47 protein-coding genes and 3 pseudogenes are annotated in these 57,003 nt (G+C 73.3%); 18 read left to right on the forward strand and 32 right to left on the reverse strand.

The window, feature by feature from the left end:
- Positions 1-159 precede the first annotated feature (159 nt).
- From ACFVVA_RS34875 to ACFVVA_RS34885, 3 genes are all read right to left on the reverse strand, one after another.
- On the reverse strand, positions 160-792 hold the full coding sequence (locus ACFVVA_RS34875) for a DUF305 domain-containing protein (RefSeq protein WP_387694796.1): 633 nt from the start codon (positions 790-792) through the stop codon (positions 160-162).
- 125 nt (positions 793-917) lie between these two features.
- Positions 918-1,583 (reverse strand): DUF3105 domain-containing protein, encoded by a 666-nt coding sequence (locus tag ACFVVA_RS34880; RefSeq protein ID WP_359908032.1) that lies wholly within the window; start codon positions 1,581-1,583, stop codon positions 918-920.
- Between the two features lie 101 nt (positions 1,584-1,684).
- Entirely contained in the window at positions 1,685-2,152 is a 468-nt protein-coding gene (locus ACFVVA_RS34885) for a hypothetical protein (RefSeq protein ID WP_387694749.1), read from the reverse strand.
- A gap of 388 nt (positions 2,153-2,540) precedes the next feature.
- On the opposite strand from ACFVVA_RS34885, the gene ACFVVA_RS34890 reads away from it, so the two are divergent.
- The gene (locus ACFVVA_RS34890; RefSeq protein ID WP_387694750.1) at positions 2,541-4,352 is read left to right on the forward strand and encodes a hypothetical protein; all 1,812 of its coding nucleotides are present in this window, start codon (positions 2,541-2,543) and stop codon (positions 4,350-4,352) included.
- Positions 4,353-4,889: 537 nt separating this feature from the next.
- On the opposite strand, the gene ACFVVA_RS34895 is transcribed toward ACFVVA_RS34890, so the two are convergent.
- From ACFVVA_RS34895 to ACFVVA_RS34910, 4 genes are all read right to left on the reverse strand, one after another.
- Positions 4,890-5,489: a TetR/AcrR family transcriptional regulator gene (locus ACFVVA_RS34895; RefSeq protein ID WP_387694751.1), complete on the reverse strand. Its 600-nt coding sequence runs from the start codon at positions 5,487-5,489 to the stop codon at positions 4,890-4,892.
- A gap of 76 nt (positions 5,490-5,565) precedes the next feature.
- Entirely contained in the window at positions 5,566-6,615 is a 1,050-nt protein-coding gene (locus tag ACFVVA_RS34900; RefSeq protein ID WP_387694752.1) for an agmatine/peptidylarginine deiminase, read from the reverse strand.
- Between the two features lie 34 nt (positions 6,616-6,649).
- A complete protein-coding gene (locus tag ACFVVA_RS34905; protein ID WP_387694753.1) occupies positions 6,650-8,371 on the reverse strand; it encodes an urease subunit alpha in 1,722 nt (573 codons plus the stop codon).
- Positions 8,368-9,078 carry an urease subunit gamma gene (locus ACFVVA_RS34910; protein WP_387694754.1) on the reverse strand — a complete coding sequence of 237 codons (711 nt, stop codon included), beginning with the start codon at positions 9,076-9,078 and terminating at the stop codon, positions 8,368-8,370. Before ACFVVA_RS34910 ends, ACFVVA_RS34905 begins: the two co-directional genes overlap by 4 nt.
- Before the next feature lie 721 nt (positions 9,079-9,799).
- On the opposite strand from ACFVVA_RS34910, the gene ACFVVA_RS34915 reads away from it, so the two are divergent.
- On the forward strand, positions 9,800-10,174 hold the full coding sequence (locus tag ACFVVA_RS34915) for an ATP-binding protein (protein ID WP_380547894.1): 375 nt from the start codon (positions 9,800-9,802) through the stop codon (positions 10,172-10,174).
- A 443-nt stretch (positions 10,175-10,617) separates the two neighbouring features.
- Entirely contained in the window at positions 10,618-13,047 is a 2,430-nt protein-coding gene (locus tag ACFVVA_RS34920; RefSeq protein ID WP_387694755.1) for a SpoIIE family protein phosphatase, read from the forward strand.
- A 64-nt stretch (positions 13,048-13,111) separates the two neighbouring features.
- Here the strand turns inward: ACFVVA_RS34920 and ACFVVA_RS34925 are convergent, their stop codons facing one another.
- The 5 genes from ACFVVA_RS34925 to ACFVVA_RS34945 all read right to left on the reverse strand — a co-directional run bounded on the left by ACFVVA_RS34925 (position 13,112) and on the right by ACFVVA_RS34945 (position 18,275).
- Complete coding sequence (locus ACFVVA_RS34925) at positions 13,112-14,218, reverse strand: DUF2637 domain-containing protein (RefSeq protein ID WP_387694756.1); 1,107 nt, start codon at positions 14,216-14,218, stop codon at positions 13,112-13,114.
- A 214-nt stretch (positions 14,219-14,432) separates the two neighbouring features.
- Complete coding sequence (locus ACFVVA_RS34930) at positions 14,433-15,356, reverse strand: (2Fe-2S)-binding protein (RefSeq protein WP_387694757.1); 924 nt, start codon at positions 15,354-15,356, stop codon at positions 14,433-14,435.
- A gap of 160 nt (positions 15,357-15,516) precedes the next feature.
- Positions 15,517-16,359, reverse strand: coding sequence for a hypothetical protein (locus ACFVVA_RS34935; RefSeq protein ID WP_387694758.1), 843 nt, complete (start codon positions 16,357-16,359; stop codon positions 15,517-15,519).
- Between the two features lie 275 nt (positions 16,360-16,634).
- Entirely contained in the window at positions 16,635-17,483 is an 849-nt protein-coding gene (locus ACFVVA_RS34940) for a hypothetical protein (protein ID WP_387694759.1), read from the reverse strand.
- Between the two features lie 174 nt (positions 17,484-17,657).
- Positions 17,658-18,275 carry a nucleotidyltransferase family protein gene (locus tag ACFVVA_RS34945; RefSeq protein WP_359908002.1) on the reverse strand — a complete coding sequence of 206 codons (618 nt, stop codon included), beginning with the start codon at positions 18,273-18,275 and terminating at the stop codon, positions 17,658-17,660.
- Between the two features lie 130 nt (positions 18,276-18,405).
- Between ACFVVA_RS34945 and moaA the strand changes: the two genes are divergently transcribed.
- The 3 genes from moaA to ACFVVA_RS34960 all read left to right on the forward strand — a co-directional run bounded on the left by moaA (position 18,406) and on the right by ACFVVA_RS34960 (position 21,973).
- Entirely contained in the window at positions 18,406-19,425 is a 1,020-nt protein-coding gene (moaA, locus tag ACFVVA_RS34950; protein ID WP_387694760.1) for a GTP 3',8-cyclase MoaA, read from the forward strand.
- A 141-nt stretch (positions 19,426-19,566) separates the two neighbouring features.
- Positions 19,567-20,337 carry an HNH endonuclease family protein gene (locus tag ACFVVA_RS34955; RefSeq protein WP_387694761.1) on the forward strand — a complete coding sequence of 257 codons (771 nt, stop codon included), beginning with the start codon at positions 19,567-19,569 and terminating at the stop codon, positions 20,335-20,337.
- Between the two features lie 70 nt (positions 20,338-20,407).
- On the forward strand, positions 20,408-21,973 hold the full coding sequence (locus ACFVVA_RS34960; protein WP_387694762.1) for an alpha/beta hydrolase: 1,566 nt from the start codon (positions 20,408-20,410) through the stop codon (positions 21,971-21,973).
- Positions 21,974-22,064: 91 nt separating this feature from the next.
- Here ACFVVA_RS34960 and ACFVVA_RS34965 read toward each other — a convergent pair whose 3' ends face one another.
- Both ACFVVA_RS34965 and ACFVVA_RS34970 read right to left on the reverse strand, forming a co-directional pair.
- Positions 22,065-24,497: a glycosyltransferase family 39 protein gene (locus ACFVVA_RS34965; RefSeq protein WP_387694763.1), complete on the reverse strand. Its 2,433-nt coding sequence runs from the start codon at positions 24,495-24,497 to the stop codon at positions 22,065-22,067.
- A gap of 71 nt (positions 24,498-24,568) precedes the next feature.
- Entirely contained in the window at positions 24,569-25,690 is a 1,122-nt protein-coding gene (locus tag ACFVVA_RS34970) for an alpha/beta hydrolase (protein ID WP_387694764.1), read from the reverse strand.
- A 150-nt stretch (positions 25,691-25,840) separates the two neighbouring features.
- Here ACFVVA_RS34970 and ACFVVA_RS34975 point away from each other — a divergent pair, with 150 nt between their 5' ends.
- The 5 genes and pseudogenes from ACFVVA_RS34975 to ACFVVA_RS34995 all read left to right on the forward strand — a co-directional run bounded on the left by ACFVVA_RS34975 (position 25,841) and on the right by ACFVVA_RS34995 (position 30,223).
- Positions 25,841-26,770, forward strand: a complete 930-nt coding sequence (locus ACFVVA_RS34975) for a hypothetical protein (RefSeq protein ID WP_387694765.1) — start codon at positions 25,841-25,843, stop codon at positions 26,768-26,770.
- A gap of 187 nt (positions 26,771-26,957) precedes the next feature.
- Positions 26,958-27,575, forward strand: a pseudogene (locus ACFVVA_RS34980) (serine protease); the annotation flags it as partial.
- 204 nt (positions 27,576-27,779) lie between these two features.
- Positions 27,780-28,505: pseudogene (locus ACFVVA_RS34985) on the forward strand (putative Ig domain-containing protein); the annotation flags it as partial.
- Positions 28,506-28,580: 75 nt separating this feature from the next.
- Positions 28,581-29,246 (forward strand): HAD family hydrolase, encoded by a 666-nt coding sequence (locus ACFVVA_RS34990; RefSeq protein WP_387694766.1) that lies wholly within the window; start codon positions 28,581-28,583, stop codon positions 29,244-29,246.
- An 80-nt stretch (positions 29,247-29,326) separates the two neighbouring features.
- A complete protein-coding gene (locus ACFVVA_RS34995) occupies positions 29,327-30,223 on the forward strand; it encodes an aminoglycoside phosphotransferase family protein (protein ID WP_387694767.1) in 897 nt (298 codons plus the stop codon).
- 26 nt (positions 30,224-30,249) lie between these two features.
- Here ACFVVA_RS34995 and ACFVVA_RS35000 read toward each other — a convergent pair whose 3' ends face one another.
- Complete coding sequence (locus tag ACFVVA_RS35000) at positions 30,250-30,552, reverse strand: RICIN domain-containing protein (protein WP_387694768.1); 303 nt, start codon at positions 30,550-30,552, stop codon at positions 30,250-30,252.
- A gap of 526 nt (positions 30,553-31,078) precedes the next feature.
- On the opposite strand from ACFVVA_RS35000, the gene hemC reads away from it, so the two are divergent.
- Positions 31,079-32,011 (forward strand): hydroxymethylbilane synthase, encoded by a 933-nt coding sequence (gene hemC, locus ACFVVA_RS35005; protein ID WP_387694769.1) that lies wholly within the window; start codon positions 31,079-31,081, stop codon positions 32,009-32,011.
- A 468-nt stretch (positions 32,012-32,479) separates the two neighbouring features.
- On the opposite strand, the gene ACFVVA_RS35010 is transcribed toward hemC, so the two are convergent.
- Positions 32,480-33,031 carry a hypothetical protein gene (locus ACFVVA_RS35010; protein WP_387694770.1) on the reverse strand — a complete coding sequence of 184 codons (552 nt, stop codon included), beginning with the start codon at positions 33,029-33,031 and terminating at the stop codon, positions 32,480-32,482.
- Between the two features lie 14 nt (positions 33,032-33,045).
- The gene (locus tag ACFVVA_RS35015) at positions 33,046-33,480 is read right to left on the reverse strand and encodes an ATP-binding protein (RefSeq protein ID WP_387694771.1); all 435 of its coding nucleotides are present in this window, start codon (positions 33,478-33,480) and stop codon (positions 33,046-33,048) included.
- 197 nt (positions 33,481-33,677) lie between these two features.
- Here ACFVVA_RS35015 and ACFVVA_RS35020 point away from each other — a divergent pair, with 197 nt between their 5' ends.
- From ACFVVA_RS35020 to ACFVVA_RS35030, 3 genes are all read left to right on the forward strand, one after another.
- Positions 33,678-34,508 (forward strand): Scr1 family TA system antitoxin-like transcriptional regulator, encoded by an 831-nt coding sequence (locus ACFVVA_RS35020; protein ID WP_387694772.1) that lies wholly within the window; start codon positions 33,678-33,680, stop codon positions 34,506-34,508.
- Positions 34,505-34,696 carry a DUF397 domain-containing protein gene (locus tag ACFVVA_RS35025; RefSeq protein WP_380359432.1) on the forward strand — a complete coding sequence of 64 codons (192 nt, stop codon included), beginning with the start codon at positions 34,505-34,507 and terminating at the stop codon, positions 34,694-34,696. The genes ACFVVA_RS35020 and ACFVVA_RS35025 overlap by 4 nt, the downstream gene beginning before the upstream one ends.
- Before the next feature lie 136 nt (positions 34,697-34,832).
- Positions 34,833-35,378, forward strand: a complete 546-nt coding sequence (locus ACFVVA_RS35030) for an NUDIX hydrolase (RefSeq protein WP_387694773.1) — start codon at positions 34,833-34,835, stop codon at positions 35,376-35,378.
- Positions 35,379-35,570: 192 nt separating this feature from the next.
- On the opposite strand, the gene ACFVVA_RS35035 is transcribed toward ACFVVA_RS35030, so the two are convergent.
- On the reverse strand, positions 35,571-35,810 hold the full coding sequence (locus tag ACFVVA_RS35035) for a hypothetical protein (protein WP_387694774.1): 240 nt from the start codon (positions 35,808-35,810) through the stop codon (positions 35,571-35,573).
- Between the two features lie 65 nt (positions 35,811-35,875).
- On the opposite strand from ACFVVA_RS35035, the pseudogene ACFVVA_RS35040 reads away from it, so the two are divergent.
- Together ACFVVA_RS35040 and ACFVVA_RS35045 are read left to right on the forward strand one after the other, a co-directional pair.
- Positions 35,876-36,496, forward strand: a pseudogene (locus tag ACFVVA_RS35040) (XRE family transcriptional regulator); the annotation flags it as partial.
- Between the two features lie 689 nt (positions 36,497-37,185).
- Entirely contained in the window at positions 37,186-37,611 is a 426-nt protein-coding gene (locus ACFVVA_RS35045; RefSeq protein ID WP_387694775.1) for a hypothetical protein, read from the forward strand.
- 259 nt (positions 37,612-37,870) lie between these two features.
- On the opposite strand, the gene ACFVVA_RS35050 is transcribed toward ACFVVA_RS35045, so the two are convergent.
- The 14 genes from ACFVVA_RS35050 to ACFVVA_RS35115 form a co-directional block, all read right to left on the reverse strand.
- On the reverse strand, positions 37,871-38,704 hold the full coding sequence (locus tag ACFVVA_RS35050; RefSeq protein WP_387694776.1) for a hypothetical protein: 834 nt from the start codon (positions 38,702-38,704) through the stop codon (positions 37,871-37,873).
- Positions 38,705-38,775: 71 nt separating this feature from the next.
- Complete coding sequence (locus ACFVVA_RS35055) at positions 38,776-39,582, reverse strand: hypothetical protein (protein WP_387694777.1); 807 nt, start codon at positions 39,580-39,582, stop codon at positions 38,776-38,778.
- 120 nt (positions 39,583-39,702) lie between these two features.
- Positions 39,703-40,575, reverse strand: coding sequence for an enoyl-CoA hydratase/isomerase family protein (locus tag ACFVVA_RS35060; protein WP_387694797.1), 873 nt, complete (start codon positions 40,573-40,575; stop codon positions 39,703-39,705).
- A 38-nt stretch (positions 40,576-40,613) separates the two neighbouring features.
- Entirely contained in the window at positions 40,614-41,885 is a 1,272-nt protein-coding gene (locus ACFVVA_RS35065; protein WP_387694798.1) for a cytochrome P450, read from the reverse strand.
- Positions 41,886-42,135: 250 nt separating this feature from the next.
- Entirely contained in the window at positions 42,136-43,512 is a 1,377-nt protein-coding gene (locus tag ACFVVA_RS35070; RefSeq protein WP_387694778.1) for a cytochrome P450, read from the reverse strand.
- Between the two features lie 73 nt (positions 43,513-43,585).
- A complete protein-coding gene (locus ACFVVA_RS35075) occupies positions 43,586-44,176 on the reverse strand; it encodes an ATP/GTP-binding protein (protein ID WP_359908521.1) in 591 nt (196 codons plus the stop codon).
- Positions 44,151-44,525: a DUF742 domain-containing protein gene (locus tag ACFVVA_RS35080; RefSeq protein ID WP_387694779.1), complete on the reverse strand. Its 375-nt coding sequence runs from the start codon at positions 44,523-44,525 to the stop codon at positions 44,151-44,153. The genes ACFVVA_RS35075 and ACFVVA_RS35080 overlap by 26 nt, the downstream gene beginning before the upstream one ends.
- The gene (locus ACFVVA_RS35085) at positions 44,522-44,923 is read right to left on the reverse strand and encodes a roadblock/LC7 domain-containing protein (RefSeq protein WP_359908526.1); all 402 of its coding nucleotides are present in this window, start codon (positions 44,921-44,923) and stop codon (positions 44,522-44,524) included. The genes ACFVVA_RS35080 and ACFVVA_RS35085 overlap by 4 nt, the downstream gene beginning before the upstream one ends.
- Positions 44,920-46,206, reverse strand: coding sequence for an ATP-binding protein (locus ACFVVA_RS35090; protein ID WP_387694780.1), 1,287 nt, complete (start codon positions 46,204-46,206; stop codon positions 44,920-44,922). The genes ACFVVA_RS35085 and ACFVVA_RS35090 overlap by 4 nt, the downstream gene beginning before the upstream one ends.
- 420 nt (positions 46,207-46,626) lie before the next feature.
- Positions 46,627-51,573: an NAD-glutamate dehydrogenase gene (locus tag ACFVVA_RS35095; protein WP_387694781.1), complete on the reverse strand. Its 4,947-nt coding sequence runs from the start codon at positions 51,571-51,573 to the stop codon at positions 46,627-46,629.
- A gap of 284 nt (positions 51,574-51,857) precedes the next feature.
- A complete protein-coding gene (pruA, locus tag ACFVVA_RS35100) occupies positions 51,858-53,483 on the reverse strand; it encodes an L-glutamate gamma-semialdehyde dehydrogenase (protein WP_387694799.1) in 1,626 nt (541 codons plus the stop codon).
- Positions 53,484-53,666: 183 nt separating this feature from the next.
- Positions 53,667-54,323, reverse strand: a complete 657-nt coding sequence (locus ACFVVA_RS35105; RefSeq protein ID WP_387694782.1) for an HAD family hydrolase — start codon at positions 54,321-54,323, stop codon at positions 53,667-53,669.
- A 47-nt stretch (positions 54,324-54,370) separates the two neighbouring features.
- Positions 54,371-54,880, reverse strand: coding sequence for a DUF6912 family protein (locus ACFVVA_RS35110; RefSeq protein ID WP_359908538.1), 510 nt, complete (start codon positions 54,878-54,880; stop codon positions 54,371-54,373).
- 146 nt (positions 54,881-55,026) lie between these two features.
- Positions 55,027-56,178, reverse strand: a complete 1,152-nt coding sequence (locus ACFVVA_RS35115) for a patatin-like phospholipase family protein (protein WP_387694783.1) — start codon at positions 56,176-56,178, stop codon at positions 55,027-55,029.
- Between the two features lie 334 nt (positions 56,179-56,512).
- Between ACFVVA_RS35115 and ACFVVA_RS35120 the strand changes: the two genes are divergently transcribed.
- Entirely contained in the window at positions 56,513-56,980 is a 468-nt protein-coding gene (locus tag ACFVVA_RS35120) for an Rv3235 family protein (protein ID WP_387694784.1), read from the forward strand.
- Positions 56,981-57,003 lie beyond the last annotated feature (23 nt).

The following is a 57,003-nucleotide window of genomic DNA, read 5'->3' on the forward strand; positions in this document are numbered from 1 at the left end:
CGGCGGGGACGGTACGGGACCGTCCCCGCCGGCGCCCCGGCCGTCCGGGGACACGCGGAACCTGCGGGGCGTACAGGACGTACGGGACCTGTGGGACCCGGGGACACCCGGACCCGAGGGACACGTACGAGCCGCAGGGCGAGCCCGCGGAACGAGCACTCAGGAGGCGGGCACGCCGGGCTCGGCGCCGCGCTCCTTGAGCATGTCGGTCATCAGCTGGAGCTCGGAGGTCTGGGCGACCACCATCGACTGCGCGAGCCGCTTCTCGGCATCGTTCCGGGCCTTGTCGACGTAGCCCTGGGCCATCTCGACGCCGCCCTTGTGGTGCTCGATCATCAGCTGGAGGTAGTACACCTCGGCGTCCCGCCCGCTGAGCGTGCGCAGCTTCGCGATCTGGGTGTTGGTGGCCATGCCCGGCATCAGCGAACCGTCGTGGGCCTGGTACTCGTGGCCCATCTTCATCCACGCCATCGGCGTGGCGGTCGAGTGCTGGGGCAGCCCCCACTGGTCGAGCCAGCCCATCATCATCCCGCGCTGGTTGGCCTGGGTGTTGATGATGTCGAAGGCCAGGGTGCGGGTCGGCTCGTCGGCGGTGCGGTCCCGGACGACGAACGACAGGTCCACGGCCTGCTGGTGGTGGGTCGCCATGTCGCGGGCGAACCCGGCCTCGGGGGAGTCGTTCGCGGGGACGGACAGCGTGGACGAGCCGGACGCCGAGGTCCCGCTCGCCACCAGGGCCGGCACCCCGAGCGCCAGCGCCACCGTGGCGGCCAGCGCGGCCGGCCACCACATGCGGCGGCGGCGCGGGGCCCCCACTTCCTGGACGCCGTCCGCCGCGGCGTCCACGGCGTCCACGGCGTCCACGGCGCCCGCGCTGTCCGCCGTCACGGCTTCGCCGGGGCGGCCCGCGTCGGCGGTCACATCTGCCCCATGGTGCAGGAGGCGCCCGGCTCCTGGGTCTGCTTGCCCTGGACGTACTTGGTGAAGAACTGCTCCACCCGCGGGTCGCTGGCGCTGTCCACGGTCAGCTGGGTGCTCCAGGCGTTCAGGGTGATGGTGCCCTGCTCGTCCGGGTACGGGCTCATCAGCGAGTACGGGGTCTTCTTGACCCGGTCGGAGAGGGTCTTGACGTCGTCCGGCGTGGCCTTGCCGTTGTACGTCACCCAGACGGCGCCGTGCTCCAGCGAGTGGACGGCGCGCTCGTTCTCGACCGGCTGGTCGTAGACGTGGCCCATGCAGTCCAGCCAGATCGCGTTGTGGTCGCCGCCGACCGGCGGGGTCATCGGGTAGGTGACCTTGTCCTTGACGTGGGTGCGGCTCAGCTCGCCGAAGGTCTTCACGCCAGGGATGTCCGCGTTGGCGGCGGTCTCCTTGTCCTTCTTCTTCTGGTTCTGGTCCATGACGATCCAGGTGCCGGTGGCGATCGCACCGATCACCAGCACGCCGGCCGCCACCGAGGCGACGATCTTGTTGCGGCGGTCGCGGCGCTGCTCGGCGGCGCGCAGCTCGGCGATCCGGGCGCGGCGGTCGAGGCCGTCCTGCTTGCCGCCGGGCTTGTTGGACTGCTTGGAGGCGGAACCCATGGTGGTCGTCCTTGTCCCCGCCGCACCGGTCGGTGGCGGCGGTCAGCTGGTGTGAGAGGAGAAACGGATCCGTCGGCGGCTGCGCCGGCGGTGGGTTCCACTCAGGACCGGTGGACCTGGAGTTCGTGCAGATCGGGCACCGGGTGCGCGCCGTCGAGCAGACCGGTGGGCACCACCCGGGGCAGCGCCTCGGGCGCGGCCGGGGTCAGCGGTGACACGGCGGGTTGCGGCTGCGGCGGCGGGTTCGGCAGCTGGGCGTCCTGCGAGCAGTACGGATGGCTGGAGCAGCCGTTGTTGCGCGGCGGCTGGCCGTCGGCGGTGCAGAGGATCCAGTGCCCCTGCTCCTCGGCCGTCCGGTGGTGGTCCGAGGACTTCGCGGACTCGGTGACCTTCGCGGCGTGACCGGTGTAGGAGGAGTGCCCGGTGGCGACCTGGACACTGACCACGCTGACGACGGTGACGGCGCTGACCGGGGCCGCGTGCGGCGCCGGTTGGCCGGAGCCGTCCACCGCCTTCGACTGGCCCGCGCAGGGCAGCAGCGTCAACAGCGTGACGAGCAGCAGGACCAACAGCCCACCTGCCGGGCGGCCCGCGGATGCGGCCCTCCCCGGTCGGGGCGAACTGGGGGCCGACGCGGTCATGCGCACATTTAATCAGCCGAACGAGTGATGCGATGCCCCCCATCGGCCCTCATTTTCGGGGGCCCGCACACCCGGATGGCCAGGAAACGCCCTGCTCCGGACACATCCGGCAAGCACGGACGGAACGGGAGCGGACGACCGGGCGACGCCACCGCGGACGGCCCGGTGAACCGCCTGGTGAGCGCGGTGGCCGGGATGTTCCGGTGGGTGACCGGTTGTCGCCGAAACCCGGACAGGGTCGTCGCAGGTGGAGAACAATGTCGTCAGCCCGGCCCGCCGGGGGCGGCGCGACCACGGAACGACCAGGAGCCGCCAGATGAGCAAGCAGGGTGCACCCGCACAGCCGCACCGGCCGGACGACGGTTGGTGGGACGCCGTCTACGACGGCCCGACGGGCACCCTCCCGGACACCCCGCACGCCGACCCGGGGGACGGCAGCGTGGACGACTGGTTCGACACGGCGGCCGGGCTCATCGGGCAGCAGCGCTCGGCGGAACCGGAACCGGAACCGGAACCGGAGCCCGAGCCGGAGTTCGAGCCGGAGGCGGACGCGGCCGTAGCGGCTTGCGGGGAGCCCGACGGCGCGGCGGGTTCTGAGGGCTCGGAGCGCTCGGCGGGCCGGGACAGCATCGACGACTGGTTCGACACCGCGGTCGGCGTGATCGGCGGAGCAGAGGGGATCGGGCGTCAGCGGACCTCTCCGGAGACCCACCGGTTCCCGGCCCCCGACTTCGCCGACGACGCACCGAGGGCGGCGCGCACGCAGGATCCGGAACCCGCACCCGATCCGGAACCCGAACCGGAACCGGAACCGGCACCCGAGCTCGACCCCGAGCCGGAACCCGAGCAGGTCCCGGACCCGGACCCGGTCTCGCTGGAGAAGCCCACCCCGCCGCCGGCCCCCGAACCGGCGCCGCCCGCCCCCGAACCGGCGCAGCCGAACCCCGTACCCGCCGTTGCCGAGCAGCCCGAGCACCCCGAGGAACCGGTGCCGCTGGTGGAGGCGGAGAAGTCCGAGCCGCCCGCCCCCGCCTCCGCCTCCGCCTCCGCTCCCGCTCCCGCTCCCGCTCCCGCTCCCGCTCCCGCTCCCGCTCCCGCTCCCGAGCCCGAACCCGTCCACGCCTCGGAACCCGACCCGGAGCCCGTGGCCCAGACCGCCGCCGTCCCCGACCCCCGCCTGGCCGTCCGCGCACCGCTCGCCGACGGCGGCGCCGCGGTCCCGCACGTCGGCGAGCGCCCCCCGACCTACGGACCCGAGCCGACGGCCGTACCCGAGGCGGACCCGAACGCACTGCGCGCGCTCGTCCCGGACACGGTGCTGGACGGCGCCCAGTACGGTCCGTCCGTCCTGCGCGCCGCCTCCGTTCGGGGCGACTCCGCGCGCTACCGGGGTGAGCCGCGCCGCGACTCCCTGCTGGTCACCCGGTTCGGCGAGGGCCCGGACGGGCTGCTGCTCGCGGTCCTCGGCGGCTTCGACCGTACGGGCGGAGCCGCGGAGGAGGAGACGGTCACCCCGGGGGCGATCGCGGCCGCGAGCGGGGAGGCGTGCCACCAGCTCGCCGCCGCGATCGGGCGCAGCCGGGCCGGCCTGGCCGCGGACCTGCGCGACGGTGCCCGCGACCGGCTCCGCTACGGCCTTCAGCGCCTGGCCACCGGTGCGGCCGCCCCGCTGCGCGCCCTGGCGCCGCAGCCGGAGGGGGACGACACCCCGTCCCCGGCGTCGTTGCACTGCCTGATGGTGTCGCTGGACCCGGAGGCCGGCTACCGCGCGGCCTTCGGCGTCGGTCCGGGCGGGCTCTACCTGCTGCGCTCGGGCCACTGGATCGATGCCTACGCGGCCCGGCTGCTGCACCACCCGGACGGTCAGCCGCCGCTCCCCGAGGGCCCGGTGCCCGGCCCGCGCCCGTTCCGCTTCCGGCTCGTCCCCGCGACGCCGGGCGACATCCTCCTCCTGTGCACCCCGGGCCTCGCCCGGCCCATCGCCGACGAGCCGGCCGTCGCGCACTTCCTCTCCACCCACTGGGCCCACCCCCACCCGCCGGGCACCGTCGATTTCCTCCGCCAGGTCCAGGTCCGCGCCAAGGGCTACGCCGACGACCGCACGGCCGCCGCCATCTGGACCGAGTGACCCCGCACCACCCCCCGACCCCAACCCGCCCGAAGACCCAATCCGGCCCCACCCCCGCCCCGCGCGCGAGAAGTCGACCCGGCCGACTTCTCGCGCGCCGGATGCGCGTGCGCAGGCACCACGGCACCGGCCGCGCCGGGGCCGAGTCTGTAGACCGGTCTGCATATTCTCTGCTCGCCCGACCGAGGTGGTGCGCAGGAAGTCGGCCGGGTCGACTTCCTGTGCGCGGGGCTGCCCCAGGGGCCTCTTCGATGGCCGCCGGGCCGGCTGACCGACTGGGCTTGTGCGCGAGAAGTCGGTCTGTCCGACTTCTCGCGCACGCGTGGGGGCGCATGCGTCGGCTGTGCTCCCGTTAAATCTGTAGACCGGTCTGCATATTCTCTGCTCGCTCCATCGAGGTGGTGCGCAGGAAGTCGGCCTGATCGACTTCCTGTGCGCGGGGCTGCCCCCGAGCCTCTTCGATGGCCGCCCGGCCGGCTGGCCGGCCGGGCTTGTGCGTGAGAAGTCGGCCAGGCCGACTTCTCGCGCGGGCAGGGTTCAGGTGCGCAGGAGGATGCCGGTGACGGCGGTGGCCTGGGTGAGGGCAGCGGGGCGGTGGGCGTCGGGGAGGCCGATGGCGATGGGGACGGCGAGGCCGTCGAGCAGGGCGCGGATCTGCAGGGCGCGGTCGGCGGCGGGGCCGGGAGTGAAGTGGCCGGCGGCGGCGCCCTCCTCGATGAGGGCGACCAGGTCGGCCTGCCAGGGGGCCTCGATCTCCTGCTGGCCCTGGCGGATCTCGGCGCTCGCGGGGGAGCGGCCCCACACCTCGACCCAGAGGATCCAGCGCGGGTCGCCCGCGCCCTCCGGCAGGTAGAGGCGCAGGTAGGCGTCGAGGCGCTGCCAGGGGTCGAGGGTGCGGTCGGCGAGGGCCTCGCGGCGGCGGGCGCCGAGCTGCTCCTCGCTCCAGCGCAGGGTTTCCAGCAGCAGCTGGTCCTTGCTGCCGAAGTAGTAGAGCAGGTGCCCGGCACTCATCTGGAGCTGCTTGCCGAGCCCGGCCATGGTGAGTCCGGCGAGCCCGTGTTCGGCGATCGCGGCCCGGGCAGTGGCGAAGACCTCCTCGCGGGGGCGGGCCGGCCGGCGCGGGCGGGGGTCGGCCATGTGCGGGTCTCCTCGGTGGAACGGGGCTTCGGAAGCCGTCCGGGCGGGGGCGCGGGGCCCCCGCCCGGACGGGGCGTCAGAGCGCCTTCGGCTGCTGCTGGGTGATGCAGTGGATGCCGCCGCCGTTCGCGAAGATCTCGCGGGCGTCGACGAGTTCGACGGTGCGGCCCGGGTAGGCCTCGGCGAGGATGGCGGCGGCCTCCTGGTCGCGCGGGTCGTCGAAGGCGCACAGGACGACCGCGCCGTTGGCCACGTAGTGGTTGATGTAGGAGTAGTCGACCGGCTCGCCGTCCTCGTCCAGCAGGACGGTGGGGGCGGGCAGTTCGACGACCTCCAGCGGCCGGCCCCGGGCGTCGGTCGAGGCGCGCAGCACGGCGACCAGTTCGCGGCAGACCTCGTGGTCCGGGTGCGAGGGGTCGGGCTGGACGTGGGCGACCACGACGCCGGGGCGCACGAAGGAGGCGACGATGTCGATGTGTCCGCGGGTGCCGAACTCGTCGTAGTCGCGGGTGAGTCCGCGCGGCAGCCAGATCGCCTTGGTGGTGCCGAGGAAGGCGTGCAGCTCGGCCTCGACCTCCTCCTTGGTCCAGTCGGCGTTGCGGCCCTCGCCGAGCTGGACGGTCTCGGTGACCAGCACCGTTCCGTCGCCGTCGACGTGGATGCCGCCGCCCTCGTTGATCAGCCGGGAGGCGAAGCGCTGCACCCCGGTCAGCTCGCCGATGTGCTCGGCGATGTGCTGGTCCTTGTCCCAGCGGGCCCAGGACTGCGCGCCCCAGCCGTTGAAGATCCAGTCGGCGGCGGCCAGCGAGCCCTTGCCGTCGATCAGGAAGGACGGGCCGATGTCGCGCATCCACGCGTCGTTCAGCGGGCGCTCGACGATGTCGACCCGCTCGGAGACGTACTTGCGGGCCTCCTCGGTCTCACCGGTGTTGACGATCAGCGTCACCGGCTCGTACCCGACGATGGTGTCGGCGACGGCGGCCCAGGCCTGGCGGGCGGCGTGCAGCTGCTCGGGGCCGTCGAAGGTGGGGTTGGTGGTGGGGAAGGCCATCCAGGTCCGCTCGTGCGGGTGCCACTCGGCGGGCATCCGGTAGCCGAGGGCGGCGGGCGTGGGGGTGGTCATCATCGAGTCCTCAAGAGTCTGGGGCCTTGGCGGGGGGTCAGAGGAAGTAGAGGCGGCTGAGCGAGACGCTGTCCGCGGGTTCGGAGCGCAGCGGCGAGCCGTCGAGCGAGACCAGCCCGGTCTCGGTGACCTCGACGTGGCCGATGCGGGTGTTGCGCACCATGTCGCGCGGTCCGATGCCGCGGGTGCCCCGGACGCCGACTCTGCGGCGGCGGGTGGGCAGCCCGTCGGCGGCCCGGTCGAGGTACGCGCCGTCGGCGGCGGCCTGGGCCACGAAGGCCACCGAGATGTCGGCGGCGGTCGCGCCGTGGGCGCCGAACTGCGGCCCCAGGACGAGCGGTTCGCAGCGGTCGGTGGAGGCGTTGGGGTCGCCGGTGACGCCGTACGCGGGGAATCCGGCCTTGAGGACCAGCTGCGGCTTGGCGCCGAAGTGGTCCGGGCGCCACAGCACGATGTCGGCGAGCTTGCCGATCTCGATGGAGCCGACCTCGTGGGAGAGGCCGTGGGCGATGGCCGGGTTGATGGTGAGCTTGGCGATGTAGCGCAGCACGCGCTCGTTGTCGTCGCCGCTCTCCGTCGTGCCGTACGAGCCGGTGCCGTCGAGCGGGCCGAGTTCGGCCTTCATCTTGCCGGCCATGGCGAAGGTGCGGCGCACCGTCTCGCCGGCCCGGCCCATGCCCTGGGCGTCGGAGGAGGTGATGCCGATGACCCCGAGGTCGTGCAGGACGTCCTCGGCGCCCATGGTGCCGGCCCGGATGCGGTCGCGGGCCATCGCGGCGTCGCCGGGCAGGTCGACCTTGAGGTCGTGCGCGGAGACGATCATGCCGAAGTGTTCGCCGAGGGCGTCGCGGCCGAACGGCAGCGTCGGGTTGGTGGAGGAGCCGATGACGTTCGGCACGCCGGCCATCTTGAGTACGTTGGGGACGTGTCCGCCGCCGCAGCCCTCGATGTGGAAGGCGTGGATGGTCCGGCCCTCCAGCACCTTCAGGGTGTCCTCGACCGACAGGCACTCGTTCAACCCGTCGGTGTGCAGGGCGACCTGGACGTCGTACTCCTCGGCGACCCGCAGCGCCGTGTCCAGGGCGCGGGTGTGCGCGCCCATGTCCTCGTGCACCTTGAAGCCGGACGCCCCGCCCTCGGCCAGCGCCTCGATCAGCGGGGCCTCGTCGGAGGACGAACCGCGGCCCAGGAAGCCGATGTTGACGGGCCAGGCGTCGAACGCGTTGAAGGCGTGGCGCAGCGCCCAGGGCGAGTTGACGCCGACGCCCCAGACCGGGCCGAACTCCTGGCCGATGACGGTGGTGACGCCGGAGGCCAGCGAGGCCTCCATGATCCGCGGCGAGAGCAGGTGGACGTGGGTGTCGACGGCGCCGGCGGTGGCGATCATGCCCTCGCCGGAGACGATCGTGGTGCCGGTGCCGACGACCACGTCCACGCCGTCCAGGGTGTCCGGGTTGCCGGCCCGCCCGATCGAGGCGATCCGGCCGCCGATCAGGCCGATCGAGGTCTTGCGGATGCCCTGGATCGCGTCGATCACCAGCACGTTGCTGATCACGACGTCGCAGGTGTCCCGGACCGCGGCGGGCTTGAGGTGCAGGCCGTCGCGGGCGGTCTTGCCGAAGCCGGCCAGGAACTCGTCGCCGGGCGCCTGGGAGTCGGACTCCACGCGGACGATCAGTCCGCTGTCGCCGAGCCGGACCCGGTCCCCGGCGCGTGGGCCGTGCACCGAGATGTAGTCGTGCGGGGTGATGGACGTCACGACTCGACCTCCGCGTCGTCGAAGTGGGTGAGGTAGCCGGTGGCGCGGGCCTTCGCCAGGGCGGCCTCCTTCGCGCCGGGCGCGTCCAGCGGGCCGTCCACGAGCCCCGCGAAACCGATCGCGACCCGCCCGCCGCCGATCGGTACCAGGCCGACCTCGACGGTGGCGCCGGGGTCGAAGCGCACCGAGGAGCCGGCCGGCACGGCCAGGTGGGTGCCGTAGGCGGCGGCGCGGTCGAAGGCCAGCCGCGGGTTGGCCTCGAAGAAGTGGAAGTGCGAGGTGACCGAGATCGGTACCGCGGAGGTGTTGTGCACGGGGAGCAGCAGCGTCTCCTCGATCGGGTCGTAGCCGGCTCCGTCGCCGATCAGCGTGCCGCCGGGGGCCTCGTCGCCGAGGGAGCCGGCGCCCTTGAACGGGTCGTTGACGACGGCGAGGCGGGTGCCGTCCTCGAAGACGGCCTCGACCTGGACGACGGTGACCACGTCCGGCACGCCGGGCAGGACGTCGTCGGCGGTCAGCACGGAGCGGCCGGCTTCGATGGCCTCGGCCAGGCGCCGGCCGTCGCGGGCGGCCTCGCAGACGGCGTCCGCGATGAGGGCGGTGGCCTCGGGGATGTTGAGGCGCACGCCCCGGGCGCGGCGGGCGCGGGCCAGCTCGGCTGCTGTGAAGATCAGCAGCCGGTCCCGCTCGGTGGGGGTCAGTCGCACGGTTCCTCGCTCGCGGTCGCCGGGGAGGGGGTCGGCTCGGGGGTCTGGGGGCCGCCAGGGGCAATGTTAGAACGTCGTTCAAACATCTCGGGTCATTGAACCCGCACCGGGCCGCCCTGTCCAGCGTTGCCGCTCCGCGGGGGTTCGGCTTGCTGGGCGGGGGATGGGGGTGAGGGACGGGACGGGGGCGGCGGGCCGGGAGGGTCCGCGGACCGCCGCCCGGACCCGCCGCCCGGACCCGCCGCCCGGACCCGCCGCCCGGGTCGGCGCCCGGGTCGGCGCGCGGCGGTGGCGGGGCGGGGGCGCGCGGTCGGGCGCACGGTCCGTACGGGCGCCGGGTGTGCGCGGGATCGGGTGATGGCGCCCTCGAAAATCGCCTCTGCGCTTCGCAAACCTGTCCGGCGCGGGCAGTTGGATCACGCGAACCACCCCGTGCCCCTTTCACCCCACGTGATCGGACGCACACTGTTGCAAACGCCGTCAACTGGGCATGAGGATGAGTGGTCAGAACGAGGGGGCCACCCGGCCGGCGGGGGATCCGGAGGCGGGGGCCCGGATTTCAGGGCGGGGGCATGGGTTGATGGACGGTCAGTCGCGATTCCCGCGGCAGCGGACGAGTTCCGGCGACGCCTACCGGTCCGGGCCGGTCCAGGGGCCGACCGGCAGCGCCGGGACGACCCTGCCGGGTGCACCGGCTCCGGGTTGTGCCCTGCACCGGCGGTTGCACCTCACGCTCGACCCGGCGGACCTCGTCGGGGTGGGCGCGGTCCGGCGGCGGCTGCGTTCGGCGCTGAGCCACTGGGGGGTGCCGGAGCTGTCCGACACCGCCGAGCTGCTCTCCTCCGAGCTGGTCACCAACGCGCTGCTGCACACGGGCAAGGGCGCGGTGTTCGACGCGGTGCTCGACTCGGACCACCGGCTGCGGATCGAGGTGCAGGACGGCACCAGCAGACTTCCCGGGCGCCGCCGCGATCCGGAGGCCGAGTACGCGACCTCGGGGCGCGGCCTGCTGCTGGTGGAGGCGCTCGCGGACTCCTGGGGCGTACAGCTGCGCGGCGACGGCAAGGTCACCTGGTTCGAACTCGCCACGCCCTGATCCCGGCCCCGGCGCCGGCACAGTCTCTCGGCATCGGCACCGGCATCGGCACCGGCATCGGCGCCGGTCTCGGTCTCGGCGTCGGCGCGGCCACGGCCCGACGGCCCCGGGCCTGTCACCGGGCCCGTCACCGGGGTCGCCGCCAGGGTCGCTACCGGGCCCGCCGCCGGGGTCGTACGATTGTTCGCCGTCGATTGATTCGCTGTCGAAGGAAGCCCGGAACAGAAGGCGGAACGGAAGGTTTCCGGCCCGTTGGCATTGCCGCTCGGCCGAACATTGGCCAGGATGGTGGGAATGTGTGTCCACGTGCGGGAAGCAGCGGGGAGACCGAACCTCGACTGGCCACCGTCCGTCGCACCGTCCTATCCAGCACGACCCATCACACCGCCATGCGGCCCGTCCGGACGGTCGGCGCGGTCCGCCACGGCAGCGGCAGGAGCAGCATGCCCACTGAGCCCGAGTCGCCGGGGCCGGCACTTCCTCCCGGCGCGGCGCCCGCCGTCGAGCCGCGAACCGTGGAACCGCGAAGCGTGGAGCCGCGCACCGCCGACCCGAGAGCCGCCAGGCCGCGAGCGGTCGGACAGCGGGCCGTCGAGCCGCGCGTCGCCGAGCAGCCGGGCGCCCCGGAGCCGCGCACTGCCGGGCAGCCCGTCGCCGGCGCCACCACCACCGGGACCGGCCGGGCCCGGCCGCCCGCCCAGTCCACGCGCCGCGGCTCCGCGGTGCGCCCGTCGCCGAGCCTCGCCGCCGCCCGGCTGGCGCCCGTGCTGTCGGGCGGACTGCCGCCGTCCTCCGCGGACACCATGCCGGACTGGCTGGAGCCCGCGATGGCGGCCAACGGCATCGGCTCCTTCGACTGGGACATCCGCCGCGACGTCCTGGAGGGCGACCAGCGGGCCTGCACGATCGTCGGACTGGACGTCCTGGAGCAGGGTCGCTTCGACCGCACCGCCGCCTCCTTCCTGGCCCTGCTGCACCCCGAGGACGCGCCCGTGGTGCGCCGCCGGGTCGAGCGCGCGGTGGCCGAGCTGGGCCAGTGCGGCGCCTACTACCGCACGGTCGGGGCGAAGGGCGGCATGCGCGCGGTGCGCTTCCGCGGCCGGGTGCTCGCCGACGCCTTCGGCCGGGCCTCCCGGATGGTCGGCTTCGTCTGGGACGCCACCGTCGAGCTGCACAAGCGGGACCACGCCGACCGGATGGCCCTGCTGCGCGAGGACCGCTCCCGGTTCATCAAGGAGGCGGCGCGCGCCCTCTCCGAAGCCGTCACCGTGCGTGACGTGGCCCGGGTGTTCACCGAGCTGCCGCTGCCCGGGCTGCCGCCGGACGGCCTGGTGCTGGCCTCCTTCGAGGCCGGCCGGGCGCAGATCCTCGGGGCCTCCGGCTACCGCGCCGACACGCTGGCGGTCTGGGACCGCACCGTGCTGCCGCCCGGGCACCCGGCGGCCGAGGCGCTGCGCCACCGTACGCCGGTCTTCGTCTCGACCCGCGAGGAGTTCCGCGAGGGCTACCCCGAGGTGTGGGAGCCGACCAGCCGCACCGGCCGGGGTTCCTGGGCGTACCTGCCGCTGGTGGCCAGCGGCCGGGCGATCGGCGTGTGCGTGGTCAGCTTCGACGACGAGCGCGAGCTCGACGCGGACGAGCGCACCCTGCTCACCACCCTGGGCGGGCTGGTCGCCCAGTCGCTGGCCAGGGCCCGGCTGCACGACGCCGAGCACGAGCTGGCGGCCGGCCTCCAGCGGGTGATGCTGCCGCGCACCGTCCCGTCCGTTCCGGGCGTGACCACGGCGGTGCGCTACCTCGCGGCCGGCTCCGGCCTCCAGATCGGCGGCGACTGGTACGACGTGGTGCCGCTGCCCGGTGGACACGTCGGCCTGGTGATCGGCGACGTCCAGGGGCACGACGTGCACGCCGCCGGGATCATGGGCCAGCTGCGGATCGCGCTGCGGGCCTACGCTGCCGAGGGCCACCCGCCCGCCGCCGTGATGGCCCGTGCCTCGCGCTTCCTCGCCGATCTCGACACCGACCACTTCGCGACCTGCGCCTACGCCGAGGTCAACGTGGACTACGGCGTGGTCTACGCCGTCCGGGCCGGCCACCTCGACCCGGTGGTGCGCCGCGCGGACGGCACCGCCGCCGTGGTGCCGGTGGCCGGCGGGCTGCCGCTGGGCATCGACCCGGACCAGGAGTACCGGGTCACCCGGTTCAGCCTGGACCCGGGCGAGACCGTGCTGCTCTGCACGGACGGCCTGGTCGAGGCGCGCGGCATGGACCTGGACGAGGGCGTCGCCCGGCTCACCCGGGCGCTCGCCCGCCCGCTGCCGGACGCCGCGCAGGCCGCCCGCGACCCGCTGGAGGAGCTGGCCGACCGGATCGCCTCCCAGGCCGCCGACTCCAGCGAGCGCGAGGACGACATAGCGCTGCTGCTCCTGCGCTGGGACGGCCCGGCCGGCGGCCTGACCGCCCAGCAGCTGCGCCGCCGGATCGGCCAGGCCGACCTGGCGCGGGTGGCCGAGGTGCGGGCCGAGCTGCGCGACGCGCTGCGCCGCTGGGGCGTGGCCGAGTTCATCGACACCGCCGAGCTGCTCTCCTCCGAGCTGGTCACCAACGCCATCCGGCACACCGACCGGGACGCCATGTTCACCGCCCGGCTCTACCGGGAGCCGGAGGCGGACGGCGGCCGGGCCCGGCTGCGGGTCGAGGTGGAGGACGAGTCGGACCTCTGGCCGACCCGCCGGACGCCGGGGGAGCAGGCCTCCTCCGGGCGCGGGCTGATGCTGGTGGAGGCGCTCGCGGACTCCTGGGGTGTGGAGCCGCGCGGCACCGGCAAGCGGATGTGGTTCGAACTCAGCGGGACGGCGGCGGCAGCGGCCTGACCCCCCGTCCGGTTCCGGCTCCCCGGGGAGGCGGCGCGCCGCCCGGGGGCCGGGCCCGAGGGGATCAGCCGAACTGCTGCTCCAGGTCCTTCAGTTTGCGTTCCAGCGAGTCCAGCCGGGGCAGGGTGACGGTGTCCTCCTCCATGGTGAGGTCGATGGTGCGCCGCTCCGGACGCGCCGGCAGGCCCGGCTGGACGACCGCGCCCTCGGCCGGCTCCACCTCGCGCGGCGCGGCGGCCCGCTCCATCCCGGGACGCTCGGCCCGGACCCGCTCCGCGGCGGCCCGTTCCACCCCGGGACGCCCCGCGCCGGGGGCCACGGCGGCCACGGCGGGCTCCGGGCCGGACTCCAGCCGCCGTGCCGTCGCACCGCCGACGCGCCGCCAGGCGCTGTTGGAGCGGTTGATCGCCCGGATCTCGGCCCGTTCCCGGCGCCCCGCCAGCTTGCGGCGCTGCTTCTCTACGGTGCGCTCCCGCCTGTCCTCGCGCACCTCGTCGACCGCCTCGTCCAGGCTGCGGACGTTCTCCAGCAGCATCAGCGACCAGGCCGCGTAGGTCTCGCGCGGGGCGCGCAGCCAGCGGACGATGCGGATCTGCGGCAGCGGGCGGGGGACCAGGCCCTGTTCGCGCAGCGCGGCCCGGCGGGTCTGCTTGAGCGCCCGGTCGAAGAGGATCGCCGCCGAGAGGGACATGCCGGAGAAGAACTGCGGGGCGCCGGCGTGGGTCAGTCCGCGCGGGGCGTGCACCCAGTTGAACCAGGCCGAGGCGCCGGCGAAGAGCCAGACGAGCAGCCGGGAGCCGAGCGCCGCGTCGCCGTGGCTGGCCTCGCGGACGGCGAGTACCGAGCAGAACATCGCGGCGCCGTCGAGCCCGAACGGGACGAGGTACTCCCAGCCGCCGGACAGGCCGAGGTTCTGTACGCCGAAGCCGACCAGGCCGTGGAAGGAGAGCGCGGCCGCGACGCCGGCGCAGCAGAACAACAGGGTGTAGGAGGCGCCGCCGTACAGGGATTCCTTGCGGCGGCGCCGTTCCTCGGAACGTTCCCAGGAATCGGGGCCGGCGGTGGAGGAGGTGGCCCCCCGGCTGCGGAGCAGGGCCGCCAGGAGTGCGCTGACCAGCAGCCCCACGACCGCGGTGATCGCCCATCCGAGCGGTATGTCGGACAATTTCATCGCCGGAACCGGCCTCGCTTTCCTGCGTCGCTTTTCTGCGCCGTGATGGCGGGGACCATCATGGCGGATTTCGCGCGGAGGAATGGCCGATTCGCCGTCAATGCGCTGAGGAGAGGGATTTCTGACCCGGTGACCATCGCATGGTCATAGGAATGCGACGTGGGTTTTTCCAGGAATGGCGGGCTTTTCGAACCCGATGTCGAACGGCTTTTCGTCAACGCCGCGTGACGCGCGGGCAGCCGCCGCACATGTCCCTCGGATCGGCGGTGTAGACGAGGCAGCAGCTGGCCCGGGACCGGTCCGGGGGCGGGGCGCCCTCCGCTCCGGGCGCCGGGGGCGCGAAACCGGCGCCCGGGGTGAAGGGGGCCGGGGCCGGGGCGGGACGGTCGTCCGCGCCGGGCGTGCGCGCGGGGTCGAGGGCCCCGCCGGGCGCCAGCAGCGCGGTCAGTTCGGTGCGCGCCCGCTCCTGCTCCCCGAGCAGCCCGCCCGCGTACCAGAGCCCCTCCACCACCGCGTCGGTCGCCATCGCCCAGAGCACCCGGGGTCCGCGCCGGGCCTCCGGGCCGAAGGCGGTGAGCACCGGGGCCAGGAAGGCGCCCAGGGCGGACCGCAGGGCGGCGGCCAGCGCCGGCTCGTCCGGCACCGTCCGGGCCTGCCCGGAGCCGGCCGCCCGGTCCTCCGGCAGGCAGGCGAACTCCGCCGCGCGGACGGTCAGTTCGACCGCGTCGGGGCGCCTGCGCAGCGCGACGTCCCGCAGGGCGAGCAGCGGGACGCGCCGCTCCAGGAACCACGGCAGCGTGAACAGCAGCGAGACCGGCCAGACGAAGCGGTGCAGTCCGAAGCCGGCCGCGACGTCCGGGCGCAGCGGCTGCCCGTAGCGGGTGAGGCCCCGCCGGGCGTCGTGGGCGATCAGCTCGCGCACCGCCTCGGGGCGGGTGGTGAGGTCGGCGGCGGGCAGCCAGCCGTCGCGGCGCCGGGGCGGGGCGCAGCGCACCGTCAGAACGGGGGTGAGTCCGGACAGCCGGTGGTACGAGGGGGCGCCCGGGGTGGTGGAAGCGGGGGCGGGGACGGCGGTGCGCGTCCCGGTGGTGCGGGGGACCCGCGGCGTGGGGCCGGGCCGGGTGCTGCTCGCGGTCATGGGCGGCCCCATCGGGTCGACCGGGGCGCCCATGGTCCGCCCGGCGGTGCCCGGCGGCACGGGCCCGTCGGACGCGGCCGGACCGGGGCATGGCGGTGCCCGGGGAACGGCAAGGCGACCTGGCCGGGGTACTGCTCCCCCCGGCCAGGTTAGCCTCACCTTAGCTGATTGTTCCTCCGGTCTCGCTCGCGATGCGCCCGTCCGAGGGAGGCCCCGGCGCGCGGGAGGCGGCCAACTGGCGCGCGAGCCAGACCGGCACCCCGCCCAGGCCGGCCACCAGCCGGGCAGCCTCGGCCCGCAGCCGCGCGGCCTCGGGCGGCTCGGACACCTCGGCGAGCGCCGCGAGCGCCGGCGCCACCCCCACCGTGAAGCCGAGTTGCTCGCGCAGCCGCAGAGAGGCCTCGAAGCCCTCCCGGGCGTTCCCGCGGTCCCCGCGCGAGAGCGCCAGCGCGGCCAGGTGCCGCCAGGTGTACGAGCGCAGCAGTTCGTCCCCGCGCTCGCCGGCGCCCTCGTGCGCCCGGCGATAGGCGATCCACGCGGCGCTGCGGTCGCGCAGCAGGTTCTCGGCCACCAGTCCGCGCCGGAAGTCCAGCAGCGGGCGGCCCGGGGCGTCCGGCGGCAGCAGCGCCGAGGTGCGGCCGAGGGCGGCCTGCGCCTCGTCCAGCCGGTCCCGTGGGCCGAGCACGCTCGCCACGTACGCGAGGAAGCCGCGGGCGCAGGCGGCGGCCGCGCGCTGCTCGGTGCCGGAGGCCAGTGCCTCCGCCAGGCGCAGCGCCTGTTCCGCCTGGGTCCAGTGCGCCGCGGTGAACAGGCACTGCTCGATGAGGAGTTCGGCCCGCCCCAGGGCCGCTTCCGGGTCGTGCTCGGCGGGCGGCCGCAGCAGTTCGGCGGCCTCCTGCCAGCACCCCCGGGACCTCAGCCGCCACACGGTGTCGCCCGGCTCCTCCGCTGCCGCCCGCCCCCGCTCCTCCGGGCCGCTCGGGTTCCATCCGTGCTCCGACAACGCCACCTCCTTGTGTGCGCCATCCGGCAAGCGCGCGGACCTGCCCCTGAGGCCCTGCCGCCACGACCCGCACGCATGGCGACGACAGGGCGAAAGGCCCGCGCTGTGGCCGCAATTCAACACGGGGGTGAGCTTGTGCACCAGATCACGAGCGAAGGTTGTTGCTTTTGGAGGAAAAATGATCTAGGGGTGCGCACGGGAGGAGACGCCGGAGGAGACACGGGAGGGGGAGGTGGGGGCGGAGGTGGGGGCGGCCCGGCGGGCCGCCCGGTGGGTCAGGAGGTCCAGCCGGTCTCCATCAGGGCCTCGGCGGCGCCGTTCGCGGGCTGCGGCACACCCGCCAGGTCCAGGCTGAACAGGGCGACCAGCAGCTGTTCGCCGCGCACGGTGGCCTGGTGCGAATAACCCGCGAGGGTGAACATCGCGGCGGCCATCTCCTCGGCGTGCAGGGTCTGCAGCCAGAGGCACTCGACCGACTTCACGTCGGCGGGCTCGGTCCAGGTGTCCACCTGGGCGACCATCCGGCCGCCGAGCAGGGTGACCCCGTCGCGCTCCTGGGCCTCGGTCAGCTCCAGGTCGTCGAAGCCCAGCCACTCCAGGTAGCGGGCGGCGGTGAACACCGCGTCCTGCGAGGTGCGCACCGGATGGGGGCGGAACGGCGCGCGGTGGCGGAACGGGCGGGGGCGGCCGGCCGAGGGAGGTGCGGGCGGGGCCGGGGCGGGCGCGTTCATCGGGTGGGCCGGGTACGGGCGGGCGGCCTGCGGGCCGGGGGCGGCGAGCGGGGCGGCCGTGCCGCCGCCCAGCCGGGTGGCGCGGTCCACCGGCAGCCGGACGGTCGCGCCGCAGTTGCAGGTGAACTCGGGCTGCGGCCACTGGTCGGAGCGGCCGCAGTGCGGGCAGCGCATGCTCAGCCAGGAGTCCTCCCAGGACCGGAAGCGCACCTGCACCGGCACCCCGCCGCGCAGCAGCGGCACCTTGAGCGAGGCCCCGCACGGGCAGGGCAGGGAGGGCGGTTCGTAGAGGTGCTCGCGGCGGCAGGCGGGGCAGCGGATCGCCCGGGCGCCACCGCCCGGCCCCGGCCGCGTGGGGTCGTGTCCGGTGAAGTCGTCGGGCAGTCCGGCCATCGCGGGCTCCGTCCGTCGGGGGCGGGTGGGTGGGACGTTTCCCATGCTCCCCGAAATGTCCGGCGCCGGGCGCGGAATGAGGCAATCCTCAGGGACGGATCAGGGAATCCTGCCCGCTCGGGTGGGGGCGGAATCCTCCCCGAGGGGGATGTCCGGCGGGCCGGACCGGGACGTTCACCCGGCGGACCAGCGGGCCAGGTCGGCGGGGGTGTCGAGGTCGTCCGGGGCGGCGACGTCGGCGCACTCGACCAGGACGAGCTCCGCCGCGTGCGCCGTCAGCAGGGCGCGGGCCCCGGCGTCGCCGCGGGCGCCCGCCGCCGCCTCGGCGAAGTGCCGGGCGCCGATCAGCACCGGGTGCCCGCGCCGCCCGCCGTAGGCCGCCGCGGCCAGTTCGGCGCCCGCCCGGTGGGCGGCCAGCAGCCGGGCCACCGCGGCCGGGGTGACGCCCGGGGTGTCCACCAGCATCACCAGCGCCGCCGTGGCGTGCGGCGGCAGGGCGGCCAGGCCGGCCCGCAGCGAGGAGCCCATGCCCTGCGCCCAGTCCGGATTGCCGACCAGCCGGCAGCCCGGCAGGTGCGCGGTGGCCCGCACCCGCCCGCCCTGCGCGCCCAGCACCACCGTGACGTCCGCGCAGCCGCCCGCCCGGACCACCGCCACCGCGTGCTCCACCAGCGGCCGGCCCCCGTACCGGAGCAGGGCCTTGGGCCGCCCGCCCAGGCGCCGCCCGCCCCCGGCGGCCAGGACCAGGGCGGCGACCGGGCCCGGCCCGGCGGGTGTCGGCGCAGTCTGCATGGGGCCAGCCTGCCCGGTCGGGGCCGGGGCGCGCATTGTGGGAAGCCACAAGGGGAAGCCGCGCGCGGCGGCCGCGGCCCGGCGGTTCGGCCGCTGGCCGGGCCTGGCCCGGGCCCCCTGTACTGGGGCGATGAACACCGCACCCCCACCCGTACCCGGGGCCGCGCCCCGCCCGCTGGTGGACCGCTTCGGCCGGGTCCACACCGATCTGCGGGTGTCGTTGACCGATCGCTGCAACCTGCGCTGCACGTACTGCATGCCGGCGGAGGGGCCCGCCTGGCTCGCGCGTGCCGAGGTGCTGGGGGACGACGAGGTCGTGCGGCTGGTGCGGATCGCGGTGGAGCGGCTGGGGGTGCGCTCGGTGCGGCTGACGGGCGGGGAGCCGCTGCTGCGGCGGGGGCTGACCGGGCTGGTCGGGCGGATCGCGGCGCTGGGCGTGGAGTTGTCGCTGACGACGAACGGGATCGGGCTGGCGCGTACGGCCGCCGGGCTGCGGGAGGCGGGGCTGGGGCGGGTGAACGTCAGCCTGGACACGCTGCGCCCGGAGCGTTTCGCGGCGATCACCCGGCGGGACCGCATCGGTGACGTGCTCGCGGGGCTGGCGGCGGCGAAGGCGGCCGGGCTGGGGCCGGTGAAGGTGAACGCGGTGCCGGTGCGCGGGGTGAACGACGACGAGATCGTGGAGCTGACCGCCTTCGCCCTCGCGCACGGGTACCGGATGCGCTTCATCGAGTCGATGCCGCTGGACGCGCAAGGCGCCTGGGAACGCTCGGCGATGGTGACGGCGGAGGAGATCCTGGAGTGCCTGGGGGAGCGGTTCGACCTCCGGCCGGTCGGCCGGCCCGGAAACGCCCCGGCGGAGGAGTGGCGGATCGCCGGCACGGACGCGGTCGTGGGGGTGATCGCCTCCGTCACCCGGCCGTTCTGCGGTGGCTGCGACCGGGTGCGGCTGACCGCCGACGGGCAGCTGCGCGCCTGTCTGTTCGCGACCGAGGAGTCGGACCTGCGGGCACTGCTGCGCGGTGGGGCGGACGACGCGGCGATCGAGGCGGCCTGGCGGGTGGCGGTGGCGGGCAAGGGGCCCGGGCACGCCATCGGCAGCGCGCGGTTCGTCCGGCCCGACCGTCCGATGTCGGCCATCGGCGGCTGAACGCCCCGGTGGGGCGGGGCGGCATGAGCGGGTGTGAGCTTCGACATGCTCCGGGCCGGCCCGTGGCGTCGGCTTGACCTGCTCTCGGGGTGCTGATCTGCTGGTTCGCCGTCACCCCGCCCCCGATCCCGGGAGTTCTCCGTGCCCGCCCGCCGCACCACCCTGTCCGCCGCCACCGTGTTCCTGATATGCGCGCTCGCGCTGGTCGGCTGGCTGATCGGCGGCCGCGACCACAAGTCGACCGGCCCCAAGCCCGGTGGCGGCGCTGTCGCCGGGGCCACCGGCACCAGCCCGCTGCAGAACCCGGACGGCACCAAGCCCGGCCTGGCGCCGCTGACCACCCCCGAGGACCGGAAGGCCGGCCGGGACGTCATCGCCAAGGTCGCCACCGCCGCCGTCGGCACCAAGGACGGCTACGACCGCAACGAGTTCGGCCCCGCCTGGACGGACAACGTCGACGGCGTCCCGTTCGGCGGCAACAAGTGCGACACCCGCAACGACCTGCTCGCCCGGGACGGCACCGGCGTCGAGCACAAGGACGGCTCGGACTGCACGGTCACCGCGATGACCATCTGGGACCCGTACACCGGCAAGAGCGTCCAGTGGACCAAGCAGCAGGCCTCCAAGATCCAGATCGACCACGTGATGCCGCTCTCCTACGACTGGCAGATGGGCGCCAGCAAGTGGGACAAGGCCAAGCGCGTCCAGATCGCCAACGACCCGCTCAACCTGATCCCCGCCGACGGCTCGCAGAACGCCTCCAAGGGCGACTCCGGCCCGGCCACCTGGCTGCCCGCCGACACCGGGATCCGCTGCTCCTACGCGGTGCGCTTCGCCCAGGTCTCGCTGAAGTACCAGCTGCCCGTCACCGACGCCGACAAGAAGGCCATGCTCCAGCAGTGCGACGGCTGACGGACCGTTGACCCCGGCCGGGGGCGGGTGCGATGTGCTTCGGACGCAGGTCGGATGGTATTCGTGGGCGGTGCCCCCGATCACTTCCCGGTTCCCCCGCTCGTCCGGGCGCGCCGTGCCCGCCCTCGCCGCCGTCCTCGCCCTCGCGCTGTCGAGCGGCTGCACGGGCGGCGCCGCCCGGCCTCCGCTGGACGAGCGGGTCGCCGCCACCGCGACACCTGCCCTGCGCGCGCTCTACGACCAGCACATCGACTGGCAGCCCTGCCCCGGCGACGACGGCACCGACCCGGACACGGCCGTCGTGCGGTGCGCCACCCTCAAGGTGCCGCTGGACTACGCCGATCCGGGCGGCCGCACCATCGACGTCGCTGTCACCGAAGTGCCCGCCGCGGACCGCGAGCACCGGCTCGGGGCCCTGCTGCTCAACCCCGGAGGGCCCGGAAACTCCGGTGTCAAGATGGTCCGTTGGGGCTGGAAGAACTATCAGGGGCCGCTGCACGACCGCTACGACCTGGTCGGCTTCGACCCGCGCGGCACCGGCGACACCGTCCCGGTCCAGTGCCTGGACGACACCACGCGCGACGAGTGGGACGCCACCGACGACCCGGACTACGGCCGCGGCCGGGTCCTCGCCGAGGCCTGCGAGGCCCGGCACGCCGACCTGCTCCCGCACCTCGGCACCCGCGACACCGCCCGCGACCTCGACGTGCTGCGCGGCGCCCTCGGCGAACGCCGCCTGGACTTCCTCGGCTTCTCCTACGGCACCCACCTCGGCGCCCGCTACGCCGAGGAGTTCCCCGAGCGCACCGGCCGGCTCGTCCTCGACGGCGCCGTCGAGCACGGCGTCCCCACCGCCCGGCTCGGCATCGAACAGGCCGTCGCCGCCGAGGACGGGTTCCGGGCCTTCGCCGCCGACTGCGCCACCGAGGACGGGGACTCCTGCCCGTTCGGCCCCGACCCGGCCGCCGCCCCGCAGCGCCTCGCCCGCTTCCTCGACGGCCTGCGCGAGCACCCGCTGCGCACCGCCGACGGCCGTACGCTCACCGCCGCGCTCGGCTGGGGCGCCGTCCTGGACGCGCTCGCCGACGGCCACCAGTCCTGGTCCGGGCTGCGCGACGCCATCGACCCGGCCGTCACCCGGGGCGAGGCGGAGAGCCTGCTCGCCCTCGCCGACAGCGTCTACGGACGCGGCGAGGACGGCCGCTACCAGAGCGTGGCCGACGCCTTCGCCGCCATCTCCTGCGCGGACGGTCCGCCGCCGCCCACCGACGCGGAACTGCGCCCGGCCCTCGCCGAACTCGCCGCCCGCGCCCCGCTGACCACCGGGCACGACCCGACGGGCACCCTGCTCGTCCCGGACTGCCGGGCCTGGCCGTACCGCTCGCCCGAGGTGCCGCAGCCCGTCCGGGCGCAGGGCAGCGCGCCGGTCCTGGTGATCGGCTCCACCGGCGACCCGGTCACCCCGTACGCCTGGGCGCAGCGGCTGGCCGGCGGGCTGGAGCACGGCGTGCTGCTCACCCGGGACGGCGACGGGCACATGGCCTACTACCGGAGCAGCTGCGTCCGGGACGCGGTGGCCGCCTACCTGGTGGACGGACGGCTGCCGGAGGCGGGCACCCACTGCGCGACCGACTGAGGACGGGCGGCCGGGGACGACGGAAGGGGACGACGGAAGGGGGCGCGCCGCGCGAACGCGGCACGCCCCCTCCGGGGTTGCGGGCCCACCGTCAGGAGGTGGGGGCCGTCAGGTCGTAGAAGGTGGTCGAGCCGATGGTCTTCGCGGTGAAGTGGGCGGTCACCCAGGACGCGATCCGGGCGGACTCGTTCTGCTGCCCGCCCTCGTCGCCGCCCGCGCCGCCGAAGCCGCGGTGGGAGCCGCCGGCGCCGATGAACCAGTGCACCTTGCCCTCCTGGACGTACGTCCGGAAGCCGTCCAGGGTCAGTGAGGGGTCGGTGCCGTTGAAGCCGCCGAGGGCCATCACCGGTTCGCCGGTGGCGAGTTGGTAGCCGGCGGCGGTCTGCGAGCCGACCGTGGCGGCCGCCCAGGTGTAGTGGTCGGCGTTCTCCTTCAGCATGGCGGCGACCTCGTCGGTCACCTTGGGGCCGTCGAGCAGGCCGCCCATGCCGCCGGGGGGCGGGCCGCCGGCCGTGCCGCTGCCGGGGAGGCCTCCGGGGACGCCGGTGCCCGTGCCCTCGGGGGCCTGCGCACCGGGGAAGCCGTTGCCGCTGCCGTTGCCGGTGCCGTTGCCGCGCTCGTGGCGGCCGTTGCCGTGGTCGGTGCCCGCCCCCGCGCCGCTGCCCGGGAAGCCCTGCCCGCCGGGGAAGCCCGGCTGGCCGTTCTGACCGTTCTGGCCGCCCGGGAAGCCCTGGCCGAAGCCGCGCCCGTTGCCGCCGCCCGGGAAGCCCTTGCCGCCCTTGCGACCCGTGCCGCCCGGTCCGAACGCGCCGTCCACGCCCGGCCCGGCGGTCACGATCGAGCCGGTGTGCGGGGTGTTCACGGTGTCCACCGCGTACGCCGCCGGACCCCCGAGCGCCGCCGCCAGGCCCACCAGGCCCGCCACCGAGGCGATCCGCGCGCCGGTCCGGCCGGAGAACCGCCCGGCCGGCGACCCGGCGACCGGCGAGCCGACGACCAGCGGACCGGCGGCCAGCGCCGCCGCCGCGAGCAGCCCGCCAACCAGCACCGCCCAGCGCAGCCACGGCACGAAGTCCGGGCTGCGGCCGAGCAGCACGAACGCCCAGACCGCCGTCACCGCGAGCGTTCCGGCCAGCACCAGCGCCCAGGGCAGCCGGTGCCGGGCCCGCCACAGGCCGTCCACGCCCATGCCGACCAGCGCCGCGACGGCCGGGGCCAGCGCCACCGTGTAGTACTGGTGGAAGATCCCGGACATGAAGCTGAAGATCAGCGCGGTGGAGAGCAGCCAGCCGCCCCAGACCAGGAAGGCCGCGCGGGCGGTGTCGGTGCGGGCGTAGCGGCGGGTCGCCCAGAGCGCGGCCACCAGCAGGATCAGCGCGGCCGGCAGCAGCCAGGCGATCTGCCCGCCGATGTCGGTGCCGAACATCCGGGTCAGCCCGGTCTGCCCCCAGCCGTGGCCGCCGCCGCGCATCGCACCGCCCGGCAGGTCGAGCCCGGCCGGCATCCGGGCGCCGCCGCCCACGCTGCCGGTCTCGTCGCCGTTGATCCGGCCGAGGCCGTTGTAGCCGAAGGTGAGCGAGAGGAAGCTGTTGTCCTGCGAACCGCCGACGTACGGGCGGGCCGAGGCGGGCAGCAGCTCGACGACCGCCACCCACCAGCCGCCGGCCACGACCATCGCCGCGCCCGAGAGCAGCAGCTGCCGCACCCGCCGCCACAGGCCGGTGGGCGCGACGACCAGGTAGATCACCGCGAACGCGGGCAGCACGAGGAAGGCCTGCAGGGTCTTGGTGAGGAAGGCGAGGCCGAACACCACCCCGGTGAACACCAGCCACCGGGTGCCCGCCGCCTCGACCGCGCGCACCAGCCCGTACGCGGCCAGCGTCAGCAGCAGCACCAGCAGCGCGTCCGGGTTGTTGAAGCGGAACATCAGCGCCGCGACCGGGGTGAGCGCCAGCGCGGCGCCCGCCAGCAGGCCGCCGAGCGGGGAGAAGCGGCGGCGCACCGTCGCGTACAGCACGCCGACGGTGGCCGCTCCCATCAGCGCCTGCGGGGCCAGCACCGACCACGAGGAGAGGCCGAAGAGCCGCGCCGACAGGGCCATCGGCCACAGCGAGGCCGGGGGCTTGTCGACGGTGATGAAGTTCGCCGCGTCCGAGGAGCCGAAGAAGAAGGCCTTCCAGCTCTGGGAGCCGGCCTGCACGGCGGCCGAGTAGAAGGAGTTGGCCCAGCCGGAGGCGCTCAGGCCCCACAGGTAGAGGACGGTGGTCGCGGCCAGCAGCGCCAGCAGGGCCGGGCGCACCCAGCGCGGGTCGTCCGCGCGCCCGCGCCAGGCGCGGGCCGGGAGGGTGCGCAGCCGGCCGGACCAGGACGCCGGACCCTTGGGGCCGGCGGGCGGCAGGGGCTGCTCGGGGAAGAGCGGCGCCGGGTCCGGCCGGGCCGGGCCGGGCGGCACCTCCGGTGGCGGGAAGTTCGCGGCCTCGGGCCACGGTTCGCCGGCCGGAGGGGAGTAGCTGCTCGTGGTCATGCGCCATACCGTCGGTGGCGTGCCTGAGAGAACCGTGAGACGGGGGTGTGAGGCGCGTGTGATCCGGAAAGTCAGGCGGACGGCGGTACGGCGAGGTGCTTGCCCAGCCACTCCAGGGCCGGGGGGATCTCCCGGGTCCAGGTGTGGAAGTTGTGGCCGGCGGTGTCCAGCGTGATGGAGGACATCGTGGTGGGGGCCTTGAAGGCCGCGATCATGGCCTTGGTCTCGTCGTAGTTGTTCTCGTCGTACGCGGTGGTCAGCAGCAGGTTGACCGGGGCGGGCGGCTGGTTCTTCAGCCGCCACAGCAGGTCGTTCTCCTGCTTCAGCCGGTCGTTGCCGCCGAACAGGTCGCCGGTGGTCGCGTCGTGGGCGGCGCTGTAGTAGCCGGAGAGCGCGACCGCCGAGCGGTAGGCGTCGGGCTTGCGCAGCGCGAACTTGAGCGCGCAGTAGCCGCCGGTGGAGTTGCCGATCACCGCCCGGCTGGCCGGGTCGGTGCCGATCCGGTACGTGGTGGCGAGGGCCTTGGGCAGGTCGCTGGTGAAGAAGGTCTCCACCTGGGGGCCGTTCGGCACGTCCACGCACTCGGTGTCCCGGTCGCCGACCAGGGTGGGGCGGGTCATCACCAGGACGGTCGGCGGCAGCTTCTTCTGCTCGATCGCGTTCAGCGTGGACGCCGGGTACTGCATCAGCGAGATCAGCTTCTCCGGGGTGCCCGGGTAGCCGGTGAGCACCAGGGCCATCGGGAAGCGCTGCTTCGCGTGCTCCGGCTGGAAGTACTGCGGCGGCAGGTAGACGTACGCCTCGGTGGTCAGACCGCTGCCGGCCCCTTTGACGTCGACCTTCTGGATCAGGCCGGAGCGCTCCGGGTCCGAGCCCTGGGCGGAGTAGAACTTCTGCTCGCCGGTGACGGCCACCCCGGAGGCGTTGGGCTGGTGGTCGACCACCGTGCCGAGCCCGCCGCTGGTGCCGAGCAGGTCGGTCCAGGAGCTGTAGAAGCCGAAGTAGCTGTTGGCGATCAGGCCCATCGCGGCCAGGACCGACACCTGGGTGGCGAGGAACGCGCCGATCCGGCCCAGCCACGCCTTCCAGCCCTTCCCGCCGAACCGCGGCCAGAGCCACATGGTGGCGGCGAAGACGGCGATCGCGAGGAGGGAGGCGATGATCTGGAGCGGGAGTCCGGTGAGACTGAGCACGAGCCCGATCGTAGTTGACCTCCGTGGAGGCCCCGGGGCGACCCCTTCCGATGATCGTCCTTATCGAGTTGACCCGGGTGGTTCGTGCTCGGCAGCATGTCGCCCCGACGCGTACGGGGAGTGCGCGGCGGATGACAGTGGGGTGGGGTTGTGAAGTCGATGCGGTTCGCGGGTTCTTCGGGTGGGGCGGGTCTGGCGGTCGGCGGGGTGCTGCTGCTCGCGGCCTGCTCCGGCGGGGGTGGTGGTGCCGCCGCGCCGAGCGCTTCGGCGACGGTCGTGCCGAGCGCCTCGGCGACGCCGTTCGGGACGACGCTCGCGCAGTCCCTGGAGCCGGTCGGCACCGGGCTGTCGAAGGTGGCCGCGGCGACGACCATGAAGGAGGTCGAGACCGCGCTCGCCATCGTGGAGTCCAATGCCGACCGAGCTGTCCGGAGCCTGAAGGCCGCCGGCGCACCGGACGGTGTCGACGCGGCGCGCACCGAACTGGTGACCGGACTGAACACGCTCTCCGCCGAGGCGCTGACGATCCGCACCGACCTCAACCTCAAGAAGTACTGCACCGTCGGCGTCATCCAGGCGCAGCTCGGCGGCGGCCAGGGACTGGTGGCGGTCCCCGCCGCGCTCGCGAAGCTGGCGACGGCCGGCCAGCCGGCCGCCCTCACCGTCCCGCAACTGCCCAAGCCGCAGCCGCAGCCGCGGGCCCAGGAGAACGGATTCCCGGTCCGCGACGGCGGGAACCGCGGCAAGGGGGAGCTGACCGTCACCAACAACGGGGACGTGGACGCCGTCGTCTCGGTCGTCCAGGACGGCCAGGCTGTGGCCTCGATGTACGTGGCCAAGGGGCGGAAGGCCACCATCGACGGCATCAAGTCGGGCTCGTACGCCTTCCACTACACCACCGGAGTGGACTGGGACGCCGACGTGAAGCAGTTCACCCAGGACTGCCGGTTCGTCAAGGTCGGTGACAAGCACGAGTTCGAGCCGTCCGGGACGACCTGGACCTTCAAGCTCCGCGCGGAGGGCGGCGAGGGCACCGGCAATGCTGCCTGGCTGACCGCGGCCACCGCCCCGCAGCCGTAGCCGCCGCGTAGCCCCTGCCCGTAACGGGCATACCGGGACGGGTCGTTGCCTTCGGATGGCACGACCCGTGCCGGGCAGTGGCGAGTTCGGTCACAATCCTTGACCTCTTGAAGTGGCCATGGCACTTTCGTGCGGCGCGGGCGTCGGCGACCAGTCGTACACCCCGCGATCCCCCACAAGGAGAGCCATGTTCAAGAGATTTGTCGCGGTGGCCGGTACCAGTGCCGTCGTCGCGGGCGGGCTGGCCTTCGCCGCCGCCCCCGCGCAGGCCGTCCAGGCGGCCGACCTGACGTCCACCATCGCCCTGAACAACTGCTCGGCCTCGCTGGTCCGTTACCCCACCTCGGTGGCCGGCGACCGGGCGCTGATGCTCACCAACGGGCACTGCCTGCCGACGATGCCCTCGGCCGGCCAGGTGATCCAGAACACCACCGCCAGCCGCAGCGGCACCCTGCTGGACGGCGCGGGCAACAGCCTGGGCACCGTCCAGGCCGACAAGCTGCTCTACGCGACGATGACCGGCACCGACGTCGCCCTCTACCAACTCACCGACACCTACGGGTCGATCAGCTCCAAGTACGGCGCCACCGCGCTGACGATCAGCGACTCGCACCCGACCGACGGCGCGTCGATGTACATACCCTCGTCGTACTGGAAGCAGGTCTGGAACTGCTCCGTCAACGGCTTCGTGCCGACCCTGCGCGAGGACGCCTGGACCTGGCACGACTCGCTGCGCTACAGCTCCGGGTGCAACACCACGCACGGCACCTCCGGTTCGCCGATCGTCGACTCCGCCAGCGGGCGGATCATCGGCATCAACAACACCGGCAACGACGACGGCGCCATGTGCACCCTCAACAACCCGTGCGAGGTGGCCGCCGACGGCACCACCAAGGCCTACAAGGGTCAGAGCTACGGCGAGGAGACGTACTGGTTCACCACCTGCCTGAACTCCTCCACCCGGGCCATCGATCTCAACGTGGCCGGCTGCCTGCTCACCAAGCCGGCCGGCAGCGCCGTCTCGGTGACCAGCCCGGGCAACCAGTCCACCGTCGTCGGCGGCGCGGTCAACCTCCAGATCAACGCCTCCGGTGGCACCGCCCCGCTGTCCTACGCCGCGACCGGCCTGCCCGCCGGGCTGTCGATCAACTCCTCCACCGGCGTCATCGCGGGCACCGTCTCCACCGCGGGCAGCTCCACCGTGACCGTCACCGTCACGGACGCCGCGGGCAAGTCGGCCTCCACCTCCTTCACCTGGGCGGTCTCCACCGGTGGCGGCAGCTGCACCCCGGCGCAGCTGCTGGGCAACGCGGGCTTCGAGACCGGCACCGCCACCCCGTGGACGACGTCCAGCGGCGTGGTGGACAACAGCTCTTCGCAGGCGGCCCACGGCGGCTCCTGGAAGGCGTGGATGAACGGCTACGGCTCGACCCACTCGGACTCGCTGTCGCAGACGGTGAGCATCCCGTCGGGCTGCAAGGCGACGCTGAGCTTCTGGCTGCACATCGACACGGCCGAGTCGGGCACCACCGCGTACGACAAGCTGACCGTCTCGGTCAACGGCACCACGCTGAAGACCTACTCCAACGTGGACGCCGCGGCCGGCTACCAGCAGCGCACCTTCGACCTGTCGGCCTACGCGGGCCAGAGCGTCACCGTGAAGTTCGCCGGGACCGAGGACGCCTCGCTCCAGACCAGCTTCGTGATCGACGACACCTCCGTCCAGACCGGCTGACCGGGTAACGCCCAAGGGGCGGTGGCCGGTTCGCCGGTCACCGCCCCCGGGTGCGCACCGGCCTATGCTGATCGGATGATCAAGCCGATAGAGCTGGTGATTTTCGACTGCGACGGCGTCCTGGTGGACAGCGAGGTGATCGCCGTCCGGGTGCTGGTGCGCCTGGGGGCGGAGCACGGCTGGCCGCTGACCGGGGCGGAGGCGATCGAGCTCTTCGTCGGACGGTCCGAGGCCGCCAACCGGGCGACGGTCGCCGAACGGCTGGGCGCCGAGACGGCCGTCCTGTGGAGCAAGCGCTTCGTCGAACTGCACGCCGAGGCGGTCGACGCCGGGCTGACCCCCGTGGCCGGCCTGCCGGAAGCCCTGGCCGCGATCACCCTGCCCACCTGCGTGGCCTCCAGCGGCACCCACGAGAAGATGCGCCACACCCTGGGCCGCACCGGCCTCCACGACCACTTCGCCGGACGGATCTTCAGCGCCACCGAGGTCGGCCGCGGCAAGCCCGCCCCCGACCTCTTCCTGCACGCCGCCCGCTCGATGGGCGTCGACCCGGCCGCCTGCGTGGTGGTCGAGGACAGCCGGCCCGGCGTCGAGGCCGCCCGCGCCGCCGGCATGCGCGCGCTCGGCTACGCGGGCGGCGTCACGGTCGCGGAGCGGCTGGCCGGGCCGGGCACCGTGGTCTTCGACGACATGCGGGACCTGCCCGGGCTGATCGCCGCGGGCGCGGTTCACCAGGGGTAGGTCCCGCCCTCGGGGCGGCCGTCGGGTCCGGCACCAATTCGGTTGCCGGGCCCGGTCCGCGGGTGGCAGGGTCGGGCGCCATGGCCCCCTCCCGCAAGCTGCACGCCGACGAACTGGACATCGACGAGGCCCTGGTGCGCCGGATGGTCGCCGAGCAGTTCCCGCAGTGGGCCGGGCTGCCGGTCGAGCCGGTGGTGCCGGCCGGGACCAGCAACGCGATGTACCGGCTCGGGGCGGAGCTGGTGGTGCGCATCCCGCGGATCCCCGGGGTGGTCGAGGAGATCGCCAAGGAGGACGTCTGGCTGCGCCGCCTGGCCCCGCGGCTGCCCGTTCCGGTGCCGGTCCCGCTGGCCGTGGGCGGGCCGGTCGACGGCTGCCCCTGGCCCTGGTCGGTGCTGCGCTGGCTGGACGGCGCCACCCCGGACGCCGGGCGGCCCGCCGAACCCGAGCTGCTGGCCCGGGACTTGGCCGGTTTCGTGGGCGCCGTGCGCCGGATCGACCCGGCCGGCGCCCCCGCCGCCTACCGCAGCGAGTCGCTGGCGGACCGGGACACCGGGACGAGGAAGGCGATCGCGGCCGTGCCGGACCTGGTCGACGCCGCCGCTGCGACCGCCGCCTGGGAACACGCCCTGCGCGCCCCCGCGCCCACCGGCCCGCCGGTCTGGCTCCACGGGGACCTCCAGCCCGGCAATCTGCTGGTCTCCCCGGACGGCCGGCTGAGCGCGGTCATCGACTTCGGCTGCGCGGGCCTGGGCGAACCGGCCGTCGACCTGATCCCCGCCTGGTACGTCCTGCCCGCCACCGCCCGCGGGACCTTCCGCGAGGCCGCGGCCCCCGACGACGCGGCCTGGGCCCGCGCCCGCGGCTGGGCCCTGTCGATCGCCCTGCTGGAGGTGGCCTACTACCGGGACAGCGACCCGAGGATGACCGCCATCGCCCGCCACGTGATCGCCGAGGTCCTGGCCGATCGTGCTTGAGGGCCCCGTCCCCACCCGTCCGAGGGTCAGTGCCACACCGCGCCGGGCTGGCCCGAGAACAGCCACTGCTGGGCGTTGGCCCCGTTGGCGGTGGAGTAGTTGGTGATCTCCAGGCACTTGCCGGAGCTGTTCTTGATGACGAACGTGCCCGAGAGGTCGGCGGAGACGCCCTTCCCGAGCTCGGCGAGCGCGGTGTGCAGGCTCGGCTCCCCGGTGTGCGAGTCGGCGAAGGCCTGGCCGCCGCCGAGGCCGGTGAGGGTGAGCGTGAGGGCGGCGAGGCCGATGGCGGCGGCGGAGCGCCGGGTGCTGCGGAGTCCGTTGCTGGACATGGAGGGTCCCCCTTCGAAGGTGCCGGTGGGTTCGCGCCCACCACCTGGTCCCCTGTGCTGGACGCATTATCAGCTTGCGCTTTCCCCAAGGGAGTTGTCGTCAGCGGTCAGTCCACTCCCGCTTCGCTCGGAGTCCACCGCCGGTCGTCGCGGCACTGTGGCGGTAGTCGCGGGGCGGCAGCCTGTACGCGCCACCGAGGCCACGGCTGGGCCCATTCAAGCGGCCCTACCATCCGTTGCCGCTTCGGCCTGGCCGAAGCGGCAACGGACACGACCACTTCCTGCGCAGAACCAGGAGGAGCAGTACGACCATTGGTCGGGCCGGACTTGATCCAGTGCTCTCCAGCCCCCCCCGCCGAACGGGTTCGGCGGGGGGCTGCCCAGGCGGGCTCGGCGATACGAATGACCTGGCTGGTGTGCGACTCCAAAGACTCCTTCCCGGTTTCCGGCATAACGTCGGAAACCGGGCGTGTTCGGTGCGAGTAGCATTCGGCCAACACCTTGTTAGCTACTGGGAGTTAGGCTTATGAGCACGCTGGTGGTGGGGTCGCGGGCCAGTCACCTGGCGCGGGCTCAGGTCAGGGAGTTCCTGGTGCCGCTGCGGGAGCGCTTCCCCCATGTGGTCTTCCGTCAGCGAGTGATCACGGAGGCCGGTGATCAGGACCGCAGGTCGGCCCTGAGGGACGTCTCGGAGCGCGGCGGCGGCTCGGCATTCTCGGTGAACCAGGTGAACGCGCTGGTGTCCGGCGAGGTCGACGTGATCGTGCACTCGCTCAAGGACCTGCCGACCACGAACCCGCCCGGCCTGATCCTCTTGCCCCCGCCCACCCGCGCGGATGTGCACGACGCGCTGTGCGGCTCGACGTTGGCCGATCTCCCGTACGGGGGCAGGATCGGCACGTCGGCGTCGCGCCGGATCGCCCAACTGCTGCACGTACGCCCGGACCTGGTGCCAGTGGAGATCCGGGGGAACGTCCCGACCAGACTCGGCAAGCTCCGGACGCAGCAACTGGACGCCGTGATCCTGGCGGCCGCCGGGATCAAGCGGCTCGGCCGCAGCGAGGAGATCAGCGAGATCCTGCCGATCGGGCCGTTTCCCCCGTCGCCCGGGCAGGGCGCGCTGGGCATCCAGATCCGGGAGGACAACGAGTCGGCTCGCGAGATCCTGGCCGGTTCCGGTGACCCGGCGACCGACGCGGAGGTGCGGGCCGAGCGGGCGATGCTGGCGGAGCTCCACGGCGGATGCTCGGTGCCGGTCGGCGCGTTCGGCAAGGCCGACGGCGACGTGCTGACCCTGCGCGGGCAGGTCACGTCCGTGGACGGCAAGCGGCAGGTGGAGGCCAGCTTCTCCGGCCCACTGGGCGAGCCGGAGAAGCTGGGCGTTCGAGTGGCGGGCCTCCTACTGGACCAGGACGCGGAGGGCATCCTGGCGGAGGTCCGGCCCACCGCCGCTGCTTAGGCACGCAGGCGGGCCAGGTCCAGGGCCGCACAGGTGATGATCCGGTCCGCGCCGGCCCGCTTGAGCATGGTGAACAGCTCCGCCAGCGGGCGGAAGTCCCGCTGACCTGCCCGCGGGCCCGCCCGTCGCCACCTTGCGCGCAGGAAGTCGGCCGACCCGACTTCCTGCGCAGACGATGAGCGAACCAGGTCGAGGGCGGGCCCGCGGGCAAGCACACGGGCCCGCCCAAGAACACCTAACGCCCGCCCACCCACCCCTTCCACAAAAGTCATGGGCGGCCCGGCCAAGATTGGCCGGGCCGCCCAAAAATGAGGCAACCCAGCAGCCCTGGCCGAGACAGCCGAGTCCATTCATGGCGCCCCAGAGCCCGCTGCCGCTTCGGCAGGGCCGAAGCGGCAGCGGCACGGTGCACCGCCACTCCTGTGCAGGAAGTCGGTGGGGCCGACTTCCTGCACAGCGGAGACGAGTTCAGGTGCGGGTGGCTTGGGTGCGGCAGTGGGTGAGGGCGTATTTGAGGCGGGTGTCGGGGTTGGGGGTGGTGGTGAGGAGTTCGCCGGCGGTGACGAGGGTGGTCCAGTAGGTGGTGGGGTTTCCGGTGCGGGGGAGGGGCCGGGCGGCGGCGAGGGAGAGGTAGGCCGCGGTGAGGTTGCCGGTGGTGAACCAGCGGCTCAGGCCGTGCTGGTGGCCGGGTCGGATGCCGCCCATCGCATCGATGGCGGTCAGGAAGAGGTCGACGACGGCGAGTTCGGTGTCCGTGAGGGAGGCGGGGACGTCGAAGACGCCGAGGGCTTCGAGGAGTTCGCCGGTGTCGGTCTCGGAGCCCGTGCGGGGGTTGGCGAGGAGGGCGTCGTGGCACTCGCTGAGGCGGCGGAGGGTCTCGGCGAGGGGGATGGTCAGGGCGAGGCAGACCGCGCGGGCGGAGGGGAGGGGCTTGTGGGTGCGGCGGGCGAGGAGGGCGTAGGTGTCGGCGGGGGTGCGGCCGCGGGAGAGGGCGTGGCCGGCGAGGGTGGTGAGGTGCATGGGGGTTCGGGCTTTCAGGCGGTGACGAGGGCGGGGCCGGGGGCGGGGGCGACGAGGGCCCAGACGAACTTGCCGATGCCGCCGGGGCGGTTGGCGCAGCCCCAGCGCTCGGCGAGCTCGTTGACGAGGAGCAGTCCGCGCCCGTGCTCGTCGTCCGGCGCGGCGACGAGGAGCGATGGGCGGCCGCTGCCGGCGTCGTGGACTTCGAGGCGCAGGCGGGAGCCGGTGACGGTGAAGCGAACTTCGATGTGGCAGTCGTCGGGGGCGTCGGCGTGCCGGACGGCATTGGCGAACAGCTCGCCGAGCAACAGCTCGGCGGTGTCGCGGTAGCGGTCCCCGGAGGGCAGTCCGGAGAGGTAGGCCCGGAGCAAGTAGCGGGCCAGGGGCGTGAATTCGACCCGGGAGTCAAGGCGGGCGACGAATGCGCGGGGGCGGGGGGTTTTGAGCATGGAGGCACCTCGGATGGGGTGAGGTCTGAGCGGCTCGGTCAGCCTCGGGCGGTGCACCTTCGGCGTCTGGCTGAGGGCTTGCACATCACAGCTTCGCTCCGGTCCGTAGTGATGCGACTACCCAGTGCGCCCAATGTCCTCTAGACTTCGGAGCTGTTCAACTTGACTTTGCCGTTTGATTGGTAGGGTGAATCGCCTTGAACAAACGCGAACTTGACCCCCAGGCCTCCCCTTCCGCCGAGTTCGGGGCCTTTCTCCGGGCGTTGCGCGAGCAGCGGGGGTGGACGCAGGAGCACCTTGCCGGATTGATCGGCTGCACCTCTTCCTTCGTCTCAGCTCTTGAAAATGGTCGGCGGAAACCAACTCAACGGATTGCTGCGGCTCTTGACAGAGCATTTGACACATCGCAGGCGGGCACGTTCAAGCACAAGGCCGGCGACGTCAAGTACAGCGCACTGCTGGAAGGGTTCGCCGAGTTCGTCACCCAAGAACGTCGAGCCGCTGAACTGCGACTCTTCGAACTCGGCATCGTGCCGGGCTTGCTGCAAACGAGGGAGTACGCAACCGCCATTGCGGCGGGTGCTGTGCGCCGGAGGAGCATCACGCAGGACCAGGCAGACGAACGGGTGCGAGTCCTCATAAACCGCCAGGCTGGTATGCGCCGGGAACCGTCACCGCTGGTTCATGTCGTCATGGACGAGAGTTGCATTCGTCGGCCTGTGGGCGGGGATGCTGTGATGGCGGCTCAGCTTGACCACCTCGTTGAGTTTGCCGGCGACCCCACGGTGCGACTCCAGATAGCCCCGTTCGAGCTCGGCGAGAACAGGGCTTTTGATCTTCCGGTGTCCATCCTGACGTTGCCGGACCGGTCGCTGGTCTCCTACGCCGAGAGTGCACACCAAGGGCGCTTGGAGCGGGATATCAAGGCGGTGACAGCCGAGTTGGCGGCCTACTATCAGCTGCAAACGCATGCCCTTTCACAGGCGGACTCGGTGGCGATGATCCGCGAGCTACGGAGGCGAGTATGACCCTCGACTGGTTCAAGTCCAGCTACAGCAGCAACGGTGGACAGTGCATCGAGGTATCCGACAGCATGCCCGGCATCGTCCCCGTTCGTGACTCCAAGGACCCCGAGGGTCCTGCTCTGGCCTTCCCGGTCGACGCCTGGTCGAGCTTCGTTGCCGCCGTCCGCTCCGGCGAGTTCAACGACGTCTGACGCACCGTTCGAGCTGTCCGAGACCCCATTACCCGCAGGCGGGTAATGGGGTCTTCCCGTTGTTGCCTCGGGAGCTCGCCGCACGGGTGAGAGAGTTGGGAACTCAACTGGTGCGCGTGTAAGGGAGGGGCTGTTCGTGGAATGGGAAGTGTTCGGGCGTCGGCAGGTCTACGGGAGCCCGTGGGTCGAGGTCTGGCTCGATGACGTCGAGATCCCCGGCATCGGCCGGATCGACCACCATGTCGTCCGCTACCCCCGCGCCTCGACCACCGCCGTCGTCACCAACGAGGCCGGCGAGCTCCTCCTCCTCTACCGGCACCGGTTCATCACCAGCCGCTGGGGCTGGGAGGTGCCGGCCGGATGGACCGAGCCCGGCGAGGAGCCAGCGGCGGCCATCGTCCGCGAGGTCGAGGAGGAGACCGGCTGGCGTCCCGGCCGGGTCGAGCTGTTGACCGAGTACGACGCCATGGCCGGCATCGGCGACGCCCACTTCCACGCCTACCACGTCACGGACTGCGCCCGGGTCGGCGAGCCCGAGGACGTGTCCGAGGCGACCCGCGTGGCGTGGGTACCTGAAAGCGAAGTAGTGAAGCTCCTGACGGGCGGCGAGGTCGCTGATGGGCCGTCGCACGCCGCCCTGTCCTATTTCCTCGGCCCGTATCGGCTCGCTCGGCGTTCCTGACCGACTCGGAGACAGCGGCAGCGGCCCTTGCGGAACCGGGTGGGCTCGTGTGTGAGCACACGAGCCCACCCGGAACGAAGGTCTCGGCGGCCCCGGCCAGAAGTGGCCGGGGCCGCCGAAGCAAGCTGCGGACCGCCGAGCGGCCATCTTGTCCTCCCGACGCAGGAAGTCGGCCTGGCCGACTTCCTGCGCTTACGGGCGGGTGGTGGCTTGGGTGCGGCAGTGGGTGACGGCGTATTTGAGGCGGGTGTCGGGGTTGGGGGTGGTGGTGAGGAGTTCGCCGGCGGTGACGAGGGTGGTCCAGTAGGTGGTGGGGTTGCCGGTGCGGGGGAGGGGTCGGGCGGCGGCGAGGGAGAGGTAGGCGGCGGTGAGGTTGCCGGTGGTGAACCAGCGGTGCAGGCCGTGCTGGTGGCCGGGTCGGATGCCGCCCATGGCGTCGATGGCGACCAGGAAGAGGTCGACGACGGCGAGTTCGGTGTCGGTGAGGGAGGCCGGGACGTCGCTGGGAGTCAGGGGAGGTCAGGTCCCCCCGCCCGGTGTACGTTCGAGCCCTTGAGGCTGTCACCAAACTTTCCGTGGACCGCCTCGACTTCGAATCACCACAGCTACCGTCGAGGGTCAGCATGGACGGTACGGGAGGCCATGACATGACCAGCGATGAACCGGACCTGCCCGTGCAGGCCGCACCCGCTCCCGCGGGTGAGGACTACTCGGGGATCTGGATCAGCCATTACGAGTTCTTCAGCAGCCGGGAGAACACGTTCACCGGCCTGCACCACGTCATCCTGTCCCAGCGCGGGAACCGGATCACCGGCCGGTCGCTCCCCGGCGCGTCGTCCAATCCCGACTCACCGCTGTCGTTCGATCTCACCGTCGATCGGAACGTCGTGACGGGCTCATGGGTGGAACAGACCGCACAGGACGGCTACTACCAGGGAGCCAGGTACCACGGCGCCCTTCAGCTGCTGGTCGATCCGACCGGGCGCCGGATGGCAGGCAAGTGGGTCGGCTTCGGCAAGGAGTTCGACATCAACACCGGGCCCTGGGAACTGCGCCTACTGGACAAGTCCACGGCCGACGGCGTGTTGAGCCGCTACAGCATGCCGCCGGAGGCGTAGCGCGCCTCACCGCACTGGCGCAGCGAGCCCCGCACCGACCACACCCGAGACGGACAGGACGGAAAAAGGCCGCCGGGTGGGACGGGATGCGTGGGAAGTCGGCGGGGCCGACTTCCCACGCAAGGGTGGGGGGCGTACTTGCTGCGGGGCCCGGGCCTCACACGAATGACTCGCACTCCATGTAATCGTTGTGCTACTTTCCGCAGCATCAACAGAACATAGGAGACCCCGGCGGTGGTGACACACCCCGGGGTCGGGCACCAGGAGCAGGACTCCAGATGCAGATTCATCGTAGCGCGCACGTGCGCGCATTCACCGTGCTTCCCAACGGCCTGTTGCAGGACCGTCGGCTCAGCTACACCGCTCGGGGCCTCCTTGCCGACCTCCTCTCCCGGCCGGACGGGTGGCGGGAGGACGGGCGGCAGATGGCGGACAGCAGTCCGCAGGGGCGGGGTGCCGTCCGGCGGGCGCTCAAAGAACTGAAGGACGCCGGGTACTACCGGGTCGACAGGGTCCGGATGCCCGATGGGACGGTCCGGTCCGAGTCCCACGTCTTCGACACCCCTCAACCCGAACCGACTGTCCCCCGCCCGGCCTCCGGTGGGCGAGGGACCGGCGCCACTGTCACCCCTCCCGTAAAGGACCCGGGGCAAGAACCCACCCTCCCGGATGAACGGACGCGGGCCGCCGTGGCCACCCTGTTCCGGGTGATCCGGCCCGAACCCCGCCTGCGCCTCGGCGAGGCCGAGGCGCAAACGCTGGCACCGCTCGTCTCGCAGTGGCTGGAACGAGGCTGCGACGAAGCCGAGTTGGCCCACGCCCTGCTCCCCGGGCTGCCGCAGCCGATGCACTCCCCCACGGCGATCCTCCGGGACCGGCTGCGGCGCAAGCTTCCGCCGGAACGCCCCGAAGCTCCCCCGTCGACGCCGTACGCCGAGTGCGGCCGCTGCCACGACCCGGTGCCGCGCCCCGGGATCTGCCGCGCCTGCGCGGGCCTCGGCGCGAGAACCGTCGCCGTCGGCACGGGAGCCCCCGCCACCCCCGGCGGCGTCGCCCGCGCCCGCTCGGCCCTGCGGGGGTGGCACGAACCGCTCATCGCGGCGGGCAGCGGTTGACCTCCGCACGCCCTGCGCCGGTTCAGCACTCCACGGCCTCTCCCCCAGTTGCGGTCCCGCTACGGGCGGGCGCCGGGGCCGGCGAACAGCTCCCCGAACGCCCGTTGGTCGCCGCTCCTCAATCGCGCCCGCTGTGACAGTTCCACACCCCCACCTGTCCGCAACGGGCCGCCGGGTTCCCGCCGGAGCACGGCAGAGGGCCCCGACGAACCGGACGGTTCGTCGGGGCCCTCGTCAGCCGGTCAGGCCGGTCAGGCCGTCAGGCGCACTTGATGTCGCGGTTCACCACGGCCATCCCGGCGACCTTCGCGCCGTCCACGGTGAACTCGTACTGCCAGCCCTGCTGGCCCTCGACCGGCAGCACGTACTTGCCGCTCTTGTCCTGCTGGAGGCCCTTGGCGCCGTACGCCTGCTGGAGCGCCTCCAGGGTGGAGCCGGCGCCGATGCCCTCGGCCGTCTTCGCCTCCGCCGGGGCGGCCAGCTCGCGCAGGCCCGCCTCCGCGAAGGAGACCCGGCCGGTGGTCAGGTACGCCTTGTCCTTGGCCTCCTGTGCCACCCTCAGGTCGACCAGGGCCATCGTCGAGTCGGCGATCAGCTTGGCGGCGGCGGCCGAGTCCTTGGCCCCGGCGGCCGAGCCCGCGGCGGCGGCCGCCGCGTCCTTGGCGGAGGCGTTCGGCGGCAGGGTGCCCTGCGGGGCGGGCGCCTTCCCGCTGGCCGCGTCGGCCTTGGCGTTCAGGTCCTTGTACCGGGCCTCGGTGGCCGCCTCGGCGGCCATCCGGGCCTGGTCCGGTGCCGGGCCGCCCTTGTAGACGAAGTCCGTGCAGCCGCCGAGCAGCGAGACCGGTGACGGCTCCAGGGCACCGGTGGCCAGCCCGGCCTCCTTGGCCATGCCCGGCTTGAGCCCCTGGTACCCGGCCGCCGCGAAGGCCTCCGGGCCCTTCGTCGTGGGCGCCGCCGAGGGTGCCGCAGCGGCGCCCTCGGCCTTCGCCGAGTCCTTCTTGTCATCGGACGAACAGGCCGTCGCTGAGGCGGCCAGCAGTACTACCGAGATGCCCACGCCCACCGCGCGGACCGTGGCCCGGTTCTTCCCCATGTCACAAACCCCCACGTGATCTTTCAAGGGTCACCGTACCGAGAGTGCGGCCACGATCCACAACCGGTTTCTCAGGCGCAGTAGGTGTTGTGCTTCACCAGGGCGAGCCCGGCGACCTTGCCGTCGGCCACGGTGAACTCGTAGAACCAGTCCGGGCCGCCGCCGCCGCTCTCGGACGGGAGTTCGTAACCGCCCTCCTTGACCGGCTTGAGGTCCCTGCCCTCGTAGGCGCGCTTGAGCTCCTCCTCCGTCGAGCCGGCCCCGATGCCCTCGGCGGTGCGGGCGCCCGCCGGGGCGACCAGCTGGCGCAGGCCCTCGGTGCCGAAGTTGACCCGGCCGGTGGTCAGGAAGGCCTGGTCCCGGTTCTTGCGGGCAGGCCCGAGGAGGTCCAGGTCCTTGTAGAGCACGGCCATCTCCTGCCGCCCCGCCTCGGTCTGGTCGAGCTGCTCCCGAAGGCCCGCGAGGTACTCCTGCCGCTCCTTCGACGAGGCCCCGGGGGCCAGGGGCGCGAGCGGCTTCCTGGCCGCCTTGATCTCGTCGATCCTGGCCAGGGCCTTGTCGACCTTCGTACGGACCTCCGCCTCGGCCGCCATCCGGACCGGGTCCGGCGCCGGACCGCCCTTGTACGCGTAGTCGGTGCAGCCGTTGAGCAGCGAGACCGGCGACGGCTCCAGGGCTCCGGAGGTGAGCGCCTCCTCCTTGGTCATCGAGAGCTGGAGCCCGCGGTAGCCGGCGGCGCCGAACGGCTGCGGCGGTGTACTGGTCGCCGCCTCGGCAGCGCCGCCTCCGTCTCCCCCGCAGGCCGCCGCTCCGGCCATGACCAGCGCCGTCGTCAGTACGGCCCCGGCCACGCGCCCGCCGCGCGTCGTCCCCACCATGATCATCTCTCCTTCGTCGACCGCACACGGTAGCGAACGTGCGGGCACGATCGACAACCGGTTCCCCCACGCACGGAAGGGGCCCGGGTCCGAGGACGCGGGCCCCTTCGCATGCGCCGGTCAGTCGACCGGGGGCCGGGCGGCGAGACCGCGGGCGTAGTGGGCGGCGGCGAGGACCGAGGCCATCAGCTCGGAGTCGAGCACGGAGGCGTCGGACAGCCGGGTGGCCGACGCGTGCGAGGCGAGCAGCGTCTTGGTGACCCGCAGGGCGGCCTCGGGGCGGCGCGTGACGGGCCTGGCCCACTCGTCCACCGCCCCGTCCAGGTCCTGCTCGGGGACGACCCGCTGCAGGATGGCGAGCTCCCGCGCCTCCACCGCGCCGACCGGGCGGCCGGTGAGGATGATCTCCCGGACCCGGGCCGCGCCGACCTCGTGGAGCAGGCGGGGCAGCAGCCCGCCCCAGGCGACGGGCAGGCCCAGGGCCAGCTCGGGCAGCCGGAAGACGGCGTTGTCGGCGCCGACCCGCAGGTCGCAGGCGAGCGCCAGGGCGAAGCCGGCGCCGGTCGCCCGGCCCTGGACCCGTGCGACGGTCACGGCGGGGCTGTTGGTGAGGGCGTCGCAGACCCGGCGGGCCTTGTCTCCGTAGCTTCGTATCCGGCCGCCGGTCGGGTCCGCGTCCAGGCCCGCGAGGAGTTCCTCGCGGTCGCCGCCGAGGCAGAAGTCCCGGCCCGCCGCGGACAGCACGATCACCCGCACGGCCGGGTCGGGCACGGCGAGGACGGCGAGGAGTTCGTCCAGCATGGCGGAGGTGACGGCGTTCCCGGTCTCCGGGCTGTCCAGCTCGACGTGGAGCACCGCTCCCCGGAGCTCGGAACGGACCGTACGGACCGGCGCGGGCCCGGGGGCCGGCTCAAATGCCCCAGCGGGTGCCGGCTCGGGCTCGGCGTACCAGCCGGTGGGCGCCGGGGGGTTCGCCGGGTACGGGGGCCGCATCGCGTACGGGTGGTACTGGGGAGCCTGCGAGGAGACGTTCATGCGGCCACTCTCAGGGACGTCACCCGGTGGAAGACCATCCGGGGCGCGTGCTCCGGCGGGCTCGCCGCCCGCAGCGTCGGGAAGCGCTCCAGCAGCTGGCCGAGCAGGGCGCGCGCCTCCAGCCGGGCCAGGCCCGCGCCGAGGCAGTAGTGGGCGCCGCCGCCGAAGGTGAGGTGGGTGCCCCGGCGGAGCGGGTCGAAGGTGTGCGGGTCCGGGTTGCGGCGCGGATCGCGGTTGGCCGCGCCGTACATCACGTGGACCATGGTGTCCTTGGGGAGGAACGTCCCGGCCAGCACGGTGTCCTCGCCCGCGACGCGGCTGTTGACGCGGATCGGCGGGTCGTAGCGCAGCGCCTCGTCGATCGCCTCGTCGATGTGCTCGGGCCGCTCCCGCAGCCACTCCCACCGGCCCGGCGACTGCAGCAGCTGCCACACCAGCGAGGAGAGCAGCGTCGCCGTGGTCTCCAGCGAGGCGATGGTGACGAACATGGTGAGCTGGTAGACCATCCGGTCGGTGGCCTCGCGGTCGGACTCCAGCCCGTCCCAGGTGCGGATCCAGCCGGCGATCACGTCGTCGCCGTCGTTCTCGCGGCGCTCCCGGACGAGGCGGGTGAAGTACTCGCGCAGGTCCATGGTGGCCTGCTCGGAGACCGCCAGCTGGCTCTTGGTGGGCAGCAGTTCCTGGGCGTGCACCTGGTTGTGGGTCATCGTCAGGATGTGCGGGTAGTCCGCGGGCGCGATGCCCAGCCAGCGCCCGACGGTGCCGATCGGCAGCTGCTCGGCGACCACGGTGGCGAAGTCCGCCTCCCCGTCCGTCCGTATTCGCTCGGCCAGGCGGTCGAGCAGCCCCGTGACGTCGGCCTCGATCTCCGGCGCCATGTCCCGCAGCGTGTTCCGGTCGAAGAGGCTCCCGAGGCTGCGCCGCTGCCGGGTGTGCTCGGGGGCGTTGAGCCGGGAGAGGGTCCGGCTCATCTCCTGGGTGGCGACGGCCTCCCAGCGGTCCGTCCCGCTCTGCCGCTCCTGCCAGGCGAAGTCCGGGACGAGCCAGGTCCTGCCGCGCAGGACCTGGTCGCACGCTTCGTAGCCGGTGACCAGGTAGCCGCCCCAGGGCGCCGGGACGAGGTCGCCGAGCGCCCGCAGCTCGTCGTAGACCGGGCTCGGATCGGCGAGCCCCTCGGCCGAGCGCAGCCTCCGCAGCAGCGGTACGGCGGCACGGCGGTCGGCCCTTCCGTCAGGGCGCTCCGACTCCGCGGGGCGGGCTTCCAACATGGCGGTCACACGGGCTCCTTCAACACGCGGGCGGGCAGTACGGCGGCGTACTACCCAGCAACAGCGCGCTCAAGCGTCGATCCGTGTTGCCCACGTCACGTACTGCACCGCCGTCGCACGCCGTTCACCTCGCGGTGACCGTGCGGCTTCCGGCGGCGTGTCGGAGCGGGACCCCCGGGGCCCCGGACGCCCGGGCCCGGAATCAGGCCCGGATCCGGGCCCGGGATCGGACCCGGCTTCAGACCCGGCTTCAGACCCGGAAGACGTCCAGGAAGGAGCTCCACCAGCCCTTCTTCTGCGGCGCCCGGGCGGGCGCGGCGGCAGGCTGCGGGTACGCCGGCGCCTGCTCGGAGCCGGCCGGCGCCGGGGCCGGGACGGGATCCGCGACCGGCCGCGCGGTGCGGGCGGCCACCGGGCTGAACCGCACCGGCAGCGAGACCAGGCCGCGCTGGAACGGCCCCGGCCGCCACTCCACGCGCTCCGCGGGAACCGCGAGCGTGACGTCCGGGAGCGCGTTGAGCAGGCACTCGATGGCGCTCAGGGCGATCAGCTGGGCCGGCGACTTGGCCGGGCAGGCGTGCGGGCCGGCGCCCCAGGCCAGGTGGGCCCCCTTGCTGAGGGTCAGCCGGGCGTCGGTGAGCGCGGGGTCGCTGTTGGCGGCGGCGAAGCTGATCACCACCGGGCTGCCGGCGTCCATCGGGACGCCGCCCAGGTTGAGGTCCTGCATCGGGTAGTGCGTCGCGTAGTTGGCGATCGGCGGGTTGTTCCACAGCACGTCGTCGAGGGCGTCCTCGATGCGCAGTCCGGGGCCGCCCTCGCCGGACAGCAGCAGGAGCAGCGCGTTGCCGATCAGGTTGCGCTCGGGCTCGACGCCGGCGCCCATCAGCATGACCAGCTGGTCCTTGAGCTCCTCGTCCCGCAGGCCGGCCGGGTGCTGGATGAGCCAGGAGGTGATGTCGTCGCCCGGCTGGCGGCGCTTCAGCGCGACCAGGTCCATCAGGCAGGAGGTCAGCTCCTCGTTGGCCTGGATCACGTCGAGGCCGTCGAAGAGCGCGGACATGCTGCGGGTCAGCCGGTCGCCGATGTCGGCCGGGCAGCCGAACAGCTGGTTGAACAGCAGCAGCGGCAGCAGCTTGGCGTAGTCGTTCAGCAGGTCGGCCCGGCCCAGCGCGCTGAACTGGTCGATCAGGTAGCCGGCGATCCGCTCGACGTGCCGGTTGAGCCGGTTGTCGTTGAGCCGGTCCAGGCTCTCGGTGACGGCCTTGCGCAGCCGCAGGTGCTCGGCGCCGTCCGTGAAGAGGCAGTTGGGCCGGTAGAACATCATCGGCAGGACGGGGCTGTCCATCGGCACCCGGCCCTCGTTGAGCGCCGCCCAGCGCCGCGAGTCCCGGGCGAACATCCCCGGGTTCTGCAGCACCCGCAGGGCGGCCTCGTGCGAGGTGACCAGGGTGGCGTCCACCCCGGGGGCCAACTCCACCGGCGCGGCGGGACCGTGGGCGCGCAGCTTGTCGTAGACCGCGTCGGGGTCGGCCGAGAACATCTCCCCGTAGAGCGGCGTGCTCACGCCGACGTGCATCGGGCAGCCCGGCGGAGGCGACTGCGGGACGGGTCGCTGCAGAGATTCCATGGGTCGTTCCTTGGGGGTGGCCCCGGGCGGGTGCGGACCCGGGAGACGTGAGGGGAGGAAGGCGTGGGGGAGGTCAGGAGGCGCGTTCGAGCAGGTGCCGGACGAGCGTCAGCAGGGCGTCGGCCGAGGACCGCTGGTCCCGCGCGTCGCAGAACACCACCGGCGTGTGCGGCAGCAGGTCGAGCGCCTCGCGGAGCTGGTCCTCGGTGTAGTCGCTCTGCCGGTCGAAGCTGTTGACCGCCACGGCGTACTCCAGGCCGTACTGCTCGATCAGGTCGATGACGGGGAAGGTGTCCGCGAGGCGGGTCGGGTCGGCCAGCAGCAGGGCGCCCAGCGCCCCCCGCGCCATGTCCTCCCAGAGCTGCATGAACCGCTGCTGTCCCGGCGTGCCGAACAGATACAGCACCAGGTCGTCGCCGAGGGTCAGCCGGCCGAAGTCCAGGGCGACGGTCGTGGTCTTCTTGTCCGGTACGCCGCGGAGGTCGTCGACGCGGATGGACGCCTGCGTCATGCTCTCCTCGGTGCTCAGCGGGGCGATCTCCGACAGCGCCCCGATGAGCGTGGTCTTGCCGACCGCGAAGTGCCCCACGACCAGGATCTTGACAGCGGTCGTCACCGCGCCCGGGACGTAGATGTCCTCAGGCGAACCGGCGTTGAAGTCCATGCAGTACCTTCTCTAGAAGTCTCGGGTCCGGGGCCTGGGCCGGGGGCGGGGCCGACCGGCGCAGCAGCCGTCCCTCCCGGATCAGGTCCGTCAGCAGCAGCCTCACGACCCCGACCGGCAGCTCCAGCCGGGCCGCGACCTCGGCCACCGAGAGGTAGCCGCCGGAGCACAGCTCCCAGATCGCCCGGGTTTCCGGGCTCGGCAGGGCGGGGAGGTCCTGCTCGGGCGCGATGGTGACCAAGGTGATCAGAGACAGGTCGTCCGCATTCGGTAATTCGCGTCCACCGGTGATGACGTAGGAGCGGATGAAGCCGCCGGTGACCCGCTGTTCCTCGCCGCCGGCCGTCATGAGCCGCTGAGCGTGCTCTGGCGCGGCGCCGCCGACATCGCCCGTCCGAGCGCGCCCACCTGCTGCTGCATCCGGAAGGACATCGCCTCCATGTCGACGTCGGGGGCGGTGGAGGCGGCCAGGTACGCGCCGCTGCCGGCCGCGATCAGGAAGATCCAGCCGTGGTCGTACTCCAGCAGGGTCTGGCGCCAGAGCCCGCCGCCTCCGCCGACGAACGGGGCGACCGCGCGGCTCAGCGACTGCATCGAGCTCATCGCGGCGGCATTGGTCTCCGCCTCGTCGCGTCCGATCTCGCTGGAGCGTTCGAGCAGGAGGCCGTCGGCGGAGACGAGGATGGCGTGCCGGGCGCCGGGTACCTGGAGTACGTCGTTGAGCACCCAGGAAAGATCACGGCTCACTGGATCTCGGTTCCTTCCGTGGTCATGGTGTTGCGCCCGGACAGCGTGCCGCGCTGGAACGCGCCGAGGCGGGACGGCGTGTGCTGGCCGGCGCTCCGCACCGGCTCCTCGGCCCGACCGGGGTCCAGCGGGTTGGGGACGACCGACACGGGGCGCTGGCGGCGGCGCCGGGGCAGCAGTCCGTCCGCGGTGGTCTCCGGTCCCGCCGTCGCCGCGTACGGCGCCGGCACCGGGGCCAGGGGCGCCGCCGGCTCGGACAGCGACACCAGCCGCTGGCCGGCTCCCGGCGCCCAGGACTGCGCGGGCTGCTCCACCGGCGCCGCCTGGGCCTGGTAGTCGGTGTAGTCGGTGTGCTCGGCGACGGGCGGGGCCGCGACCTCGCTGCTGAGCAGCTCGGCGGGCAGCAGCACCACGGCGCGCACGCCCCCGTACGGGGAGACCGAGTCGACGGAGACCCGGAAGCCGTAGCGGGCGGCCAGCATGCCGGAGACGGCGAAGCCGAACTTCGGGGGGTTGCCCAGGCTGGTGAGGCCGATCGGCGCGCCCGGGTTGAGGAGCAGTGCCGCGCGGTCCTTCTCCTCCTGGCCCATGCCGAGGCCGGCGTCGTCGATGATCAGGCAGACGCCGGTGGGGACGGCCTGGACGCTGACCTCCACCGGGGTGTCCGGGGCGGAGTAGTTGGTCGCGTTGGCGAGCAGCTCGGACAGCACCACGGCGACCGGCTCGACGACCTTGCTGGCGAGCGAGACGCTGACCCTGGAATGGATCCGCACCCGGTCGAAGTGCCGGATGCGGCCCTGGGCGCTGCGGACCACGTCGTAGACCGAGGCGACGCTCTCGCGGCGGCCCAGCCAGCCGCCGCAGAGCACCGCGATGCCCTGGGCGCGCCGGCCGAACTGGCTGTTCGTGTGGTCGATCGTCATCAGGTCGGCGAGGATCTGCGGGCTGTCGCCGTACTTCCGCTGCACCTTGTCGATGACGACCTGCTGCTCGTCGGCCAGGCCCTGCAGCGTCCGCATCGCCGCCTTGAGGACGGCCTTGGTGTCCTCCTCGGCGTCCCGGCGGACGGCGGTCAGCTCGGACGCGTGCTGGCCCCGCAGATGGTCGTGCAGCGCGGCGAGCTCGTCGCTCCGGCGCTGTGCCAGGGCGCTCGTCTCCTCCAGGGAGGCGTTGCGCCGCCGCAGGGCGAGGTTCGTCCTGCGGGCCTGGAGGGCCGCTCCGACGGCTGCGAGCATCACCACGATGAAGACCCAGAAAAAGGGTTCCTGCACAAATGACGTCATGAAACTCTCTTCAGGTGGCATCGCGTGGAGCCGGTCCGGGCCCCGAAACGCGAATGGGACTGGCGGCCCGAACCTCCCCGAAAGGCACCTGATGTCACATCACATCGAAGTGCATTCCGGCACGAGACCTGCGGCGACGCCTATCGCGGAGTCAGCCTACTGCAACTCATGCCATGTCAGAACAGATACCAAAAAGGGCAGTTGGGGCGAAATTCCACGACTTGCTGGGAACTCTGACAAGAAATGACGGCATTCGTGACGCCGCGTTAACCACAGGGACACGTCCCGACCACACTTCGATTCGCGCGCAGGGTGATTGCGCCGTCACACCCCGGAATCGGCGGCCCGCCGGACACGACGGCCGCGCATGCGGAAGGGGCCCGCGTCCGTGGACGCGGGCCCCTCCGGTACAGCCGTCCGTCAGCGCATCGAACCGGTGCGCAGCAGGGTGCGGATGACGCGCATCGCGACCGAGAGGCTGGACAGCTCGTAGTTGTCCGAACCCCTTATGTCGTCGAGGGTGCTCTTGGCGCGGTTCAGCAGGGTCGAGTTGAGCTCGGCCCAGGCGGTGTACCGCTCCTCCGGGGTGGCGCCCTCGGCGCCGCAGGCCAGGACGTCGGCGGTCAGCGCCGCGTGCGCCGCGAAGAGGTCCTCGCGGATCGCGGCCCGGGCCATCGACGACCAGCGGTCGGTGCGGGGCAGCTCGATGATGCGGTCGAGCAGGTGCGAGATCTGGAGCCGGTCGCCCAGGTCGTAGTAGAGGTCGGCGACCTCGGCGACGTCCTTGCCGGAGCGGTCCGCGACCTCGGCGACGTCCAGGGTCGGGAAGACCGAGGAGAGGCCGGCGATCCGGGTGGCCAGCTCCTCCGGCACCCCGGCCGCGGCCAGCTCGCCGTACACGGACTCGAACCAGGTCAGGTCCTCGCCGCGCAGCGGCTTGGGCAGCGAGGCCCAGACCTGGTTGACGCGGTCGTGGAAGAACTCGATGGTGCCGGCGATGTCGAGCGGCTGGCGGCGGTTGTTGAGCATCCACCGGGTGGCGCGCTCGACCAGGCGCCGCGAGTGCAGGCGCATCTTGGTCTGCACCCGGGCCGGGACCTTGTTGTCCAGGTCCTCGATCTCGGCCCAGATCGGCTCCAGGTCGAAGACGGCCCGCGCGGCGGTGTGCGTCCGGGCGATCTCCTCGTAGGTCGCGCCGGTCTCCTCCTTCAGGCGGAAGGCGAAGGTGCAGCCACCGCGGTTGATCGTGTCGTTGACGATCAGCGTGGTGATGATCTCGCGGCGCAGCGCGTGGTTGTCGATCGCGTCGGCGAACCTCGCCCGCAGCGCGCTCGGGAAGTACTCGTGCAGCGCGCTGCGGAAGAACGGGTCGTCCGGCAGCTCGGTGGCCAGCAGCTCCTCGGCCAGGATGATCTTGGTGTACGCGAGCAGGACGGACATCTCGGGCTGCGAGAGGCCGCGGCCGTTCTGCTGGCGCTCACGGATCTGGCGCTCGGTGGGCAGGAACTCCAGGCCGCGGTCCAGCTGGCCGGCCGACTCGAAGCGGCTGATCATCCGGGCGTGCACGTTGACCATGCTGTGCGCCTGGGCGACGGCGTTGGCCAGCACGACGTTCTGCGCGTAGTTGTTGCGCAGCACCAGGTGGCCGACCTCGTCGGTCATCTCGGCCAGCAGGACGTTGCGCTGCTTGACCGTCATGTCGCCCTCGGCGACGACCTGGTTGAGCAGGATCTTGATGTTGACCTCGTGGTCCGAGGTGTCCACACCGGCGGAGTTGTCGATCGCGTCGGTGTCGATCCAGCCGCCGGTGCCCTCCGGGCCGCCGGTGGCCGCGTACTCGATCCGGCCGAGCTGGGTGCAGCCGAGGTTGCCGCCCTCGCCGATGACCCGGGCACGGACCTGCTCGCCGTTGACCCGGATGGCGTCGTTGGACTTGTCGCCGACCTCGGCGTTGGTCTCGGTGGAGGCCTTGACGTAGGTGCCGATGCCGCCGTTCCAGAACAGGTCGACCGGGGCCTGGAGGACCGCCCGCATCAGCTCGGCCGGGGTCAGCTTGGCCGCCTCGACGCCGAGCGCGGCCCGGACCTGCGGGGTCAGCTGGATCGCCTTGGCCGACCGGGGGTACACCCCGCCGCCGGCCGAGATCAGCGACTTGTCGTAGTCGTCCCAGGAGCTGCGCGGCAGCTCGAACAGCCGACGGCGCTCGGCGTACGAGGAGGCCGCGTCCGGGTTCGGGTCCAGGAAGATGTGGCGGTGGTCGAAGGCGGCGACCAGGCGGATGTGCTCGCTGAGCAGCATGCCGTTGCCGAAGACGTCGCCGGACATGTCGCCGATGCCGATGACGGTGAAGTCCTCGGTCTGGGTGTCGACGCCGAGCTCGCGGAAGTTGCGCTTGACCGACTCCCAGGCGCCGCGGGCGGTGATGCCCATGCCCTTGTGGTCGTAGCCGGCCGAGCCGCCGGAGGCGAACGCGTCGCCCAGCCAGAAGCCGTAGGACTCGGCGACGCCGTTGGCGATGTCCGAGAAGGTCGCGGTGCCCTTGTCGGCGGCGACGACCAGGTAGGTGTCGTCCTCGTCGTGGCGGACCACGTCGGCCGGGTGCACGACCTCGCCGCCGACCAGGTTGTCGGTGATGTCGAGCAGCGCCGAGATGAAGGTCTTGTACGAGGAGACGCCCTCGGCCAGCCAGGCGTCGCGATCGACCGTCGGGTCCGGCAGCTGCTTGGCGACGAAGCCGCCCTTGGCGCCGACCGGGACGATGACGGTGTTCTTGACCATCTGCGCCTTGACCAGGCCCAGGATCTCGGTGCGGAAGTCCTCGCGCCGGTCGGACCAGCGCAGGCCGCCGCGGGCGACCTTGCCGAAGCGCAGGTGGACGCCCTCGACCTGCGGCGAGTAGACCCAGATCTCGAACGCCGGGCGCGGGGCCGGCAGGTCCGGGATGGCCTTCGGGTCGAACTTCATCGACACGTAGGAGTGCCACTCGCCGGAGGCGGTGCGCTGGAAGAAGTTGGTCCGCAGGGTGGCCCTGATGAGGTTCAGGAAGGAGCGCAGGATGCGGTCCTCGTCCAGCGAGACGACCTCGTCGAGCGCGCCGGACAGCTCCTCCAGGATGCCCTCGGTCAGCTCCAGGGCGCCCGAACGGTGGCTCGGGCTCAGCCGGGCCTCGAACAGGTTGACCAGCAGGCGGGTGGTGTGGGTGTTGTTGCGGAGCGCGTCCTCCATGTAGTCCTGGGAGAACGTGGAGCCCGCCTGGCGCAGGTACTTGGCGTACGTGCGCAGCATCATCGCCTGGCGCCAGGTCAGCCCGGCGATCAGCACCAGCTCGTTGAAGCCGTCGTTCTCGGCCTTGCCGGTCCAGGTGGCGGCGAAGGTCTCCTGGAAGCGCTCGCGCGCCTCGTCGGTGAGCTCGGTGGCCTCGCGCAGCTTCAGGCCGAAGTCGTAGACCCACGCGGTGGTGCCGTCGGAGCGGCGCAGCGCGTACGGGTGCTCGTCCAGCACCTCGACGCCCAGGCGCTGGAGCACCGGCAGGACCTCGGTGAGCGAGATCGGGCCGCCGACCCGGTAGATCTTGAAGCGGCGCTCGTCGTCGCCGGCGCCGACCGGCTGGTACAGGTTGAGCCGGAAGTCGCCCTCGCCGTGCAGCGACTCGATCTGCTTGATGTCGGCGACGGCGGTGCGCGGCGGGAAGTCGGCGCGGTAGCCGTCGGGGAAGGCGTTGGCGTACTTGTGGCCGAGTTCGGCCGCCTTCTCCTCGCCCAGCTCGGTGTGCAGCTGGTCGTGGAAGCCGTCCATCCAGAACCGGGCGGCCTCGGCCAGCCGGTTCTCGATCCGCTCGATGTCCGTGTCGGAGAGGTGCGGCAGCTCGGTGCCCGGGGCGACCCGGACCACGAAGTGCAGGCGGGTCAGCACCGACTCGGTGGCGTACACCGTGTAGTCGATGGTGGCGCCGTTCAGCTCCTCCTTGAGGATGTCGGTGATCAGTAGCCGGATGCGCGTGGTGTAGCGGTCGCGCGGCAGGTAGATGAACGCCGAGAAGTAGCGCCCGTACTCGTCCTGGCGCAGGAACAGCCGCAGCTTGCGGCGCTCCTGGAGGTAGAGCACGCTCGTCGCGATGGAGAGCAGCTCGGAGGCCGGGGTCTGGAAGATCTCGTCCCGCGGGAAGGTCTCCATGATCTGGAGCAGGTCGCGGCCGTCGTGGCTCTCGCTGGAGAAGCCGGACTCCTCCAGCACCTCCTGGACCTTGCGGCGCACGACCGGGATGCGGGTGACCGACTCGGTGTAGGCGGCGGAGGAGAACAGGCCGAGGAAGCGGCGCTCGCCGATCGGCTCGCCGGCGGCGTTGAACTTCTTCACGCCGACGTAGTCCAGGTAGGACGGGCGGTGCACGGTGGCCCGGCTGTTGGCCTTGGTCAGGACGAGGAGCTTCTTCTCGTGGGCCTTGGCGCGCACCGGCGCGGAGAGCCGGCCGAAGGCCTCGCTGACCGCGTGGTGGGCGTCGTCGTGGCTGTGCGGGTCGGCGCGCAGGATGCCGAGGCCGGTCCCGGCGACGGCCTTGAGGACCTCCTCGCCCTCGTGCTCGACCAGGTCGTACTCGCGGTAGCCGAGGAAGGTGAAGTGGTCGTCGGCGAGCCAGCGCATCAGCTCCCAGGCCTCGCCGACCTCCTGCTCGGGCAGGCCGGCCGGGGGCTCCTCGGCCAGCTCGTCGGCCAGGCGCAGCGCGCTCTCGCGCATCTTGCCCCAGTCCTCGACGACCTCGCGGACGTCGCCGAGCACGCGGCGCAGGTCGGCCTCGATGGAGCGCAGGTCCTCGCGGTCGGTCTCGCGGTCGACCTCGATGTGCATCCACGACTCGACGGTCGCGTCGGCCGGCCAGTCGGTGCCGGCGGCCTGGCTGCGGGAGCAGGCGTCGACGTCCAGGATCTCCAGCAGCTTGCCGGTGATGTCACGGCGGACGACCAGCTGGGGGTGGATCACGATGTGGATCGCGCGGTCCTGGCGGGACAGCTCGTTGGTGACGGAGTCGACCAGGAAGGGCATGTCGTCGGTGACGACCTCGACCACGGTGTGGCCGCAGGACCAGCCGTTCTCCTCGACCGAGGGGGTGTGGACCCGCACCTCGGCGGTGCCCTGCGGGCGCTTGAGGCCCAGCCGGTAGTGGGAGGCTGCCGCGCCGTAGACGTCGACCGGGTCGCGGTCGACCAGGTCCTCGGGCGCGGTGTGAAGGTAGTAGTGGTGCAGGTACGCGGTCAGAGCGCCATTGCTCAGACCCTCCCCCGGCGCCGCTCCCCCCACCTGGCTGTTCTCAGCGGCTGCGGCTGCCTTCTTGAGCAGTTCGGCCTTGGCTGCGTCCAGCTTGGTCTGCATGACTTCTTGGCTCCTGTCGCGCGCCGTTGCGTGACTCGGTGGTGTGTGGATGTACACCGACGGGTCACCGCAATCCTGCCGCACCATCCGACTGAAAGGGGCTCATGGCACGCATGAAACGTCCTCCCAGCGGGTAGGACGACTCATTCGTCCTGCAGCCACCCGACGACGCCAGCCAGCCTAACCGGATCAATCGAAGGTGCACAGGGACAGGTAGGCGCAAACCCGCAGGAAGTCGGGTCCGTCCTGGACAGCATGTCCAAACCGGAGTCCGGTGTTCACTCTCAGCCCATGTGCGGGTAGCCGTGGTGCGTCGGCGGGACGAAGGACTCCTTGATCGACCGTGCGGAGGTCCAGCGGAGCAGGTTCTGCGCGGCCCCCGCCTTGTCGTTGGTGCCCGAGGCCCGGCCGCCGCCGAAGGGCTGCTGGCCGACGACGGCCCCGGTGGGCTTGTCGTTGATGTAGAAGTTGCCGGCCGTGAAGCGCAGCTCCTCGACGGCCTGGGCGATGGCGTAACGATCCTGCGCGATCACCGAGCCGGTCAGGCCGTACGGAGCGCCGGCGTCGACCCGGCGGAGCACGTCGTCCCAGCGGGAGTCCTCGTAGACGTGGACGGCGAGGATCGGGCCGAAGTACTCGGTCCGGAAGATCTCGCCCCGGTGGTCGGAGGAGACCAGCACGGTCGGCCGGACGAACCATCCGATCGCGTCGTCGTACTGTCCGCCGGCCGCCAGTTCGATCGTCGGATCGGCCTTCGCCCGGTCGATGGCGTCCCGGTTCCGCTCGAAGGCACGCCGGTCGATGAGGGCGCCCATGAAGTTGGACAGGTCGGTCACGTCGCCCACCGCGAGCGCGTCCACCTCGGCCAGGAAGTCGTCCTTGATCCGCTGCCAGAGGCTGCGCGGCAGGTAGGCGCGGGAGAGCGCCGAGCACTTCTGGCCCTGGTACTCGAAGGCGCCGCGGATCAGCGCGGTCCTCAGGATCTCCGGGTCCGCCGAGCGGTGGGCCAGCAGGAAGTCCTTGCCGCCGGTCTCGCCGACGATCCTCGGGTACGTGCGGTAGCCACCGATGTTGGCACCGATGGTCTGCCACAGGTACTGGAAGGTGGCGGTGGAGCCGGTGAAGTGCAGCCCGGCGAGCGCCGGGTCGGCCAGCGCCACCGGGGAGACCTGGAGGCCGTCGCCGGTCACCAGGTTGATCACCCCGGGCGGCAGGCCGGCCGCCTCCAGCAGCCGCATCAGGTGGTGGGCGGCCAGCGTCTGGGTCGGCGCGGGCTTCCAGACCACGGTGTTGCCCAGCAGCGCCGGGGCGGTGGGCAGGTTGCCGGCGATCGCGGTGAAGTTGAACGGGGTGACCGCGTAGACGAAACCTTCCAGCGGGCGGTGGTCGGTGCGGTTCCACACGCCGGGCGAGGAGGCCGGCTGGTCGGCCAGGATCTGCCGGGCGAAGTGGACATTGAACCGCCAGAAGTCGATCAGCTCGCAGGCGGAGTCGATCTCCGCCTGCTGAGCGGTCTTGGACTGGCCGAGCATGGTGGCCGCGTTGAGCGTCTCCCGCCAGGGGCCGGCGAGCAGGTCGGCGGCACGCAGGAAGACCGCCGCGCGGTCGTCGAAGGAGAGCGAGCGCCACTGCCGCCCGGCGGCCAGCGCCGCGTCCACCGCCGCCCGGGCGTCCTCCCGGGTGGCGTTGCCGAGCACACCCAGCTTGGCGGCGTGGTGGTGCGGCTGGACGACCTCGATCCGCTCGCCGCCGCCGAAGCGCTGCTCGCCGCCGATGGTCATCGGCAGCGGGACCTGCTCGGCGGCCAGCTCGTCCAGCCGCCGGACCAGCCGGCCCCGCTCCGGGCTGCCGGGCGCGTACGCGTGCACCGGCTCGTTGACCGGCACCGGGACCTCGGTGACTGCGTCGATGGGCATGGTGGCTCCGTCCTGGCGGCTGGTCGGGTGTGACACCAGCCTGACCAGCCGGGGCACGATCCGCCCGTTCAGACACGCGGACGGCGGACGTGGCGCCCGCCACTTCCGGCGGCCCGCGGTCCGGCCCGGGACGGAGGGAGGGCCCGCGGTCCGGCCGGGGACGGAAGGGCCCGGGGTTCAGCCCGCGATCCGGCCGGCCAGCTCGACCGCCTCGGCCAGACTGTCCACCACCGGGACGCCGACCGGCTCCAGCTTCTCCCGGGTGTGCGAACCGCCGGTGTAGAGCACCGCGTGGGCGCCCGCGCCGAGCGCCGCCACGGCGTCGTCCGCGGCGTCGCCGATCAGCACCGTACGGGCCGGGTCCACCCGCTCACCGAGCGCGGCCAGGTGCCGGGTCAGGTGCTCCGCCTTCTGGCCGCCGGACGGGCCGCTGCGGCCGTCCACCCGCAGGAAGCCGCCGGTCAGGCCGAAGGTGTCGACCAGCGGCAGCAGCGCGTCGTGCTCGTACATCGACAGCAGCGACTGGCTGTTCCCGGCCGACCGCCAGCCGTCCATCAGCTCGCGCACGCCCTCGGTCAGCCCGCAGGAGGAGCTGAGCTCCCGGTAGCGGTCGTGGAACGCGTCGTCGAGCCTCAGCCACTCCTGCGCGGAGGGCATCCGGCCGAGCAGGCGCTGGTAGAAGCGGGGGATCGGGATCTCGTACTGCTCGCGGTACTCCTGGAGGCTCATCGGCTCGATGCCGACGGTCGCGAACGCGGCATTGCTCGCCCCGAGCACCGCCTCCATGTCGTGGAAGAGCGTGCCGTTCCAGTCCCAAACGATGTGAGTGCGCACAGGGTGAAACGGTAACCCGACCGGGTGACCCGCCGGAAGGACGGACCTCACGCAAGCAGAGCGGGGATCTCCTGGGTCGCGTACCAGAGCAGGTCGTGGTCCTCTGCGCCGTCCACGGTGAACTGGGCGTCCTGGTCGCCCGCGTCGGCCGCGGCCACCGCCGCCACCGCCGCCGCCACGTCCGTGACCACCTCGTCGTCGGCCACGTCGGCGTGCACCGCGGCCGCCTTGGCCAGCCGCACCGGGCCGGCCAGCACCACCCGGCCGAGCGAGGCCTGGTCCTGGTACTCGTCCCCGGGGAAGGGCCGCACCGACGCGTCGGCCACGTCCAGCGCCACCACCACCCGGCGGCACGGCGCCTGCGGGTCGGCGGCCAGCAGCCGCAGCGAGGACTGCGCGGCCCGGTTCAGCGCCGCGTACTCCAGCTCCTCCAGGTCGTCGCTCACGTACCACTCGCGCAGCGCGGGCGTCACGGCGTACGCGGCGGACTGATCCAGGGCGCCGCCCTCGCGCGCCGCCGCCAGGCCGGTCAGGGTGGTGGGCACGTACACGCGCATCGGTGGCACTCTCCGGTTCGTCCAGCAGGGTTCGTCCAGCGGGGTTAGTCCAGCGGCACGGATTCTCCGGCGCCCCAAGACTCCAGCGCCCCAAGAATAGGCGCCGCCGGACGGCCCGTGATCGCCTCCGGTCCCGGGCCGGACCCTCACCGCCGGGGCCGCAGCGCCTCCCGGCCGGTGCGCAGGGCGCTCTCCAGGACCTCGCCGCGGCGGGCCGGGTCCATCATGTTCGGGCCCATCGCCGCGAGGTCCGCCGGGGTCGGCGCGAGCAGCAGCACCCGGACGCCCTCGGCCCGCAGCAGTGCGGCCTCGCGCAGCAGCTGCCGGGTGACGGCGTGGCGGTAGCGGCTCACCAGCTGGGCGAGCACACCGCGGGGGCGCTCCCGGGCGCGCCACTCGCGCAGGGCGGCCAGGGTGTCACGGCCGGACGCGAGCCCGCCCCGCCGCCCGGCCCGCCCCGGCCGGGGGTCCAGCCGCAGCGCCATCGGGGCGAGCACGTACACCTCGTCCAGCCCCCGGCCGAGCATCAGGTCGGCGTTGGTGGCGGACCAGCAGCCGCCGTCCACGTACGCCGAGCCGTCCAGCCGCACCGGCACGAACCAGCCGGGGATCGCGCAGGAGGCCATCACGGCGTCGGGCACCGGGACGGCCGGGGCGCCCGGGTCGCCGAAGACGACCCGGCGGCCGCTGCGGTAGTCCACGGCCACCACCCGCAGCGGCGATCCCCCGCCGCCGGGCTCCGGCCGGCCGTCGTCGCCGGCCGGTCCACCGCCGCCGAGCGGTCCGGTGCCGCCGAGCAGGCCGGTGTCGCCGAGCAGGCCGCGCACCAGCTCGCCGACCGGCGCCAGCGAGCCCCGGCCGTGCGGTGCGAGCGCCGAGACCATGGTCAGCAGCGGGTACTCGCGCGGATGCCGGACGGCGTCGCGCAGCAGCCCCGGCGAGCCGATGCCGGCCCGCGGGCGGGGCGGCAGCGCACCGCCGACGGCGGTGTCGTAGTCGAAGGCCACCCCGGCCAGCGGACCCTCGGTGATCGGCAGGCCGCGCTGGTGGTCGCGCAGGTGCTCGGGGCGGACGCCGCCGGCCAGCATCGCGGCGAGGATCGCGCCCGCCGAGGTGCCGAGCAGGACGTCGGCCTCGCCCGGCTGCCGCCCGGTGGCCTCCTCGACGGCGCACAGCGCACCGACCGTCCACGCCGCGCCGAGCATCCCGCCGCCGCCCAGCACCAGGCCGCGCCGGGGACCGCCCGCGGCGGGCGGAGCGGTGCCCGCGGCCGACGCCGCAACCACCCGTGTCGCCATACCGGCCGCCCCTCGTCGTGGGAGCCCGGCCGTCCGCTCCCGGTCAGGGTCCGATGGTGCGCTCCGGGCCGGTACGGCGCAACGCGGCGGCCGCGCGCCGCCACCCGGTCCGCCCAGTCGCAACGTCCCCTTTCGGGCCGTACGGTCCGTCCCCGCACGTCAACCGGGCGCCGCCGACGGGCCCGTCCGGCCCGTCGCCGCACTGGCCGGTTCCCCCGGATAGGTGAACTTCGAAGCCTGCCCCGGGCATCCCGGAAACCCGTTGCCACCCCATGCCGGACGCCTCCAGCCTGGACCCGTCCGTACCCGCACCACCCAGCCGAGGAGCCACGCCGTGACCGTCCGGTTCACCGCCCGTCCCACCGCCCACCCGCACCGCCGTCCGCGCGACACCGGCGGCTGCGACCCGGCCGGCCGCCGGCCGCGCCACCCGCGCGCCGCCTGCACCACCTCCCCCGGACCCGACTCCCCCGGGCCCGACTCCGGGGCGCTGGCCGCCCGCTTCGCCCACCGGCTGGTCGAGGTGCTCACCGGCGCACGGCCCTCCGGCCAGCTGATGCGGCACACCAGCCTGGCCGGCTACGGACAGCTCGCCTCGCTGGTCCGGGCCGGAGCGCTGCGCCGCGGCGGCCCCGCCGACCGGCCCCGGCTCGGCCCGGTGCACGACCGCTCGCCCGCCCCGGACGCGGTCGAGGCCTGCGTGCGGGTCGACCTCGGCCGGCGCCACCACGTGGTGGCCTTCCGGCTGGAGCAGCGCGGCCCGGCCGGGCAGTGGCAGTGCACCGCCGTGGAGGCCCGGTGAGCGCCCCGCCGCACCCCCGGCGG

Origin of the sequence: Kitasatospora sp. NPDC058048 (assembly GCF_042885555.1) — a bacterium.
Classification (GTDB): Bacteria; Actinomycetota; Actinomycetes; order Streptomycetales; family Streptomycetaceae; genus Kitasatospora; species Kitasatospora lactacystinica.

Coding starts and splice junctions, on each gene's coding strand:
- ACFVVA_RS34875 (WP_387694796.1), bottom strand. CDS start 792: ATGTGGTGGCCGGCCGCGCTGGCCGCCACGGTGGCGCTGGCGCTCGGG.
- ACFVVA_RS34880 (WP_359908032.1), bottom strand. CDS start 1,583: ATGGGTTCCGCCTCCAAGCAGTCCAACAAGCCCGGCGGCAAGCAGGAC.
- ACFVVA_RS34890 (WP_387694750.1), top strand. CDS start 2,541: ATGAGCAAGCAGGGTGCACCCGCACAGCCGCACCGGCCGGACGACGGT.
- ACFVVA_RS34895 (WP_387694751.1), bottom strand. CDS start 5,489: ATGGCCGACCCCCGCCCGCGCCGGCCGGCCCGCCCCCGCGAGGAGGTC.
- ACFVVA_RS34900 (WP_387694752.1), bottom strand. CDS start 6,615: ATGATGACCACCCCCACGCCCGCCGCCCTCGGCTACCGGATGCCCGCC.
- ACFVVA_RS34920 (WP_387694755.1), top strand. CDS start 10,618: ATGCCCACTGAGCCCGAGTCGCCGGGGCCGGCACTTCCTCCCGGCGCG.
- ACFVVA_RS34925 (WP_387694756.1), bottom strand. CDS start 14,218: ATGAAATTGTCCGACATACCGCTCGGATGGGCGATCACCGCGGTCGTG.
- ACFVVA_RS34930 (WP_387694757.1), bottom strand. CDS start 15,356: ATGACCGCGAGCAGCACCCGGCCCGGCCCCACGCCGCGGGTCCCCCGC.
- ACFVVA_RS34940 (WP_387694759.1), bottom strand. CDS start 17,483: ATGGCCGGACTGCCCGACGACTTCACCGGACACGACCCCACGCGGCCG.
- ACFVVA_RS34945 (WP_359908002.1), bottom strand. CDS start 18,275: ATGCAGACTGCGCCGACACCCGCCGGGCCGGGCCCGGTCGCCGCCCTG.
- moaA (WP_387694760.1), top strand. CDS start 18,406: ATGAACACCGCACCCCCACCCGTACCCGGGGCCGCGCCCCGCCCGCTG.
- ACFVVA_RS34965 (WP_387694763.1), bottom strand. CDS start 24,497: ATGACCACGAGCAGCTACTCCCCTCCGGCCGGCGAACCGTGGCCCGAG.
- ACFVVA_RS34990 (WP_387694766.1), top strand. CDS start 28,581: ATGATCAAGCCGATAGAGCTGGTGATTTTCGACTGCGACGGCGTCCTG.
- ACFVVA_RS34995 (WP_387694767.1), top strand. CDS start 29,327: ATGGCCCCCTCCCGCAAGCTGCACGCCGACGAACTGGACATCGACGAG.
- ACFVVA_RS35000 (WP_387694768.1), bottom strand. CDS start 30,552: ATGTCCAGCAACGGACTCCGCAGCACCCGGCGCTCCGCCGCCGCCATC.
- hemC (WP_387694769.1), top strand. CDS start 31,079: ATGAGCACGCTGGTGGTGGGGTCGCGGGCCAGTCACCTGGCGCGGGCT.
- ACFVVA_RS35010 (WP_387694770.1), bottom strand. CDS start 33,031: ATGCACCTCACCACCCTCGCCGGCCACGCCCTCTCCCGCGGCCGCACC.
- ACFVVA_RS35015 (WP_387694771.1), bottom strand. CDS start 33,480: ATGCTCAAAACCCCCCGCCCCCGCGCATTCGTCGCCCGCCTTGACTCC.
- ACFVVA_RS35025 (WP_380359432.1), top strand. CDS start 34,505: ATGACCCTCGACTGGTTCAAGTCCAGCTACAGCAGCAACGGTGGACAG.
- ACFVVA_RS35035 (WP_387694774.1), bottom strand. CDS start 35,810: ATGGGCGGCATCCGACCCGGCCACCAGCACGGCCTGCACCGCTGGTTC.
- ACFVVA_RS35050 (WP_387694776.1), bottom strand. CDS start 38,704: ATGGGGAAGAACCGGGCCACGGTCCGCGCGGTGGGCGTGGGCATCTCG.
- ACFVVA_RS35055 (WP_387694777.1), bottom strand. CDS start 39,582: ATGGTGGGGACGACGCGCGGCGGGCGCGTGGCCGGGGCCGTACTGACG.
- ACFVVA_RS35060 (WP_387694797.1), bottom strand. CDS start 40,575: ATGCGGCCCCCGTACCCGGCGAACCCCCCGGCGCCCACCGGCTGGTAC.
- ACFVVA_RS35065 (WP_387694798.1), bottom strand. CDS start 41,885: ATGTTGGAAGCCCGCCCCGCGGAGTCGGAGCGCCCTGACGGAAGGGCC.
- ACFVVA_RS35070 (WP_387694778.1), bottom strand. CDS start 43,512: ATGGAATCTCTGCAGCGACCCGTCCCGCAGTCGCCTCCGCCGGGCTGC.
- ACFVVA_RS35075 (WP_359908521.1), bottom strand. CDS start 44,176: ATGGACTTCAACGCCGGTTCGCCTGAGGACATCTACGTCCCGGGCGCG.
- ACFVVA_RS35080 (WP_387694779.1), bottom strand. CDS start 44,525: ATGACGGCCGGCGGCGAGGAACAGCGGGTCACCGGCGGCTTCATCCGC.
- ACFVVA_RS35090 (WP_387694780.1), bottom strand. CDS start 46,206: ATGACGTCATTTGTGCAGGAACCCTTTTTCTGGGTCTTCATCGTGGTG.
- ACFVVA_RS35095 (WP_387694781.1), bottom strand. CDS start 51,573: ATGCAGACCAAGCTGGACGCAGCCAAGGCCGAACTGCTCAAGAAGGCA.
- ACFVVA_RS35110 (WP_359908538.1), bottom strand. CDS start 54,880: ATGCGCGTGTACGTGCCCACCACCCTGACCGGCCTGGCGGCGGCGCGC.
- ACFVVA_RS35115 (WP_387694783.1), bottom strand. CDS start 56,178: ATGGCGACACGGGTGGTTGCGGCGTCGGCCGCGGGCACCGCTCCGCCC.